Here is a 57,671-nt window from a genome sequence, read left to right on the forward strand (position 1 = left end):
TAGGTCGTTGCCGGATTTTTTTATTTTTTGTATAAAATTATGTTATAATCTAGTAAGAGTTCTTTGTCCAAATGGAGATGATGTATCATGAACAGATTAATTAAACGAACATTGTTTATTTTATTAATAAGTATTATATTTGGGATAGGAATGACAGGAATTATTAATTATAATATAATCAATTTTTCCAGCAAGTATATTGTATCTTTAGAAGATGCACCAAAATGCGAGGCAGCTTTGGTTTTAGGAGCTTTAGTATATAATAACGAAAGAGTATCACCTATTCTTCAAGATAGGTTGGATATGGGAATTGAACTTTATAAGAATAATATAGTGCAAAAAGTTTTGTTAAGTGGAGACCATGGACGAAAATTATATGATGAAGTTAATGCTATGAAAAAATATGTAATATCACAAAATGTACCGGTAGAAGATATTTTTTTGGACCATGCAGGGTTCAACACCTATGATAGTTTATATAGGGCTAAACATATTTTTCAAGCAAAAAAGATTATTATTGTTACTCAAGAATATCATTTACCAAGAGCAATTTATATTGCTAGAAAATTAGGTATAGAAGCATATGGAGTCATAGCGGACAAACATATTTATCCTAAAATGCCTTTATATAAAAGTAGGGAGAGTTTAGCTCGAGTTAAGGATTATATACTTGTAAATTTTTTAAAACCAAAATCAAGATATTTGGGTGAGATTATAGATTTAAGTGGTGATGGACGGGTTACTGATGATAAAAAATAACTTACAAGGTTTGAAATATGTATTAAATTGGTAGTATAATGATAGTATGACATTATGCTACCTATTTTTTTGAAAGGGGAAATTAAATTTGAACAGAAAAATTGGTTATATAATTGGTATTGTTATAATTTTAGCATTAGTTTTAATAAGTTCTTTTTCAAGTATTATAAATTTCATTACAGACTATCTATGGTTTAAGGAATTAGGATATACTAAGACATTTTTTACCAAGTTAAGAACTCAGTTTACAATAGGAATACCTACTTTCATTTTATTAACTTTATTGCTAGTTTTTTATTTTAAATCTATCAAAAAAAGCTACTATAAAACAGCTGGTATAATACCAAATAAAGCTGGAGAAAAAAGATTAAATTCTGTACTTTGGGCTGTTTCAGTTTTGGTTTCATTATACATTTCTTCAATATTTGCAGGTAATTTATGGTTTACTATACTAAAGTTCATTAATTCAAACAATTTTAACATTAAGGATCCTATATTTAATAAAGATATATCATTTTACATATTCAAATTGCCTTTACTAAGTGAAGTTATAGATTTACTATTACTGCTTTCTTTTATATTAATTATCTTAACTGCTGTATTTTATTTAATTCTTATAGCAATAAGAAGACCAGGAGTTTATAATGAAGACGAGTTTTATGATGTACCGGTTAGAAACTTAAATTCTTTATTTAATAAGAGAGTCTTTAAAGTTGTACTGTTTCAGATAGGGTTAATAGGTTTAGTTATATTTATTGTTATTGGTTTAAATTTTCTATTAAAAAGTTACGGAATATTATATTCTACTAGAGGAAAAGTATATGGTGCAAGTTTTACTGATGTTCATATATCTTTATGGATTTATAGAATAATGGCTTTTATATCTGTAATTTCGGCAATAGGATTTTTTATTGGTGTTATTAGAAAAAAAGTCAGATTAGCATTAACAGGGCCTGTAGTTTTAATAATATTTTCTATGATAGGAAGTATAGTTAGTGGATTATTTCAGCAGTTTGTAGTTGAACCAAATGAAATTTCAAAAGAAGAGAAATATTTAAAATACAATATAGAATATACTCAAAAGGCATATGGGTTAGAAGATGTTAAAGAAATGAATTTTAATGTTGAGCAAAACTTGACAAGAGATGATTTAATTAATAATAAAGAAACTATCAAAAATATAAGAATTAATGATTACAGACCTATAAATCAAGTATATAACCAATTACAGGGAATAAGGCAGTATTATAGATTTAATGATATAGATATAGATAGATATTATATAAATGGAGAATATACGCAAGTATTTTTAGCAGCAAGAGAATTAGATCAAGAAAAATTAAGTAATCAAGCTAAAACTTGGATTAATCAGCACTTAAAATACACTCATGGATATGGTTTAACTTTATCACCAGTTAATTCAGTTACACCAGAAGGTCAGCCTAAGCTTTTAATAAAGGATATTCCGCCTGTTACAGATACAGATTTAAAAATAAAAAGACCAGAAATATATTTTGGTGAATTAACTAATAATTATATAGTAGTAAATACAGATGAAAAAGAATTTGACTATCCAATAGGTGAAAACAATCAAGAAGCAATATATCAAGGCTTAGCAGGTATAAAATTAAGTGGAATAAACAGACTATTATTTGCAATTAGAGAGGGAAGTTTTAAACTGATATTATCAGGTGATATTAATTCTGATAGTAAAATTATAATAAATAGAAATATTATAGATAGGGTTAAAAAAATAGCACCTTTTATTATATATGATAGCGATCCATATTTAGTTATAAATCAAGAAGATGGTAAGCTTTACTGGATAATCGATGGATATACTGTAAGTAGTAGATATCCATATTCACAACCTTATAGAGACTCAAATATTAACTATATTAGAAATTCAGTAAAGGTAGTTATAGATGCTTACAATGGGACTACTAAATACTATGTATTTGATGAAGAAGACCCTATAATAATGACTTATAAAAATATATTCTCTGATTTATTTTTAGATAAAGAACAAATGCCTAAAGGTTTAAAAGAACATATTAGATATCCTCAATTACTTTTTGATATACAATCTGAAGTGTATAAGGTATATCATATAAATAATCCTGTTGTTTTTTATAATAAAGAAGATGTTTGGGATATAGCTAAAGAAAAATATATGTCAAATGTTCAAAAAGCTGAATCAAATTATGTTATGTTTAAATTACCAGATGAAGACAAAGCAGAATTCCTTTTAACAGTACCTTATACACCAGCTACGAAGCCTAATATGACAGCTTTATTTGTTGCTAGAAATGATGGAGATAATTATGGAAAACTGTTTATTTATAAATTCCCAAAATCAAAAACTGTAGATGGTTTAATGATGATAGAATCTAGAATAGATCAAGATTCAAATATCTCACCACAATTGACATTATGGAGTCAAAAGGGTTCTATAGTTTTAAGAGGTAATTTATTGGTCATACCGATAGAAAATTCTTTGCTATATGTAGAACCTATATATTTACAAGCTGATAATGAAAACAGTTTACCAGAGGTTAAAAGAGTGATAGTTGCATATAAAAATAAAATAGTTATGGAAGAAACTTTAGATGAAGCTCTTACTAAAATTTTCGGACAGATAGATAGAGAAGAAGATGAAAGTGGTGTAATTGATAATGTAGATATAAATATATCAGATGGGAATTTAAAGGAAATAATAAAAAAAGCAAATGAAATATTTAATAAAGCTAAGGAAGCTTCTCAAAAAGGTGATTGGGCTAAATATGGAGAGTACTTAAATAAATTAGAAAATATTTTAAATAGTTTAAACAACTCATTAAACAATGAATCAGTAAATCAATAGGAAGGAGAAAGATTAAGCCAATGAAAGTAATGAAAGTAGAGAGTTTTGAATTAGACCATACAAAAGTAAAAGCTCCTTATGTAAGAAAAGCAGGTAAGATGATAGGACCTAAAGGTGACATAGTGCAAAAATATGATTTAAGATTTATACAACCTAATATAGGTGCTATACCGACAGCTGCAATGCATACAATTGAACATTTGATGGCAACCTATTTTAGAGATGAAATAGAAGATATTATAGATATTTCACCAATGGGATGTAGAACTGGATTTTATTTAATAAAATTTGGAGAAACAGATATTGCAGATATCAGAAAGGCTTGGATTAGAGTTTTAAAAAGAATTATACAAACTAAAGAAGAAGAAGTTCCAGCTACAAATGAGGTACAATGTGGCAATTTCAGAGACCATTCATTGTTTTCAGCTAAAGAATATGCCAAAACTGTTTTAGAGAAACTTGAAAAAGTGGAGGAATAAAATGAAAAAATATATAGAAAATATAAGTCAAATAATAGGAAATACACCAATGTTTAAATTTGATAATAAAGCTTATGGTATACCAAATAATGTAAATATATTTGCAAAATTAGAATATCTAAATCCAGGTGGTAGTATAAAAGATAGAACAGTTTTATATATGTTAGAGCAGGCTGAAAAAAAGGGGATTATTAAGCCAGGACATACTTTACTTGAAGCTACAGCAGGTAATACAGGTATTGCGTTAGCATTATTAGGTGTACAAAAAGGATACAGAGTTATAGTAGTAGTACCAGGTAAATTTTCTATTGAAAAACAGATTATCATGAGAGGATTAGGTGCAGAAGTTTATAGTACACCTACAAAAGAAGGAATGGAAGGGGCTTATAGAAAAATAGAAGAACTATTAAAAGAAATTCCAAATGGTTATGTACTTAACCAATTTACAAATCCATTAAATCCAGAGGCACATTATGTAATGACAGGTCCTGAAATATATGATGATATGGATGGTGAAATAGATGTATTTATTGCAGGAGCAGGGACTGGTGGTGCTTTTTCTGGTATAGTTAAATATTTAAAAGAAAAGAACAAAAACATAAAAGGAGTTTTAGCTGATCCAGTAGGTTCAATATTAGGTGGTGGCGAGTATGCCGCTTACAGAATAGAAGGAATTGGTAATGATTTTATACCTGAAACTATGGATTTGTCTTTAGTTGATGAAGCTATTTATGTAAGTGACGATGAAGCATATAATATGGTTAAAGACATTGCATCAAAATCAGGACTTACAGTGGGGTCGTCTTCTGGAGCTAATTTAGCAGCTGCAATAAAATATGCAAAGAAATATAAGGGTGACAAGAAAATTAACATTGTGACTTTAATGCCTGATAGAAGTGATAGATATTTCAGCAAGGATATATATGGATTTAACGATATGTATGAAAATAATGAGGACTAAAAACGCTTAGTCCTCATTATTTTTATTTCTTCAGCAGACATAGAGTCAAGCTGTTTAGCTTTTACAGCTATATCATTTCTATTAATAATCCCTTTATCTACTAGAACCTCAATAATACTTGCAATAGCTAAGGTATTTCTATAATCTATTTCTTTTAAATCGCCTAATTGTGCAATAATATCTATATTGTTCATAGTAACCCCCCTTAACCAATTTATATATTTGTATTGTTGACAAATTTATGAAATATATACAGTAGTTTTGGGTAAAATAATATTTAGGTACTAGGTACTTGGTGCTGGGTATATAAAATGGAAAATTGAAAATAAAAAATGTAAAATTAATTAATTAATTAATGATAGAGAGTCAATAGTCGACAGTCGATAGATTAATAAATTAAGTACTAAAAGTACTTGCAAAAGATTGTTTTGTATGGTAAAATTATGCTCAAAATTAGATAGGAAAAAAGCTTTGAAGGGAAATAGTAGATAATTCGGTCCCTTAAGAGAGCCGATGGTTGGTGGAAATCGGTGGGAACGGTTATCGAATCCGTCCTGGAGCTTTTTACCCAAAAGTAAAACCGATGCACCGGTTATAGTGCATAGAGTGAGCTTAAAGCTAACTAGGGTGGCAACGCGGGAGATAACTCTCGTCCCTAAATAATTTAGGGATGGGAGTTTTTTTTCGACTAAAAATAGCAAAAAAAGGAGGGTTTCTTTATGCTAGATATTAAAAGAATAAGAAATAATCCAGATGAAGTGAGAAAGGCTTTAGAAAAAAGAGGTTTAGGTTCAGAGATTGATGAAGTACTGAAACTAGATGAAAAAAGAAGAAAACTATTAGTTCAAGTTGAGGAAATGAAGGCAAGACAAAATGCTGTATCAAAAGAAATACCAAAGCTTAAGAAGGAAGGAAAAGATGTTTCAGAGGTACTAAATGAGATGAAAGAATTATCTCAAAAAATCAAAGATATTGATGTTTTAGTCAAGGAAATTGACAATCAATTAAGAGAAGCTTTATTAAGAATACCTAATACACCTCATCCTAATATTCCAATAGGTGATAGTGATGAAGATAATGTTGAGATTAGGAGATGGGGAACTCCTACAAAGTTTGAGTTTGAGCCAAAGGCTCATTGGGATATCGGTGCTGATTTAGATATATTAGATTTTGAGAGAGCTTCTAAAATTACAGGTTCGAGATTTGCTTTATTTAAGGGCTATGGAGCAATGCTTGAAAGAGCATTAATTAACTTTATGATAAACTTGCATACTAGAGAACATGGGTTCACAGAAATAATGCCACCATTCATGGTAAATAGAGATAGTATGACAGGAACAGGTCAGCTTCCAAAATTTGAAGAAGATGCTTTTAGATTACCTAGTAAAGATTTCTTTTTAGTTCCTACAGCAGAAGTACCTGTAACTAATATACACAGAGATGAGATATTAAAAGAGGAAATGCTTCCAATATATTATGTTGCTTATACACCTTGTTTTAGACAGGAAGCAGGCTCAGCAGGAAGAGATACTAGAGGTCTTATTAGAAATCATCAATTTGATAAGGTTGAATTAGTTAAAATAGTTAAACCAGAGAATTCCTATAATGAATTAGAAACGTTAACTAATTGTGCTGAGAAAGTTTTACAGCTTCTGAAATTACCATATAGAGTAGTAGAATTATGTTCTGGAGATTTAGGATTTTCATCTGCAAAAACTTATGATATAGAAGTCTGGATGCCAAGCTATAATAGATATGTAGAAATATCATCTTGTAGTAATTTTGAAGATTACCAAGCAAGAAGATTAAACATGAGATATAGACCTAATGATAAAGGCAAAGCGACGTTTGTTCATACTTTAAATGGTTCTGGTTTAGCAGTAGGAAGAACATTTGCAGCAATACTTGAAAATTATCAACAAGAAGATGGAAGTGTAGTTATACCAGAGGTGTTGAGGCCATATATGGGTGGATTAGAAGTAATTAAGAAATAGTATGCAGAAAATAAAGAATAAGATTTAGGTATCAGGGGGCATCTCTGATACCTTATTTCAAATTTGTGTAAAGCTTATAAACCAGTAAATACATTTAATTTTGGAGGAGATTTATGTTAAGGAGCAGAAAATACATTTTTATAGTAATAATTTTAATACTCTCTATTGTATTTACTAGTTGTACATATAAATTCAATAAAACCGACAAAGCAGATATTAGTAAAAGTGAATATGAAACTTTAGTAATAGATGATTACAATAATATTGACATAGATAATATAAGCCAATATCAGATAGATGTAGTATTTAATCCAGAAGAAAAATATTATACAGCTAAACAAAAGGTTATATATATAAATAATGAGGATATTGCATTGAAGGAGATATATTTTCACATTTATCCTAATGCATTTAGAAAAGAGAGTACAGTTCCTTTTTTATTTGATAATTTTAAAAGAGCATATCCTAATGGATTTAAACCTGGGTATATAGATATACAAAAAGTTTCAGTAAATAATAAAGAGTTAGATTTTAGCATAATTGGTGAAGATAAAACTATACTTAAAATACCTTTAAGTAATGAAGTATTGCCTAAAGAAAAAATAAACATCTATATGGAATATAAGGTGGTTATACCTCCGGCTCGTGATAGATTTGGATATGGAGAAAATACATTTAATTTAGGAAATTGGTATCCTATACTAGCTGTTTATGATGATGAAGGATGGAATTTAGATCCATATTACAGTATTGGAGACCCTTTTTATAGTGAAGTAAGCAACTATCAAGTAACGATAAAAGCTCCAAAAGATTTTGTTATAGCTGCTTCTGGTTTGAAAATATCAGAAAAAGTGATAGATAATATGAAGATATGGAAGTTTAAAGCTGAGTTAATGCGAGATTTTGCTTGGGTAGCAAGTAAAGATTTTATTGAAGATGAAATAAAAGTAAATGATACTATAGTAAAACTTTATTTTTTGAATGATAATATTGAAATACAGAGCTTTGTAAAAAATGTAGTTTTTGATTGTATCAACATATTTAATGAAATATTTGGTAAATATCCATATAAGCAGTATTCAGTTGTTGCTACAAGTTTTCCAAGTGGGATGGAATATCCAGGAATAGTTTTTATAGGAGAAGAATATTATTCTGATGAATATAGAGAATTTTTAGAGACAGTAATAGTTCATGAAACAGCACATCAATGGTGGTATGGCATTGTTGGAAATGATGAAGTAGATGAAGCATGGTTAGATGAATCTATAACTTCTTATTCAGAGGTTATTTATATTAGTGAAAAATATGGTGATGAAATTGGAGAAATTTACTACTATGAAAATACATCAAATTACTATATGTCTAGAAAATCAATATTAAAGATGCAGGATGAAGTTATAGTAAAGTCTTTAAGTAAGTTTAAAGGATGGGAGGATTATGGACCATTAGTTTATTCTAAAGGAGCAATGTTTTTAAATGAAATAAAAGAAAAGTATGGTAAGGATGTGCTCTACAATGTACTAAATGAGTTTTTTAACAGGTATAGATTTAAAATTGCTTCTACTAGCGATTTTATCAATGTATGTGAAGATATTACTGGGGATGATTTTACTGATTTGATAAGTTATTGGCTCTATGGTAAAAATGCATCTTAAATGGTTTAAAAATTGTTTTTTAGGTAAAAACTATTAGGTGTATTTAAGGATTTTAAAAACATCGTACATTGAGCCTAATTTGACAAAAAATATATATTGATGTATTATATATAGTTGTGGTAATGGCTAATTTAAAGATTTTGTGCACCCGTAGCTCAGCAGGATAGAGCGGCGGCCTCCTAAGCCGTGTGTCGGAGGTTCGAATCCTCTCGGGTGCGCCATTTTTGTATATAGGGGAAACTTGTCTATGGATGAATATTTCATGAGATTGGCTTTAGAAGAGGCATATAAAGCTTATAAAATTGATGAGGTTCCTGTAGGAGCTGTTATTGTAAAAGATGGAAAAATTATAGGAAGAGGATATAATATTAAGGAAACGGTAAAGGATGCTACTTGTCATGCAGAGATTATAGCTATTAAAGAGGCAAGTAAAACATTAGGTGGTTGGAGGCTTTTAGGAACTACTATGTATGTTACTATAGAGCCTTGTCCGATGTGTGCAGGAGCAATAGTAAACTCTAGGATAGAAAGACTTGTCATAGGGGCCAAAGATTTTAAAATGGGCGGCTGTGGTTCTGTAATAAATATAGTTGATAATCCTAAATTAAATCATAGAGTAGAAATTGTATGGGGTGTGCTGGATAAGCAATGTTCTAATATTATGAAGGAGTTTTTTAGAAAACTTAGAAAAAAATAATATTATGGAGAGATGGCAGAGCTGGTTGAATGCGCCTGACTCGAAATCAGGTGTACACCCCCTAAGGTGTACCGAGGGTTCGAATCCCTCTCTCTCCGCCATATGAAAATAAGAGAGTATCTTTATGCTGTTTTTTAGACAAAGTACTAATTGATTTAAAAGTTAATATTATAAGAATGAGTAAATTCATAAGTGCACAGGGGAGTAACTAGCACTTTTATAGTGTAATTAAGCCAACATCATGATAAGCTCTCTTATCTGGCTTAATTTTAAATAGTGAGACTTGTGTATAGCGTTATTACGTTATACTCAAGTCTTTGTTTTTATAATCCATAAGAAATTATATTCCTTATTTATGGATAATTTAAAATATAATTTCCGTAATGGATTTCATCAAAATCTTTCTTAATTTATTTAAATCAAAGATTTTGTTCCAAAGAATGTTGATAGTTTATAACTACTAACTGATTTATTTTCATAGATATTTAAAAAAATAAGTTTGCCTACATTCTGAGTTAATAACTATTAACTAAATAAAAAAGGATGGTGTTTTTATGGAATCATTGGTATCAAATATTATTACTGATTCATCTTTACCTGTTCTTTTTATGATCATAGCAATAACTTTATATACACTAAGTAAAGGAGCAGATTTGCTAGTAGACGAGGCAGTAGCATTATCAGAGGAATTAGGAATACCTAAAATGATTATTGGTGCTACAATTGTAAGTTTAGGAACTACGCTTCCTGAAGCTTCAGTTTCAGTTATGGCATCAATTTCAGGTAATTCTAGTTTAGCTTTAGGTAATGCAGTTGGCTCTGTAATATGTGATACCGGACTCATATTAGGTATTGCAGCATTAATTTCTCCGCTTAAAATAAAGAAAGATGTTGTTAATAGACATGGTTGGATTCAATTTTTTGCTGGGTTATTGTTGGTATTAGTTTCTATACCATTTACTTCTTTAAGATATATATTTACTAATGGAGGATATATATCTAATTTATCTGGGTTTTTACTTATTCTTTTATTGATAGTATATATATATACTTCTGTAAGATGGACTAAAAATAACAAGGATGAAAATGCAGTTACAGTAGAATTCAGTGGGGAAATAGAAAATAAATTTATGATTTTAATAAAACTGGTTTTAGGTGTAGTTATTATTATTATTTCTTCAAAAATATTAATTCCAACAGTGCAAGAAACAGCTATAAGATTAAGTGTTCCAAATAGCGTAATAGCAGCTACTTTAGTTGCATTTGGCACATCACTTCCAGAACTTGTTACATCTGTTACAGCTTCTATAAAAGGTCATGGAGAATTAGCCATTGGTAATGTTATAGGTGCAGATATTTTAAATGTATTATTTGTGGTAGGGTCAGCTGCAGCATTTTCAAAAGAAGGTATATATGTTACTCCTGATTTCTTTAAACTATATTTTCCAGCAATGATATTTGTTTTAACCATATTTAGATTAGGTACTATATTTAGTAAAGATAAATTGAAAAGATCATTTGGGTTGGTTTTGTTGTTAACTTATATTGTAATAAGCATGCTAAGCTATTTATAGATAAATTTAGTATTATTTAACACTTTACAAGTATTAATAAAAAATGATATAATTATATTTGCATGATTTTAGGATAATATATTTTGGAGAGATGGCTGAGTCTGGCTGAAGGCGCTCGCCTGGAAAGCGGGTAGACGCGAAAAAGCGTCTCGCGGGTTCGAATCCCGCTCTCTCCGCCAAAATTAAAGTTTGCCGTGCTAGATGGGGAGGTAGCGGTGCCCTGTAACCTGCAATCCGCTATAGCAGGGTCGAATTCCCGATTGAGGCTTGCTATTGTGAGGTCTGCCCTGAGTAAGTGGCGTTGACGATTGGGTCCTACGCAACGGAAATTCATGAACCCCGTCAGGTCCGGGAGGAAGCAGCGGTAAGTGAACACTTCCGTGTGCCGTAGGGGTGCCTGGTTTGAGTTAACTGCTCAGGTAACGCTTGGAGTAGTAAGTCGAGGTCGGGTGCACGGCTTTGAATTAAAGAACTATGGTGTAAATCATAGTTCTTATTTTTTTGTAAAATAATGTAGAAAAACAGAGGAAAAAGTAGTATTATGTAGAATATATAAATTTACAACTTTTTGCCATAAAAATTCCAATATATAACTATCTGTTTTAGAGGTGTTTATTATGATATTTAATTCGTTTAAGAAAAAATTGATTAGTGCACTAATTTTATTAGCTATTATTCCAATTGTCATTTTGAGTATTGTAGTCAATTTAACAGTAAAAGAGCAAATAATAAATCAAGCAATAGATATTAGAACTCAGTTTGTTGTTAATAAAGCAGATGAGATTAATAGGTGGTTTAGTGATAAAGAGAAAACATTACAAACTATTGCAAGTGATTATTTAGCTCATAAGAAAGAGATGGATTCAGTAATTGGTTCTGGGAAGGTAAGCAGTTATCTTACCAATTTGGCTAAAAGCATAGATTATTTTTTGGATATCTATATAATCATAAAAGATGAAGAAAAAGATGACTTTGTTTTATTGGCTGATGAAATTGATATTAGAATAAAATCATTATATGATAAAGTTTTAAAAACTGGGGATACTCTGTGGAGTCAACCTTATGAAGATTTAAAAACTGGAAAAATGATTTTGACTGTATTTATGCCTATAAAAGATGAAACAGGAGATATTAAAGAAGTAATAGGAGCAAATATATTTATTAAATCTATAGAAGATATATTTGAGGAATTAAGAAATAAATTAGTAGCTGATGGTTTTATCGTTAGTATAATAAATTCAGAAGGTGAAATAGTAGATTTTTTAGATGAGTCTAATAAATTTGCTAGTATTTTTGATAAAGATTTGAGAAACCTCAATTTAGCAGCGTTGATAGATGGAAATAATGAAAAAATATCAATTAAAGATAAAGAATATTTTGTTATTAAATCAGATATTTCTAAGATAGGATGGAAATTAGTTTGTTTAGTAGATAAAGATGTTTTTTTTGGAAATATAATGGGGCTAAATAAATATATAATAATAACTGTAATATTTACAATAATATTTGTAATATTATTAGCTTCGCTTTTATCTAATCAATTTTCTAAACCATTGCAAGAATTAAAAAAAGGAACTATTGAACTATATAAAGGTAATTATGATTATAGAATTTCTATTTATAAAAATGATGAATTTGGACAATTAGCAAAAGCTTTTAATAGAACAATAGAAGAGCTTGGCAAATCATATAAAAGACTGAGTGAACAGGCAGAAATATTAATAGGGAATAATAAACAACTACAAAGTATGAATATGGAGTTAGAAGCTTCGTATGAACAGCTTCAAGCGATGGCTTTAGAACTTAACGAATCAGAAGAAAAATATAGACTATTAGTTGAAAATATGAATGATTTAGTATGGGCTATTGATTCTAATTACAGAATTACTTTCGTAAATGATCAAATTAAGGACATGTTGAAATATGATAAAGAAGAAGCTATAGGTACAGATATAAGGGACTTTTTATCAAAGATATGGTATTTCAATAGTAAAGAAGGCAAGAGTGATAATTTAAATAGTGATTTTGAGAAGTTGCTGGAAAGTGATTATGATAGTGTTCAAGTTGTATTAATATCTAAAAACGGAAAAGAAGTAATAGGAGAAGTTAGTACTAGAAGAATATTTGATAAAGGAGAACTTATTGGTGTACATGGTGTATTGAGGGATATTACAGAGAGAAAAGAATTATATAGCCAAATTATAAGAAAGAATAAAGAACTTTCTACAATCAATAAAATCAGTAAAAATTTAAATTCTACAATGGATATAAATAAACTTCTAAAAATGGTTGTTGATGATATAGTAGACCTCATGAAAATTCCTTTGTGTACAATAAGATTATTAACAGAAGATGATAAATTAAAGTTAATGGCTTATTCAGGGGAACTGATGGATATTGTTTGGTTTGATGAGATACCAGTTGATGAAGATATTTTAGGAGAAGCTATAAAAAAAGGTGACATTATTAAACTTAGTAATTTTACTGAAGAGAATATAAGTAAGTACAATAAAAAAATTATTGAGAGCGGTAAGGTTAATTGTATAAATGTTATTCCTCTTATTGCAAGAGAAAAAATTTTAGGAGTACTTACAGTAACTACAAAAAAAGAAATAGATGAAAGTCAAACTACTATTTTGACTTCTGTAGCTAATCAAGTAGCTATGATAATTGAAAATATAAACTTATATAATGGACTAAAAGAAAGTTATTTAAGAACAATAAAGACTTTAGCAGCAGCAGTAGAAGCAAAAGATAAATATACAGAGGGTCATTCATATAGAGTTTCTAAATATTCATATTTAATTGCAAAATATATGGGATTACCTAGTAAAATATGTGAGGAAGTAGAAATAGGTGGTATTCTTCATGATATAGGAAAAATAGGAATTAAAGATTCTATACTTTCTAAACCAGGGAAGCTGACAGAAGAAGAATTTAATGAAATAAAAAGACATCCTACAATAGGTGATAGAATACTTCAGAACGTAGGTTTTTCAGATGTTGTTATGAATGCAATTAAATATCATCATAAAAGATATGATTTAAAGGGATATCCAGAAGAAAGCAAATTAGAAGAATTACCTTTAGAAGCTTGTATAGTAGGCGTTGCTGATGCTTTAGATGCAATGGCTTCAAGCAGGTCATATAGAAAGGCTATGAGTATAGAAAAAGCTATTGAAGAGCTTATTAAGAATAAAGGAACTCAATTTCATCCTGATGTTGTAGATGCATTGGTAGATATATATAAAAATAATCCTGAAATTGTTATAGAAATTTCGAAATCTTATTGCGACTAACATTTAATACTTAGCGGCTTTGGCCGCTTTTTTTATGGTAGAAGTATTTAGTATCTGATATAATTAATTATGGAAAAACATTTATTTGAAGGTGATGAAATGGCATATCAAGCTTTATATAGAAAATATAGACCTAAGGATTTTGATGGTGTCTTAGGTCAAGAGCATGTTACTACAATATTGAAAAATCAAATAATAAATAATAATATTGCTCATGCATATCTGTTTTCAGGAACAAGAGGAACAGGTAAAACATCTACTGCTAAAATATTTGCAAGGGCTGTTAATTGCTTAAATAATAAAGATGGAAATCCATGCAATGAATGTGAAGTATGTAAAGGAATATTAAATGACACTATTATGGATGTTGTAGAGATGGATGCAGCTTCGAACAATAGTGTAGATGATATAAGAGAATTAAGAGAAAAAGTTAAATATCCTCCTTCAAAAGGAAAATATAAGGTTTATATAATAGATGAGGTTCATATGCTGTCAAAGGGAGCTTTTAATGCGCTTTTAAAAACACTAGAAGAGCCACCAAAACATCTGTTATTTATTTTAGCTACCACAGAACCTCAAAAACTACCAGCTACAATATTATCAAGATGTCAAAGATTTGATTTTAAGAGGATAAGTGTAGATGATATTGTTAAAAATATGAGGTCTATATGTGATGAACTAAATATAGATGTAGAAGATAGAGGTCTTAGACTTATAGCTAGAAATTCTGATGGTGCAATGAGAGATGCACTTAGCATATTAGACCAATGTGTATCTTTTTCAGATGGAAAAATAACATATGAATATATTTTATCTATATTAGGTACAGTAAATTTAGATATTATCTTTGAACTAACTGATGCTATTATTAATGGTAATTTGGATAAGACTTTAGAGTTAATTGAGAATATAGTTAGAGCTGGAAAAGATATCAATCAGTTTATTAAAGATTTGATTTTGCACTTTAGAAATTTAATGATAGCAAAAACTTCTAACAATATTGAGGATATTATAGATGCTTCTGATGAAATTATAGATAAGCTAAGCAAGCAGGCAAAAAGCATTGAGTTAAATGATATAATGAGAGCTATCAAAATATTATCTGATGTAGAAGTTAAAGCAAAATGGTCATCTCAACCTAGAATAATTTTAGAGGTAGGTTTAATAAAATTTATTAAATCACCATCTGATGTTGATATAGATAATTTATTAGAAAAGGTTAAAAAACTTGAAAAGATTATAGAAGAAGGCAAATTCAATATAAGCAAATCACATTCTTCATATAATACTGAAATTAAAACTTCAATATCAGAAGATATTAAAAAAGATATTTTAGAGCAAAAAGTACAAACAAAAGACGAGATATTAAAGCAAGAAGAAAATTTTGATAATGAGAATATAAGTTTTGATAAAATAAATTCAGATTGGTCAAATTTTCTAAAGAACTTAAAAAAAGAAAAAATTAGTATACATGCTTTGTTGATGGAAGGCAAACCAATTAGCTTTGAGAATAATATATTAACAGTAGCTTTTCAAGATGGTTTTGCTTTTCATAAGGATGCTATAGAAAAGAAAGATAATAAAGAGTTTGTAGAAAAATCAATAAGTAAATACTTCAATTGTGATATAAAGATAAAATTTATTATGGTGAATGAAATAAAAAAAATAGAGGATGAACAAGAAGATAAAAAAAAAGATATAATTGAAAAAATTAAAAATATTTTTGGTGAAGATTTAGTTGAAATTGTTTGATATAATTAGGCTGACAAAATAAATTAAGGAGGATGATATAATGGCAAAAGGAAGATTCCCAGGTATGGGAAATTTCAATAACATGATGAAGCAAGTACAAAAAATGCAAAAAGAAATAGCAAAGTTACAAAAAGAGCTAGAAGAAAGAGAAGTAGAAGCTAGTTCAGGTGGTGGAGCTGTTACAGTTAAAGCAAATGGTAAGAAAGAAATACTAGATATAATTATAGATAAAGATGTAGTAGATCCTGATGATATAGAAATGTTACAGGATTTAATTTTAGCTGCAGTAAATGAGGCTTTAAGAAAGGCAGATGATATGGTAACTGGTGAGATGCAAAAAATTACTGGAGGAATGCCAGGTTTATTCTAAGAAGGTGATGTAGATGGAATATTTTCCTAAACCGATTGCAAAACTGATAGAAGAATTTTCGAAACTACCTGGTGTAGGTAAAAAGACAGCTCAACGATTAGCATTTTATGTACTTAATATGAAAAAAGAAGAAGCTATGAATCTTGCAAATGCAATAGTTAATGCAAAAAGAGATATTAAATATTGTAGTATATGTGGAAATTTAACAGATAGAGATCCTTGTCTAATTTGCAGTAATAAAAGAAGAGATGAAACCTTAATATGTGTAGTTGAAGATCCTAAAGATATAGTTGCAATGGAGAGAACTAAAGAATTTAAAGGACTTTATCATGTGCTTCATGGTAGTATTTCACCTATGGAAGGTATTGGGCCAGAGGATATTAGAATTAGAGAATTACTTGTTAGAATAAAAAATAGTCCAGTGAAAGAAGTGATTTTAGCTACAAATCCTACCATTGAAGGTGAAGCTACGGCAATGTATATATCAAAGCTTATAAAACCAATGGGGATAAAAACTACTCGAATAGCCCACGGAATACCAGTGGGAGGAGATTTAGAATATGCGGATGAAGTTACACTATCTAAAGCTTTAGAAGGAAGAAGAGAAATATAATTATGTATAACCCTCCAAAAAAATGTAAATAATTAAGATAAAAATATTTTGGGGGGTTATTAATATGTCAAATATGTTTTCGCAAAATAAAGTGAAAACACTTTTAAATGTAAATAATCTATTAATTAATATGAAGGACAAGTTGATTCATCATAAAAATAATGAAGAGGAATTTTTTAAAGCTTTAAAAATGGCACATTTTGAATGGAAAGAAGCAGAAAATTATTTTCAGAATGTAACAGATCCTGATTTAATAGATTTTGCTATTTATAATATGGAGGCTGCAAAAACAAAATATATCTACCTTTTAAAGGAAGCTAGAAAAAAAGGAATAAAAGCATCCGTATAAAGGCTTGTAATATTATTTTATTTTTACTTATATACTTAAATAAGAAAATATTTTAGGAGTGTGGAATAAATGGGCTTGGGTTTAGAGGTGGGGGTAGCTTTATCATATGTACTAGCATTAGTTGTAATATTGATTATTGTAATGCTTCTCTTAAAACCGTTAAAGCTAATTTTAAAATTGATAATTAATGGAATAATAGGGTTAGTATTACTTTTGGCAGTAAATTTTATTGGTAAGTTTATTGGAATAAAGATAGGGATTAATATTATAACGATAATTGTTGCAGGATTTTTAGGGATACCAGGAGTGATTTTGTTAATAATAATAAATTATATTTTATAATCCATAGAAAATTATATTCTAAATTATGAATAATTTAGCATATAATTTTCGCACATGAATTTCAACAAAACAAACCTTAATTCATTTAAATTAAAGGTTTTGTTATAAGCAAAAATGGTTAAAATAAATGAGGGAATGTTTTCCCTCTTTTTTCTTTAACTAAAAAATATAAGGTGATACTGACTAATAACTATCCACTAAAAACTATTGACTTCTTTTAGAAAAAAATAAAAATTCGACAAATTTATTTTATATCATATCGTATCTATTGAACAATTTATATTTATCTGTTATACTAAAAAATGCAAACTGTTATATATTTAAAACTAAGATTTCCAGTATTTTTAATGGCCTGTTATATGAGGAATACGATATTGTACTACAACAGATAGAATAAAAAATTACTGTTCTATAACAATTGATTTTATTTCCATAAGTTAATAATTCCTTTATATTTATTGAAGGAATTAAAGCTAATATATAGAAATATTCTGTGTATTTATGAGGACACAAAATAATTTTAATGGTTAATATGAAAGGAGGAAAATTGATGGCAAACAAAATGATTGAAATTCGTTGGCATGGCCGTGGTGGTCAAGGTGCGAAAACTGCTTCATTATTGTTAGCTGAAGCTGCATTTGCTACAGGTAAATTTATTCAAGGATTCCCTGAGTATGGTCCAGAAAGAATGGGGGCACCAATTACAGCTTATAACAGAATTAGTGATAGCAAAATAAGAATACATAGCAATATTTATGAACCAGACTATGTAGTAGTTGTTGATGAGACTTTACTAAAAGACGTAGATGTAACAGCTGGATTGAAAAAAGAGGGTGCTATTGTAATTAACTCAGAAAAGAGCCCTGAACAGTTGAGACCATTATTAAAAGGATATGAAGGAAGAGTTTACACTATTGATGCAAGAAAAATTTCAATTGAAACATTAGGAAAATATTTCCCAAACACTCCAATGTTAGGAGCTATAGTTAAAGTTGCTAACATAATGGAAGAAGAAGATTTCTTAAAAGCTATGGAAGAGTCTTTTGCTCATAAGTTTGCTACAAAGCCAGAGGTTATCGAAGGAAATATGGAAGCTATTAAGAGAGCCTTGAAGGAGGTTAAGGGCGATGAAAGATAATAAAAAAGTTACAATAACTACTGAGACGACTTGGAAAGAAATAACTCCAGGTGGAATTATCTACGAAGCTGGTAATGCACATAATTATAAAACTGGCGAGTGGAGATCAATGAAACCTATCTGGAATAGTGAGAAATGTAAGCAGTGTTTATTATGCTTCCCTGTATGCCCTGACTCATCAATATTAGTTGAAGACGGAAAAATAGTAGGAATCGACTATGACCATTGTAAAGGCTGTGGGGTATGTGTAGAGGTATGTCCATTTAAAGTATTCGATTTTGTTAAAGAAGATTAGTTGTAAGGAGGGAAACAAATGGCTATAAGAGAAAGATTAAGTGGTAACGAAGCAGTTGCAACTGCTATGAAACAAATAAATCCTGATGTTGTTGCAGCTTTCCCTATTACTCCATCAACTGAAGTACCACAATACTTCTCACAATTTGTTGCTAATGGTTCAGTTGATACAGAGTTCGTTGCTGTTGAAAGTGAGCACAGTGCTATGAGTGCTTGTGTTGGTGCATCAGCAGCAGGTGCAAGGGTTATGACTGCTACATCAGCTAACGGTCTTGCTTTAATGTGGGAGATATTATATATAGCTGCTTCATCAAGATTACCAATAGTTATGCCTGTTATAAACAGAGCATTATCAGGTCCAATCAATATCCACAATGACCATAGTGATTCTATGGGAGCTAGAGATTCAGGTTGGATACAATTATATTCAGAAGATAATCAAGAAGCGTATGATAACATAATTCAAGCTATTAGAATAGCAGAGCATAAAGATGTTAGACTGCCTGTAATGGTATGTATGGATGGTTTTATAGTGAGCCACTCAGTTGAAAATATAGAATTATTAGAGACTGAAAAGGTTAAAGAGTTTGTTGGTGAATATGATCCAGGTTTAGATACATTATTAAATCCAGAGCAGCCAGTTGCTATGGGACCATTGGATTTACCACCACACTATTTTGAACATAAACGTCAACAAGCTGAAGCTATGAAAAATGCTAAGAAAGTTATTTTAGAAATAGCTAAAGAATTTGAAGCTTTAACAGGAAGAAAATACGGTTTATTTGAAGAATATAAAATGGAAGATGCAGAAGTTGCTATTGTTGTACTTAACTCAACTGCTGGAACAGCTAAAGAAGTAGTAGATGAGTTAAGAGAAAAAGGAGTAAAAGCTGGATTAATTAAGATAAGAGTATTTAGACCATTCCCTGTTGAAGAATTAAGAGATGCATTAAAGCATGTTAAAGCTGTAGCTGTAATGGATAAAGCAGATAGTTTCTCAGCTGCTGGTGGTCCAGTATTTGTTGAAACTAGAGCAGCTTTATACGATGCAGAAACTAAGCCAGTTGTAATAAGCTATATTTATGGTTTAGGTGGTAGAGACGTAAGAACTAACGATATTATGAAGGTATACAATGACTTACTTGAAATAGTTGAAACAGGAGAAGTTAAGTCAGTTTACAACTACTTAGGTGTAAGAGAATAGGAGGTGTACCGAATGGCTTTAAATTTAAGAGAAGCTGTAAAAAGACCTGAAAGATTTACAGGTGGACATAGATTATGTGCCGGATGTGGTGCTTCTGTAACTGTTCGTGCTGTTTTAAGAGCATTAAAACCAGAAGATAAGGCAGTTATAGGTGCTGCTACTGGTTGTTTAGAGGTTTCAAGTTTCTTATATCCATATACAGCTTGGAAAGATTCATTTATCCACAATGCATTCGAAAATGCAGGAGCTACTATAAGTGGTGTTGAAGCTGCTTACAGAGTTTTAAAGAAAAAAGGAAAAATTGATGATACTTATAAGTTTATAGCTTTTGGTGGAGACGGTGGTACTTACGATATAGGTCTTCAATCATTGTCAGGTGCAATGGAAAGAGGACATGATATGGTATATGTTTGCTATGACAATGGTGCTTATATGAACACAGGTATCCAAAGATCATCAGCTACTCCAAAATATGCAAATACAACAACTTCTCCAGCAGGAAAAGTTGTTCCAGGTAAGCAACAATTTAGAAAAGATTTAACTGAAGTTATGGCAGCACATCATATACCATATGTTGCGCAAACTGCACCATTTGGTAATTTCAGCGATATACATCAAAAGGCTGAAAAAGCTATATATACTGAAGGACCAGCTTTCTTAAATGTATTTACTCCATGTCCTCGTGGATGGAGATATGATACTCCAAAATTAATGGAAATAGTTAAGTTAGCTATAGATACTTGTTACTGGCCATTATATGAAGTTGAAAACGGCAAGTGGAGATTAACATACAAGCCTAAGAAGAAACTTCCAATAGAAGACTTCTTAAGACCACAAGGAAGATTTAAACACTTATTTAAACCAGAAAATCAACATTTAATTGAAGAACTTCAAAAAGAAGTTGACAGAAGATGGGAAATGCTTCTTGAAAAATGTGGAGAATAAAAAAAGCCCTAACCTATTTTAAGGTTAGGGTTTTTCTATCTGCAAAAAACTCTTTGAAATATTTGAATTATTCTGAATTTTTTGATTTAATATTATTAAAGAAATAATATAAAAGGGGGATATACTATGGCTGCACCAAAATTGAATGTAGAATTGAGGAATGGAGGTGGCAGGAGGTATTCTATTAAATTGAGAAAGGATGGTTTTATACCGGGAGTAATTTATGGTCACAATAAAGAAACCAGAAGCATTAAACTAAATGAAATTGAAACATTAAAAGTTTTAAAAAGATTTGGTTCAGGTTCTACAGTGAACTTAAATTTAAATGGAGAAGTAATTCCAGCTATAATTAAAGAGATACAAAAAGATATTATTAAAGATAATTTATTACATATAGATTTTCAACAGCTTTCTGAAGATGAAGAAATTAAAGTTTTTGTTCCTATAGTTTTATTAGGTAAAGGAAAAGTAGAAAGTTCTACAACAATTATTCAGCAACAGATAATGGAATTAGAAATCAGATGTTTACCAAAATATATACCAAATTCTGTAGAAGTTGATGTATCAAATTTAAAATTTGGTGATTCTATTACAGTAGGAGACTTGAATTTAGGAGAAAATATAGAAATATTACATGATGAAAATGAAGTTATAGCATCATTGACTGCAAACAGCAAGTATGAAGAGCTTGAAGATGATAAAGATGTGCCTATTTATGAAAGTGATAAAAGTATATTAGATAGATAAACTTAAAGCGGCCTTTGGCCGCTTTAGTTTTTTTCACAAATTAGATTATTTATGAAAATAACGCTCATGCGGACGAATTTAGAAAAAACTAAAGGCTCAAATTTTTAGAAAATCTTAACGCACCTAATCAAGACATCCTGTCTTGTAGGATGCTGGTTTGACATCCTGTCAAACCTACGGATTTTCTCAAAAATTTTCACCTAGTTTTTTAACTAAATTCTTTCAAACATTCGCTTTCATTTTCATAAAATATTTAAATAGATAAGTTTGTTAACAGTCTGAAGCGGTTTTTATCCGCTTTTTTCTTTTTTGATAGATAGAATTATTATTTGATGCGAATAGCGAATAACGAAAATCGAAAAACGAAAGGCGACGAAGTCGTTTTATTTATGTTTAAAAAATATAGTATTGGAAATAATGAGTAGAGAGAAAAGTGAAGGAGGGGAAATTATGGCTAATGTACATATAAACTGTAATCTAAGAAATGAAATAGGCAGTAAAGCGTGTCATAGAATTAGAAGTAGAGGTCAAGTACCAGGTGTTATATATGGACATCATTTTTCAGGCTATAGTGTCCAATTTGACGCTCTAGAGCTTAACAAAGTAATCAAGGAATATGGAGAAAATGCATTAATTAATGTTGAAGTAGAAGGAAATACTTTTCCAGTAATGATAAAAGAAATACAAAGAGATCCAATTAAAGGCAATATAATTCATATTGATTTGCAAAAGATTTATGAAACCGAAAAAATTCATGTTACAGTACCTATTGTGTTAAAGGGTAAAGAATATGTAAAAAATATAGGAGTTATACAGCAGCAATTAAAAAATATAGAAATAGAGTGTCTGCCTACACAAGTACCAAAGAATATTACAGTTGATATATCTAATCTTTTGACTGGTCGTTCATTAAGAGTATCCGATGTAGAATTTGGAGAAGAAATAAGTGTTTTAAATGATAAAAATGAAGTAATAGTATCACTTGCATCTATGAAGAATGAAGATGGTGAAGAAGTGGAAAATGAAGATGAAGTAGATTTAATATAAATTAACAAGAACAAAACCTGTATCTAAGCTATATGGTTTAGATACAGGTTTTTTATGTAAAATCATAGTTCAAAGTTACTATAGAAAAAAGTAGAAAATAATGATATAATGTAAAAAAAATAATAAGTGTGAAGAAATTGGTAAATAAATGCCAAAGTGTGGTGAAAAACAATGAAAGTGATTTTATTAATTCTTCTACTAATTCCTTTTGTAATGTTACAAACATATATAATAAAAGATGTTTCAGAAGTAGCTAGAAGAGGTATAAAGCATAGTTCTTATAGTAGAAATAATAGCATGAGTACATATAATTATTACAGACATTCTAGATTTAATAAAAATAATATTAGAGCTGTTAAATAAAAATCGTCATCTTTAGATGGCGATTTTTTCTTTGAAGTAAAATTTGAAATTAGATTATTTTTTAATTAAAATAGATATAAGAATATTTTTGGAGATGACTCAAAATGAGAAAGATAAATGTAAGTGAGATAATAGATAAAGTTAAAGAAATGTGTATAAAGGCTAATTATGAATTAGGAGAAGATGTATTGAAAAAGTTACAAGATGCTAAAGATAAAGAACAATCACATATTGGAAAAGATATTTTGGATAAGTTAATTTTAAATGCAAACATATCAAAAGAAAAGCAAATGCCGATGTGTCAAGATACTGGAATGGCTGTTTTTTTTGTTGAAGTAGGGCAGGATATATATATAGAAGGTGGAAATTTAACAGAAGCAATAAATGAGGGAGTTAGACAAGGCTATAAAGAGGGTTTTTTAAGAAAATCAGTAGTTAATGACCCAATAATAAGAAAAAATACTATGGACAATACACCTGCAATAATACATTATGATTTAGTCGATGGAGACAGATTAAAAATAAGTTTTACACCAAAGGGGTTTGGAAGCGAAAACATGTCTGGCTTAAAAATGTTAAAGCCATCAGACGGAATTGAAGGCATTAAGAAATTTGTTTTAGATGTAGTAAAAAATGCAGGTGCTAATCCTTGTCCTCCTATTGTTGTTGGGGTAGGTATTGGAGGAACTATGGAAAAAGCATGTATATTAGCTAAGAAAGCTTTATTTAGAAAAATAGGAGAATATAGTTCTATAAAGCATATAAAAAAGCTAGAAAAAGAACTATTAGATGAGATTAATAAAACTGGAATAGGACCTCAGGGTTTAGGAGGAGATGTTACAGCTTTATCTGTAAATATAGAAGTTTTTCCTACTCATATTGCTGGTCTGCCTGTTGCAGTTAATATAAACTGTCATGCAGCAAGACATATAGAAATAGAGCTATGAAATACAAATTAGGGTACAGAAAACAGAGAATAGGATAAGGTTATGAAGCGAAGAAGGTGAATTTAATTGAAAGAAATAAAAATAACTACTCCATTAAATGATAATATTATAAAAAAATTAAATGCTGGAGATAGAGTATATATCACAGGTACTATTTATACTGCTAGAGATGCAGCACATAAAAGGATGGTAGACAGTTTAAAAAATGGCGAAGGATTACCTTTTGATATAAATAATTCTATAATTTATTATGTTGGACCATGTCCACCAAAACCAGGGCAGGTGATAGGTTCAGCAGGACCTACTACAAGTTATAGAATGGATGATTATACTCCTATATTATTAAAAGTCGGATTAAAAGGAATGATAGGAAAAGGGAATAGGAGTAAAAAAGTTATTAATTCAATAGTAGAAAATAATTGCGTGTATTTTGTTGCGATAGGAGGAGCAGGAGCTTTGATTTCAAGTTGTATTAAATCCTCAGAAATTATAGCTTATGAAGATTTAGGGGCGGAAGCTATAAGAAAACTTTATGTTGAGGATTTGCCAGTTATAGTTGCTATAGATAGTAAAGGAAATAACTTGTATGATGTAAGCTTAAAAAATCAAGAATAGAAGGAGAAAAGTTATGAATATAGGTGAAAAATCTCTTAAATTACATGAAAAAACTAAAGGTAAAATTTCTATCAAATCAAAAGTTGATGTTGTTGACAAGGAGAGTTTATCACTAGCATATACACCTGGAGTCGCAGAACCTTGTAAACGTATAAAAGAAGATAAAAATAATATATATAAATATACATCTAAAGGTAATATGGTTGCTGTTGTAACAGATGGTAGTGCAGTTCTAGGTTTAGGAGATATAGGGGCAGATGCTGCATTACCTGTTATGGAAGGAAAAGCAATACTTTTTAAAGAATTTGCAGATATAGATAGCTTTCCAATTTGTATTAATTCTAAGGATGTAGATACAATAGTTAATACTGTAAAGCTTATAAGTTCATCTTTTGGAGGTATAAATCTTGAGGATATTTCAGCTCCAAGATGTTTTGAGATAGAGGAAAGGTTAAAAAACGAATTAGATATTCCTGTATTTCATGATGATCAGCATGGTACTGCTGTTGTAGTATTGGCAGGCCTTTTAAATAGTGCAAGGCTTCTAAAAAGGGAACTAAAAAGTTTCAAAATAGTTATTAATGGGGCAGGAGCTGCGGGAATAGCAATTTGTAAATTACTTTTAAAAGTAGGAATAAAAGACATAATTGTATGTGATAGTAAAGGAGCTATTTATAAGGGCAGAGATGGCTTAAATTGGGTTAAAGAGGAAATTTCACATATTACAAATCCAAGAGTAGAAAAAGGACAACTTAAAGATGTGATTAAAGGAAAAGATGTATTTATAGGAGTGTCAGCACCAGGAGTTTTAACAGGAGATATGATTCAAAATATGAATGAAGATCCAATTATTTTTGCTCTTTCAAATCCTATACCAGAAATTATGCCTGATATTGCGAAAGAACATGGGGCAAAAATAGTTGCTACAGGTAGATCTGATTTTAGCAATCAGATAAATAATGTATTAGCTTTTCCTGGTATTTTTAGAGGTGCTTTAGATGCTAAAGCAAAATCTATAAATGATGATATGAAAATAGCAGCAGCTCATGCAATTGCATCTATTATAGAAGATGATGAATTAAAGAGCGATTATATAATACCTAATCCATTCGATAAGAGAGTTGTAAAAAAAGTATCAGAAGCTGTAAAGAAAATAATAAATAATTAGAAAGTTTGATATGAAAGGAAGATAATTATGAGAAATGTCATAAAAGAGGTGATAACAAAAAAACCGAAGCCTTTTTGGGAAGTTGTTTTAATGATATTAATTTCAGTAATAGGTGTGAATTTTCTCATAACATTATGTAATAAATTAGGTGAAAAATATGCTGGTATTGCCAGTATTATCATATTAATACTTTCTATAGGCGTTTGTATATTTATAATAAAAAGATTATTAGAATGCTACACTTATATTTTAGTAGATGATGAGCTTTTGTTTGAAAGAAGTGTTGGTAAGAAAAACAGTTTAATCCTAAAGATTCCTATAGACGATATAGAAATTATAAAACCTTATAAAGAATTAAAAAATGATGAAAATATTGCTTATACTTATAAATTTATCTGTGATAAGGAATATGATAAATTTTATTTTGGAGAATTTGAAAAGGAAGGTAAAAGATATAGATTTATCTTTAAACCAGGCGAAAGGTTATTAAAGGCTTTAGGCAACAAAGTTTTTAGCAATGTAGAAAGCTGAGGCTATTAAAATTCCTCAGCTTTTTGTATAATATTTTTTCTTTTATTAAATTTAAATTTTGTGTTTTTTCTTTTATACATAAAATAATCTGCTTTTTCAAAAGCTAGCTGCAGATTATTGATATTATTTGTATTAGCAAATCCAAAGGTTACACTGATAGGAAAAGGTACTTTTTTGCTTTTTAATGAGATATTATGTTTAATTCTATTTATTATTTTTTTAATTATATCATTTCCTACATTAGGCACTATAATTATAAATTCGTCCCCACCATATCTTATTGGTATATCTTTTTTTCTTATGGATTCTTTAATGGATTGCGAAACTATTTTTATAGCTTTATCTCCTGAACTGTGTCCCCAATTATCATTTATACTTTTTAGGTTATCCATATCTATTATTATAACCCCATATGTTTCGTATACAGGGAATTTTAAAACACCTTCCTTAAAATGTTCCCAGAAATTTCTATTATGTAAATTAGTAAAAGAATCTATATATGCAAGTTCTTTATAATAATTTAAATTAAATAAGTCTGTAGTTATTGAAATCAAATAAAATACATTGCTCTTATGTAAAATTTTTTTACTTGTTATTATATATTCTTTATACTTCATTTCATTTGAGTCTTTATTTTTATTTAAAGTCAAAATATCGGATTTTTTTACCAAAGATTTATAGAATTCCGACTTTTCTGAACTACAGAATAATATTTCCCCATTTTCACATAATAGTAAAATAATTTCTTCTTTCATTTTTGTATCCCCCAATAGACCTATTTTTACCCCTTGTTCTTTATTAGAACAACTTTTTTAAAAAAATAAAATATTCTTAAAGTAAATAATGCAAAGGTGGTGAATATTGTATATGAAGCTAATAAATAATAAGCAAGAAAAAAATTTAATTGGTAAAAGATTAAAAATAGCGCGTTTAAAAAATAATTTAACTCAACAACAGGTTTCTATAAAATTGCAAACTATGGACGTTTATATCGATAGAGCTAGTATATCAAAAATAGAGCAATGTAAAAGAATAGTTACTGATTACGAATTAGTAGCTTTTTCTAAACTTTTAGGTGTTAGTGTAAACTGGCTATTAGGTATTGAAAAAGAATAAAATTTACCTATTCCTAGAGGCATTTATAAAATGTCTTACATAAACCCCTCTAGGGTAGAACCACCTAAATAATACTATAATTATTTAATAGAAAGTTGTCAAGTTTTTGAAATTAAGGTAGTTTAATCATAAAACATTGTAAATTTTAAAACGCTACTATCATGTAAAAAGCTAAAGATATTAAATCAAAATTTTTTATTAACATCCCCATCTTCCTTGATTTGTTTAAATCGAAGATTTTGTTTCAATGTTATTATAACATTTATTACAATTTTTTGAATATATATTTTGTTAAAAAAATTGCAAACAAAATAATACAAGGTAATAGCGAACTTTGGGCATGCTTTACGAATAAAATATTAAAAAAGGGAAAAAATCTAGTTAATAATTATTTAAGGGGATGGTAAAATGGACCTAAAAATATGTAAAATGTGTAATAAGCTAGATTATAATGGGATAGATTTATTAGGAGTACATATATGTAAGGAATGTGAAGATGATATTATTAACATAGATGTTAAAGATATAAAATATGAATATTACAAAACGATGATTAAACATATTTGGATAGAATATTTAGCAGGTGTAAGTTAGCTTTATTGACATGGTTTTATTCCATGTCTTTTTGTTTTGTATATGTTAGATTATAATATTTATAAAAGAAAAATACATTTAGCAAGATTAAGGATAATGTTAAAAGGTTTATAGGAATTTAAGATTTCTGTTTTTAGCCTTCTAATTTAACGAATAGCAAATGGCGAGTGACTAATGACGATTTTTTTAGGAGGAACTTTATGAGAGTGCCTATTATAGAAGGATTAGATCATTACATTAATAAAAATAAAACGAGATTTCATATGCCAGGGCATAAAGGTAAAGAAGCTTTGATAGATTGGACAAATTTAATTCCTCAAATAGACGTTACTGAGATTGAAGGAACAGATAATTTACACTCTCCTAGTTCAATAATACTAGAGAGCCTTAAGTTAGCTTCTAAAACATTTAAGACAAAAAGAACTTATTATTCAGTTAATGGTACTACTGGAGGTATTTATGCAGCAATAATGTCATCTACCAAGCCAGGCGATAAAATTTTAATTCAGAGGAACTGTCACAAATCTGTATATAATGCTATAATATTAGGAAAATTAAATCCGATATATATATATCCTAACTATAATAATGAGTACAATATAGTTACTGATATAAACCCTGATGATATAGAAAAAGCACTTTTAGAACATAGTGATATTAAAGCTATTGTTATAACAAATCCTTCATATTATGGTGTATGTAGTGACGTAGAGAGCATAGCTAAAATAGTACATAAATATAATAAGATTTTGATAGTAGATGAAGCACATGGCAGTCATCTTATATTTAGCGATAAACTTCCCAAATCTGCAATTGAATCTGGTGCAGATATAGTTTTGCAGAGTACACATAAGACTCTGCCTGCATTTACACAATCATCTATGATTCATGTATGCAGCAGTAGAGTTGATTTAGAAAGATTGGAAACAATGCTCACAATTCATATGACTACAAGCCCTTCTTATATTTTGATGTCTTCACTTGATTTTGCTAGAGCTTATATGGAGCAAAAAGGTAAGCAAAAACTGAATACTTTAATAGAAAATATAGAGAAAGTTACATTATTTATGAATAACATTGAGGGAGTTAAAATTTTTAACGGTAGAGATAAAAAAGTATGTTTTGATTTTGATATAACTAAAATATTGATTAACCTTACGGGTATAAATATAAATGGAAGCACTTTAGAGAGAATTCTAAGCAGAGATTATGATATACAGGTAGAGATGTCAGATATTTATTATGTATTAGCATTGACTACAGTTTTTGATGAATATGAAGATTTAGAAAAATTAGCATTAGCAATTGAGGATATAGCAAGAAAAGAAGTTTATAGAATAGATAAAGTGGACAAATTAGACTTTAAGTATATTAAACCAAAGACGAAAATTTCTATTTATGATGCTTTTTATAATGAAGTAGAGTATGTTGAAATCACTAAAAGTATTGATAAGATATCAGCTAACTTTATTATACCTTATCCACCAGGGATACCGATATTATGTCCGGGAGAAGAAATTACAGATGAGATAGTGAAATATATTAATTATTTAAAGAAGATAAAAATACCTATATTAGGTCTTGGAAGAAACATGAATGAAATTAAGATTATAAAGTAAAGGATGGTATAAATGAAGGGAATATTTATTACAGTAGAAGGTCCAGATGGGTCAGGTAAGAGTACACAAATAAGGCTACTAGAGGAATATTTAAAAGATAAAGGTTACAATGTAGTAGTAACTAGGGAGCCTGGAGGGACCAGAATTAGTGAGGATATAAGAAATATTATTTTAGATACATCTAATACAGATATGTCACCATATACAGAAGCTTTACTATATGCGGCATCTAGAGCACAACATGTATATGAAACTATTCTACCAGCTTTAAAAGAGGGGAAAATAGTTATATGTGATAGATTTGTAGATTCTAGTTTGGTGTATCAAGGTTTTGCTAGAGGATTAGGGATTAAAAAAATTAAAGAAATAAATGATTTTGCAACAGAAGGACTTAAGCCTGATGTTACTTTATTTTTTGATATAGATATAGATACTGCTTTAAAGAGAATAGGTAATAGAACTACAAAAGATAGACTTGATAAGGAAAAAATAGAATTTCATAGAAAAGTATATGAAGGATATATGAAAATCAAAGAAATGTATTCGTATCGTATAGAAGTAATTAATGCAGCTTATGATATTGAAAACACATTTAAACAGGTAAAAAGTGTAATCGATAGATTGTTAGAATTAAATGAAAAGGAGGTGCTAAAATGAAACTTATTATAGCAATAGTTCAGGATGAAGATGCTCCTAATTTAATAGATGTTCTTATGAAAAATAACTATGGTGTTACTAAACTAGCATCTACGGGTGGCTTTTTAAAATCTGGTAATACTACATTGTTGATAGGAGTTGAAAAAGAAAAGGTTGATGAAGTTATTAAAATCATAGAGGAGCTTTGTCAGTCAAGGAAGCAAGTTACAACATCTCCTTCACTTACAACTCTGTCTCCAGGAGTTTACGTACCATATCCTGTTGAGGTTCAAGTGGGCGGTGCAACAATATTTGTAGTTGATGTAGACTGTTTTGAAAAGGTATAGGAGGATTATTTATGAAAATAAGTGATATATCCAGTAAAAACAGCAAAACGTTTAACAAAATTAATGAAGTTAACAATAAAACTGATGTTAATAAAATAAAATTTAGCCAATCTCTAAGGATGATGGAGGGGCTAAATAAAAGAGAAAGATTAGATTTGCTTTTAAAGCAGATAGACAAGCAGGCAGAGAAATTATCTAAAAAGATAGATATAGGCGAGCTGATAGCTTATAAAAAATTAGTTTCACAATTTATGAAAGAAGCTTTAGAATCTATGGTTAAATTTAGTAAAAATGGTTTTCTTGATAGAAGAGGAAGGCATAGGATTTATGCTATAATAAAGAAAGTAGACAAAGAACTTGAAAAGTTAACAGAAGATGTATTGAAAAAGGAAAAAAACAATTTAAATATACTAAAAAGACTTGATGATATTAGAGGACTTATATTGGATATTTATTTGTAAACAATGTTAAAAGTTTTATGGAAAATTGATGCTATTAGTTTTTGCTTTTAAAGTTTAGCGAACAGCGAATGGCGAATGACTAATGACGATAATTAGTTGGAGGATAAAGTATGGATTTTAATGATATAATCGGTCATGAACAAAACATTTTAAAGCTTCAAAATGCTATTAGAAATGATAGTATAGCTCATGGCTACCTTTTTGAAGGACCTAAATCTATGGGGAAAAAAAAGCTTGCAATGATTTTTGCTAAAACTTTATTATGTGAGAAAAAAGGCATAGAGCCATGCAATAAATGTCCTTCATGTCTTAAATTTGATTCAGGGAATCATCCAGATTTTGATATAATAAATCCTGAAGGAAATTCTATAAAAAGAGAACAAATAGAAAGGTTACTTCATTCTATTAGAATGTTACCTTATGAAGGTATAAGAAGAGTATATATTATAGAAAATGCATATAAAATGACTGGGGAGGCACAAAATAGTTTTCTTAAGACTTTAGAAGAGCCACCTGAATATGCAGTTATTATACTTATAACTGATAATAGTGGAAGTCTTTTACCTACTATAGTTTCCAGATGTCAAGGGATAAAATTTTCATATGTTGAGAACGAAAAAATTGAAAGGCTGTTGGTGGATAAGTACGGTTGTTCTAGAGAAGAAGCAAGTTTTATAGCTTCATTTTCAAATGGAATAGTAGGAAAGGCTGTTAAATTAATACAATCTGAAGAATTTAGAAAATTAAGGGACGATATTATTTTTGCTATAGATGATATTATTTACTCAGACAAATTTAGAATATTTAGTTTAAGTCAAATTTTTATTGAGAACAAGGAAAATATAGAAGATATATTGGATTTATTAACAATTTGGTTTAGAGATATTATGATTATTAAAGTAACAGGAGATACTAGATTCATAATGAACAAAGATAAAATAGAGCTTATATATAAGCATAGTAATACCTTATCAATCGAAAAAGTAAGTGATATAATAGAAAATATTGAAAAAACTAAAGAAGATATAACTTCTAATGTTAATTTTCAGCTGGCTATTGAAGTTATGCTTCTAAAAGTACAGCAGGAGGTATAATTTTTATGGTTACTGTAGTAGGAGTCAGATTTAAAAAGGCTGGTAAGATATATTATTTTGACCCAGTTGGATTAGAAATTAAGAAAAATGATTATGTAATTGTTGAAACAGTTAGAGGTGTAGAGTTTGGGCAGGTTGTAGTAGGACCAAAAGAAGTGAGTGAAGAAGAAATAATTTCACCTTTAAAGCCTGTAATAAGAATAGCAACTGAAGAAGACATAGAAAAACATTATGAAAATAAAGAGAAAGAAAATATTGCTTTTGATATATGCTTAAAGAAAATAGAAGAACATGGTTTAGAAATGAAATTAATAGACGTTGAATATACATTTGACAACAATAAGGTTATATTCTATTTTACAGCTGATGGTAGAGTCGATTTTAGAGAACTTGTAAGAGATTTGGCTTCAGTGTTTAGAACTAGAATCGAGTTAAGGCAAATTGGTGTAAGAGATGAAGCTAAAATGATGGGAGGTCTTGGTCCTTGTGGAAGGGCTATGTGTTGTGCTAGCTTTTTAGGTGAGTTTGAACCTGTTTCTATAAAAATGGCAAAAGAACAGAATTTATCATTAAATCCAACTAAGATTTCAGGAATTTGCGGTAGACTTATGTGTTGTTTAAAATATGAACACGAGACTTATGAAAAATCATTAGAAAAACTGCCTCAAATTGGAGCTTTGGTTGTTACTCCAAAGGGGAACGGTATAGTTATAGAGACTAATACATTACTAGAGTCAGTAAAGGTTAAAGTTAAGCAAGGAGATACAGAAGAAATATTTTCATTTTTAGTTGATGAAATTGAGGTTGTAAATGAAGATGAAGAAGATAAAGAGGTCTAAAATGACCTCCTTATTTTTTTAACTTATCTAATTCTACCTGTAAAAGTTCTTTTATTTCGGAAAATTCAATACTTTCATTATTACAAAAGTCTCTTATTGTAATATTTGTGTTAGGGATTTTACTTTTTATTATACCTTCAATAGTTTCTTTATCTAATCCCCAATCTAATAGTTCTTTAAAAGTAGTTTTACCTTTTATAATGTATTCATTTTCATTACTATCTTCACTTACTTTATTTTGTGTTTCAACTGGAAAAGTAATATCGACTTTATGACTTTCAATATAACTTAATTCTTTTTCATTAAGAGTACCTAAAGATTTCAATAGATCAACTGCATTTTTAGGTAAATAAGTATTTTCTTCCGGCTTATAAGGCAATCCTTTGTATAAAGCTACAAATAGTTTTACAGAATCATTACCTATTTCTATATTCTCATCTAATTGATTACTAAAAATATTTTCCAAATCTTTACTTTTAAAAGAAGAAATATCATCTATATTTTTAAGATGAAAAGCAAACTGTAGTTTATCAATGGGAATTTCAAATAAAGTACTAATATCTTTAAAAGTATAAGAACCTCTTATATCTGCTGGATTATATTGGCCTTTAAATTCACCTTCTTTAAACTTTGCAGGTATTTTAGTAGATTCGGTTTGCCATAAGTTTAAATATGATGTTGTTAAAATACCACCAAATAATATAATAAAAATTATTAAACCAAGTGAATAAGATTTAATTTTCATTTTTATTTGCCTCCTTTCGTAGATAATTCTACAGTTGATGGTATAGGGCAAATATTTTCAGATGTACACTCTAAACAGGTTATACATTGATGATTTTTTACAACTTGATTTTTTGCAACTTCGATATTCATAGGACAAATTTTAGAACATGCATTGCAATTTACACATGTTTTAGAATTTCTTCTGATTTTAAATATTCTGAAGAAGTTAAATATACCTAATAAAGCTCCATATGGGCAGGCGTATTTACACCAAGGTCTTTCTACAAATAAAGAAAGTATCAAAGTTAGCACAAGGACTAATATACCACCTAAAGCTACTTCGCTGCTCCAGAAATTAAAGAGAGCATAATAAGGATCGATATTAGAGAATACCAACTTACTAGAAATTGCTGTCATATATAATACCCAAATTAATACTCCATATCTTAAAAATCTAAGGTATTTATCTATCCTATATGTTATAAAACGATTATATTTTTTCTTGAATATTTTTTACCAATTTTTCCGAACCATTCCTGTATTGAACCAAGTGGGCATATCCAGCCACAAAATACAGGCCCAAATAGTAGTGCTAATAATAAAACTAGCAGCATAAGAATAAAAGAAGATTCATGTATTTTTTTAACAAAAGTTCCTGTAGTTATGAATTGATATGTTGAAACTACACCTCCAAATGGACATAAACCGTGGAGTGAAGCTTTTGAAATAAAAGGAATATTTATGTTTAATTCACTTAAAGTATGATTTATACTAATACTAGCTATTATTATAAAAAATATAATTTGAACAATAGTGCGAGGTTTTACTTTAGTTATTTTCTTTTTATCCATTTTATCGCCCCCTATTTGTGTGTTTTTAATTTAATTATAGAACCGTTTTGTGTCAATTTTGTGGCATTGTTGTGTAAAAACATAGACATTAAATAATATAATTTTGTTAATAAACTTAAACATAGACATTATCTATGTTAAAAATAATAAAAATACTTTTATAAAATAATAATAAATGTTAAAATAAAGGAGAACACTACTTATAGTGTTATATCCAGAAGGAGGTGAACCTGATGGCTTACAAAATTACAGATGCTTGCATCAGCTGTGGAGCATGCGAACCAGAATGTCCTGTAAATGTTATTAGTCCAGGAGAAGATAAATATGTAATTGATGCAGAGGGCTGCATCGAGTGCGGTGCTTGCGCAAACGTATGTCCAGTAGATGCACCAGTACAAGAATAATTATAAATACATAAGAAAGACCCGATTAGGGTCTTTCTTTTATGCATTTTTTAACTAATTCGTTTGCTGCTCTCATTCCACTATTTAACGCGCCTTGTATCCATCCATGCTTAGGGGAAGTATGTTCACCTGCGAAAAAAACTTTATTATTGAATTCCGGCTTTGTCATAGTGTAAGAAAATAGCTTTTTTTGTTCAGGTAAGAAATAGCAGAATGCTCCTCTAAACAGAAGTTCATTGTTCCATTGTATAGTTTTATAATTTGTTACAATACTATCTAAATAACCTTTTTTTAGACCATGAACCATTTCAATTTCTCTTTTTATTTCTGTAAATCTATCGTTATCTTCCAAGTTGCCAAGTCTTACAGCATCTAAGTTGAAATTATATGAAGCTAAAAGAACTCCAGGCTCGTAAGGTGAACAATTTGAATTGCAGGTTGCATGGTCTGATGGATACCATATAGATGAAATTGGAAGATCAGTATTTGAGCTACCGCCAACTATTTTTTCAGAAGGGTCTCCTTCTTCCCAGAAACGTTTATTGCATAAAAATAGAGTTTTTTGTGCATTTGCATAATTTACTTCTTTAATTGCTTGCATTTTATTACTACTAAAGAGTGGATAAATATCTATAGTTCTAAGGGTAGAAAATGGAATTGCACAAATTATATAATCAAAAGACTCTTTTATTTCTTGATTTGAATTTTTTATTTTATATTTAATTAAAACTTTATTATTAACATTATCATTATAAATTCCAGTTACCATACATCCTGTCTTAAAAATTACTTTTCCTAATTTATCGATAGAGATATTTTTATATTCTTTTGGATTTTCTGAGATTAAAGAATTGTAAAAAGCATATGGAAGACAAGAAAGACCACCTATAATTTCATATAAATACGCAAAATCTTGAGGGTATTCTTCTTGTAAAAATTCTATATAACTGTAGTAGTAAAACGAACCCGCTAGAGGTACAACATTAGATATCAAGTTTATAGCTCCTTGACTAAGTCCCATAAACTCCAGAACTTGTCTCATATTAAGTCTAGTCCAAAATAGCAATTGAGGATGATAAATAGGCTTGATTTGTAAAATTTCTTTTCTTATAGTTGGAGGCATATTTAAAAGGGGTATTCCAAATCCATAATTCACTAATTTTTGCCATGGAGTTCGTCTTTCCCATTTTGTAAGTTTATATTTAGGATATATTTTTTCCATTACATTTTTTCCTTTAGGATCATTTCTAACTCTTGTATTTTTTAAGTAAATAAAAGCATTTGGACTACTTTGTATGAAAGGTCTGGTTTTCAGGTTAAATAAATCTATGTAATGCCATGTGGTTTCATGTGAAACGGGTATTCTCATAGGACCTAATTCACCGTAAAGTTTTTTATCTTTATCAAAATAATATGTATAGACTCTTCCACCTATACGATTTTCTGAAGCTTCGAATAAAGTTATATTAAAACCCATTTTTCGAAGTTCAAACGCTGATGACAACCCTGCTAAACCAGCACCTATAATTCCTATTTTTATACCTTTAAAAATACCTGGCATAGCTAAAGAAGTTATTTCTTCAGGAGGATTTAGTAATGAGATAATGTTATTGTAATCTTCTAATCTGCATACTTTAATCAATGCATTTATTAAAAGTTTATGTCTCTGTTTTTTAGTTGGATTTATAGGTTGAATACATGAAAAGTTTTGTTGCAAAAAATCACCCCTTAATATAATCTTTTATTTAAAATATATTTAGGAAATCATATAAAATGCTATAATAGTAGTAAGAAAGTAGTAGGAGAGTGACAAATGAGGAAAGTAGATTTAAAAGAAAACGAGAGAATAGATGATTTGCAGTGTGAAGGATTAAAAATTATACAAAATACTAAAGGCTTTTGTTTTGGTATGGATGCTGTATTATTAGCAAATTTTTGTGATATAAAAGATAATTCAGAGATAGTAGATTTAGGTACAGGAACAGGTATAATTCCATTATTGTTATGGGCTAAAAACAAAGTAAAAAAGATATATGGAGTAGAAATTCAAAAAGATGTTGCAGAAATGGCTAAAAGGTCAGTTTTTATGAATGAGCTTGAAAAGTTTATAGAGATAGTAAATATTGACTTAAAAGAAGCTCCTGATATTCTTGGTATTAATAAATATGATGTAGTAACTAGTAATCCACCTTATATGGTTTCAGGTAGTGGGGCTATTAATCCTGAAGATAAAAAGGCTATTTCAAGACATGAAATAATGTGTACACTTGAGGATGTTATAAGGGTATCGAGTAGGCTATTAAGGCACAATGGGAGATTTTTCTTAGTTCATAGACCACATAGAATCGTTGATATATTATGTTTATTAAGAAAATATAAACTTGAACCTAAAAGCTTAAGGTTTGTCCATCCTAAAGCTGGAGAAAGACCTAATTTAATTTTAATAAAGAGTATAAAAGCGTCTAAACCTGAATTAAAATTTTTAAAACCACTTTATGTATACAATGAAGATGGAAGTTATACCGATGAAATTTATGAAATTTATGGAATGGAGAGGGGGAAGGAGATTGAGTAAAGGTGTATTATATATATGTCCTACCCCGATTGGAAATCTAGAGGATATTACAATTAGAGTTCTTAATATATTGAAAAGTGTAGATTTAATAGCAGCGGAAGATACTAGACATACTTTAAAACTATTAAACCATTATGATATAAAAAAGCCACTAACAAGTTATCATGAGCATAATATAAAACAAAAAGGGAAATTTTTAATAGATAAGCTTTTAGAAGGAGAAAATATAGCTTTAGTTTCTGATGCTGGAATGCCAGGTATATCAGATCCTGGAGAGGATTTGATAAAACTTGCGATTGAAAATGATATAAATGTAATTGGTTTACCAGGTCCTAGTGCTTCCTTATTAGCTTTAGTAGTTTCAGGTCTTTCTACAAGGAGATTTGTTTTTGAGGGCTTCTTATCTTCTAATAAAAAGGAAAGAAGGGAAAGGCTTAATAAAATTAAAGGAGAAGATAGAACTATTATTTTTTATGAATCTCCTCATAGACTTATAAGTTCCTTAAAGGATATGAAAGAAATATTAGGAGATAGGAAAATAGCAGTTGCAAGAGAACTTACAAAGAAGTATGAAGAAATTTTTAGAGGTACTATAAATGAGGCAATCGATAAATTTCAGAAAGATGGTATAAAAGGTGAATTTGTGTTGGTAATAGAAGGAGCACAAATGGGGGATGATGAATTTGATGATAATTGGTGGGCTGATATAACAGTAAAAGAACATATATTGTTTTATATAAATAAGGGCTTTAATAAGAAGGATGCAATTAAAATAGTAGCAAAAGAAAGAAATATGCCTAAGAGAGATATTTATAAAGAAAGTTTATCTATAAAGTCTTAAATAAGAATAGGGGTGTGGGAAGATGAAGATTACTAAAGATATGATTATTTTTGATATTATTAAAAAAAATGAAAAAGTTCTTGAAGTATTAAAAAAGTATGGTTTGTACTGTAATTCATGCAATGCAGTTTACAATGAGTCTATTGAAGTAGCTTCAAGAGTTCATCATGTAGATTTAGATAAATTACTAGAAGATTTAAATAGTATAGATGAGAGTAACAAAATCTTCGATTTAAACAAATCAAGGTAGATTTTGTTGAAATCCATAAATGAAAATTATATTCAAAATTATCTACAGTTTAATAAGGAATATAATTTCCTATGGATTATAAAGAATAAAAGCAGCTTGATAGCTGCTTTTATGTATTATTGATTCTTTAGTTCTTCAAGACAGCTTGGGCAGATGTTTTTGCCTTTGAATACTTGTACGTCTTTAGCTTGTCCACAGAAAATGCATGCTGGTGCGTATTTTTTCAAGATTATATGTTCACCATCTACATAGATTTCTAGTGAGTCTTTTTCGCCAATTTCAAAAGTAGTTCTTAACTCTTTTGGTATAACGATTCTTCCTAGCTCGTCCACTTTTCTAACGATACCAGTTGATTTCATAAAATTCCCCTCCTAATATTAGTCATAATTCGACAACTTCCTACAAAGAAATAGTACCAGATATACCAATAAAAGTCAACATAAAATTTAAAGTTTCCAAAAATTAATATATTTATTAGTATTTTAGACAAAAGAGAAATAATATTTTTGATTATTAATCAAATTAACAAAAATAACGTCGATTAATGTTAATATAAATTTGGATTAACTTAGTATTAAATTATTGTTTTATAATCCATAGAAAATTATATACTTTAATTTAATTATTTATAATTTCAAAATATAATTTTCGTTTATGGATATGGGCAAAGTCTTCCTTAATTTAAATTTATTTAAATCGAAGATTTTATTCTATTAGTGATTTAATATTTCAAATGGTATATAATTATAATAAAGAATACTAATGATATTGCTTTTGAGGGGTTGATTTAATTGGATTTAATCCTTCCTAAATTGAGGGAAATAGGAAATAAAAAAAATGTCAAAATTTATCTTGTAGGCGGTTATATAAGGGATTATTTACTTGATAAGCCTAATGAGGATATTGATTTTGTTGTTGAAGGAAATGCAGAAGACGTAGCTAAAGATTTTGCTGAATCTATAAATGGAAAGTTTATTACTTTAGGTGGTAGACATAAATTTTATAGAATTGTTGACAATAAAAGGAACATTACAGTAGATTTAAGCCAATTGAAAGGTAACGACATAAAAGAAGATTTATTAAACAGAGATTTTACCATAAATAGCTTAGCAATTGATATAGATAAAATAGAAAAAGGAAAAATCTCTAAGGAAAATATTATAGATGTAGCAAATGGACTTGATGATTTAAATAAAGGTATTATTAGACATGTTAATGAAAAGGCTTTTGAGGAAGATCCTATTAGGATGTTAAGAGCAGTTAGATTTATGTCACAGCTTGAATTTGAACTAGATGATACTGCAAAAAGGCTTATAAAGAAAAATAAAGATAAGATTAGAAATATGCCTGGTGAGAGGATAACACATGAGTTATTTAAGTTATTAAAGTATAGAAGGACTTATTACTATTTTAATTATATGGATAGAACGTTGAATATTTTAGAAGAGATTTTCCCAGAAATAGAACCGATGAGAGAAATAGGAAAATGTAAGTATCATGTAGTTGATTCTTTAACTCATTCAATTTATACACTTAAAGTAGCAGAAGATATTATTTATGCAAATGGTTATTTTGAAGACCATGTAAGAAAGGCATATGAGGAGCATAGTAAAAAAATAGTTGCATCAGGACATACAAGATTAGACTTAATAAAATTAGGGGCATTTTTCCATGATATAGGGAAACCATCGGCCAAGAAAGTAGATGAAACAGGAAGGATAAGATTTAAAGGACATGAAATAACAGGAGCAGAAATAGTTAAGAAAATTGCAGAAAGACTTAAACTAAGCATAAAAGAAAGGGACTTGCTCTATAAAATGGTTGCGAAACATATGCTTCCGTTAGTTTTATATAAAAATAATGATGTAAGTGGAAAGGCTTTATATGGAATGTTTTCAGAATTAAAGGAAGATACTTTAGATATTTTACTTATATCATTAGCAGATATTATAGCAACAAGAAAATTATTATTCCCAGAAGAGGAAATGGGTAAATTCAAAGTTCATATAGAATATATGGCTAATAATTATCTAACAAGATACAAAGAAATAGAAAAAATATCCAATATTATAACGGGAAAAGAGATTATGCAAAAATTTGATTTAGGTAAAGATGTATTAGTTGGTGATTTGCTAGAAGAAGTAAGGAAAGCAATATATTATGGCAAGATAAGTGCTAATAAAGAGGCTGCATTAAGATATATTGAGCAAATATTATAACTGGCTATTCGTCGTTTGTTTTTCGATAGACGATAGTTAATAGACAAATAACTGAATAAAGTCCTCCGTTTAGGTATAGATATATAGAACTCGTTTTATACGGGTTCTATTTTGTTTTTTGAAATATCTTATTTTTCTAAGGCATATAATTTGATAGGAAAGAGGGAGGGATAATATTGATAAACTATATATGGTTTTTCTTGATTTTTATTGGAATAATTGTTTCGATTATTAACGGAAATATAGATTCAATAAATGCAGTTGTTATAGAAGATACGCAAGAGGCTGTGAAATTTGCGATAAGCTTAACTGGGATTATGGCAGTATGGCTTGGACTTATGAATATTGCAAACAAGTCTGGGCTGATAAATATATTTAGCAAAATATTAAAACCTATTACTAAGCTTTTATTTCCTGAACTTCCACAAAATCACCCAGCAATAAGTGCAATAATCATGAATATGGTAACTAATATGTTTGGAGCAGGTAATTCTGCTACAGCTTTAGGAATTAAGGCTATGGAAGAGATGAATAAGCTTAATGTAGACAAAAAAAAGGCTACTAATGCAATGTGTATGTTTTTAGTAATAAATATGTCTTCAATACAGTTAGTTCCACTTACAGTACTTAAAATTAGAGCAGATGCAGGCTCGCTAAATCCTACAGAAATTATTGGCACCTCTTTGATAGCTACTACAATTTCTACGTTGGTAGGAATAATAAGCGTCAAAATATTTCAGTTAAGAGGTTGATAGTATGGTTTATATATTAAATTTAATTTCTATATCTATAATACCAATCATTATATCTATTATTTTAATCCATGGATATCTAAAAGGGATAGATTTATACGATGCTTTTGTTGACGGTGCTAAAGAAGGATTTAAAACATCTATTAGAATAATGCCGTATCTAATAGCAATTTTTGTAGCCATAGGGATATTTAAACGTTCGGGTGCTATGGATATTATGGTAAGCTTTTTTGGTCCTTTAGCTAAATTTTTATCGATACCGAAAGAAGTAATACCTTTAATTATAATGAGACCTATTTCAGGCAGTGGTTCACTAGCTGTAGTAAAAGATATAATAACTACATATGGTCCTGATTCTTTTGTTGGTAGAGTAGCGTCAACAATGATGGGTTCTGCTGAAACTATTTTTTATACTATGGCTGTTTATTTTGGTGCTGTAGGTATCAAAGATGGTAGATATACTTTGAAAGCAGCATTATTATCTCATTTAGCTGCTGTAATTGCTTCAGTTATAGTTTGTAGACTGATGTTTTTTTAGTAGGTTATTAAAGTTAGAAAAATTTCTTGACAAATAGCTGTATTTTTTTGTATAGTTTTTGATAAATAAACATAATATAATATCAAAAACTATGAAGGGAAGAGTAGGTTTAACATTCTAACTATAGAGAGTCAGGGTTGGTGGAAACTGACGTTAGAGGTTAAGCTGAAGATGGCCCCTGAGTTGAATAGCTGAAATAGTAGTAGGCTATTACGGGTTTGTATCCGTTAAAGTTACAAGGTTATTATTGTAACCTACTAAGGCATAAGTCGTAAGGCTTATGTAAATTAGGGTGGTAACGCGAGTTAATCCTTCGCCCCTATATGTCAGGGGCGGAGGATTTTTTTATAGGTGCTGGGTACTTGGTACTAGGTTGAAAATGGAAAATGTAAAATTAGAATTTGTAGTGGAGAATTAATTTCTCGCTACAGATGACAATATAATTATATTTAGCATTTAAAATTTAGAATTTAAAATTTAACATTTAGGAGGGGATATATTATGAATAAGACTTTCTATATTACAACACCAATCTATTATCCAAGTAATAATCTTCATATAGGGCATACGTATACCACTGTTGCTGCGGATGTATTAGCTAGATTTAAAAGACTTACAGGTTATGAAGTTAAGTTTCTTACTGGTACAGATGAACACGGACAAAAGATTGACAAAATAGCTAAGGAAAAGGGGATAACTCCTAAGGAATATGTGGATAAAATCGTAGAAGACATTAAGAAGCTGTGGAAAACTTTAGAGATTACAAATGATATTTTTATTAGAACTACAGATAAGCAGCATGAAGAAGTAGTTCAGAAGATATTCACAAAGCTATATGAAAAAGGAGACATATATAAGAGCTATTATGAAGGACTTTATTGTACTCCTTGTGAGTCTTTTTGGACAGAGAGTCAACTTGTCGATGGGAAATGTCCAGACTGTGGAAGAGAAGTTGAACTGACAAAAGAAGAAGCTTACTTTTTCAAACTATCAAAATATCAGGATAGATTAATTAAGCTTTTAGAGGAAAATCAAGAGTTTTTACAGCCTGAATCTAGAAAAAATGAAATGATAAATAATTTCTTAAAGCCAGGGCTTGAAGATTTATGTGTATCAAGGACTTCATTTGATTGGGGCGTTAAAGTTCCATTTGATGAAAAACATGTAATATACGTTTGGTTCGATGCAGTATGCAATTATATTACAGCTTTAGGCTATTTAACAGACAATGATGAAGATTTCAAGAAATTCTGGCCTGCTGATGTGCATTTAGTGGGTAAAGAAATTGTTAGATTCCACACTATTGTTTGGCCTGCTATTTTAATGGCTCTAGATATAGATGTTCCTAAAAAAGTTTTTGGTCATGGCTGGATATTATTTGAAGATGAGAAAATGTCAAAATCTAAAGGAAATGTAGTTTATCCAGAACCTTTAATTGAGCTTTACGGAATAGATGCATTAAAATATTTCTTATTAAGAGAGTTTTCATTTGGCCAAGATGGTTCTTTCTCTAAGGAAAAGTTTTTACAAAGAATTAATTCTGATTTAGCTAATGACCTTGGTAATTTAGTTAGCAGAACAATAGCTATGATAGAGAAATACAATGGTGGAATTATACCAAAGCCAGTAGAAGAAGGAGAATATGATGAGAATCTAAAAGAAATGGCAACATCAGTATCTTATAAGGTTGAAGAATCAATGGATAAATTAAACTTTAGTAATGCTTTAGAAGAAATTTGGAAACTAATAGGAAGAACAAACAAATATATAGATGAAACAATGCCTTGGATTCTAGCTAAAGAAGAAGATAAAAAAGACAGACTTGATACAGTACTTTATAACTTAGCAGAATCGCTTAGAATTATATCCGTGTTAATAAGACCTTTTATGGAAAAAACATCAAATGCTATTTGGAGGCAGTTAGGCTTAGATAATGGACAGGGAACATCATGGGAGGATATAAATAAATGGGGCAGGCTACCTTCAGGACTAAAAGTTAGAAGAGAAAACCCAATGTTCCCAAGATTAGATATTAAAAAGGAATTAGAAAGACTAAATATAGCAAATGAAGAATTTTTAAATAAAAGACAAGGCGTAAGCTTAGATAATGAAACAGATGAAGATAAATTTATTACAATAGATGATTTTGATAAAATTGATTTAAGAGTGGCAAAAGTTATTGAGGCCAAAAAACATCCTAATGCTGATAAACTTCTAGTTTTACAACTTGAAGTTGGGGATGAAAAGAGACAGGTTGTTTCAGGAATAGCTAAATACTATAATCCAGAAGATTTAGTAGGAAAAAATGTTATACTTGTAGCTAATTTAAAGCCAATTAAATTAAGAGGTGTGGAATCACATGGTATGGTTCTTGCTGCAAGTAAAGGTAAGAAATTAACTTTAGCGACTGTATTAGATGAAATAAAGAGTGGGGCAAGAGTACAATAGTTTTACAGTTTACAGGGAACAGGGTACAGAAATGTAAATTTGAAAATGGAAAATGTAAAATTAATTATTGGCTATTCGCCATTCGCTCTTCGCTTTTCGAATAGCGAATGACGAACAACGAATGACGAACAACGAATGACGAACAGAATTAACGACTGTTGACTAAAGACTAATGACTATTTCCTGTTCCCTGGCAACTGGTAACTATCAATTAATAATTAAGGAGAGAGATACATGCTAATAGATAGTCATGCACATTTAGATGATAGAAGATTTGATAAAGACAGAGATAAAATCATTAAAAATTTAAAAAACAATGATATATGGGTAGTTATAAATCCTGGTGCTGATTTAGCATCATCTATAAAGGCTGTTGCTTTGGCTGAGGAATATGAAAATATTTATGCGGCAGTTGGCATACATCCTCATGATGCTAAGACTATGGATGATGATACAATAGAGGTTTTGAAGTCATTATTAAAAAAAGATAAAGTTATAGCTGTAGGGGAAATAGGGTTAGACTATCATTATGATTTTTCACCAAGAGATATACAAAGAAAATGGTTTAGAGAGCAGATTAAATTAGCAAAGGAATTTAATTTACCAATTATAGTACATGATAGAGAGGCACATAAAGATGTATACAATATATTGAAAGAAGAACAAGATGGTACGTTAAGAGGGGTATTACATTGTTTTTCTGGTAGCGTAGAAATGGCAAAAGAATATATAAAAATGGGATTTTATATATCTTTTGCAGGACCAGTTACTTTCAAAAATGCAAAAACTCCTAAGGAAGTAGTAAAGGCTATAGACATTAACAGAATACTGATAGAAACAGATTCACCATATCTTACACCACATCCACATAGAGGTAAGAGAAATGAACCTTTATATGTAAGATATGTTGCTGCAATGATTGCAGAACTAAAAGGTCTAACTGTTGAAGAAGTTGCGCGTATTACTACTGAAAATACAAAAAGATTGTTTAATATAGATTAAGAAAACGGCTTTTGGCCGTTTTTTTGTTTGGAGAATATCAAAGACTATTAGAAGTAACGTCATATTACTCTTTTCATATAATGTTACTAAGCAATATTAATTGCATAAGGAGTTGATTGAATGAGAAGAGATTGTGATAGAGATTATCCAAAGGATAAAGACAAATGCCCAATGATGCCAATGTACCCAATGTATCCAATGTACCCTATGTATCCGATGATGCCATATGGTGAGAACCCAATGATGCCAATGTATCCGATGTACCCAATGTATCCAATGATGCCAATGATGGATGAAGAAATGGATATGGAAGATATGGAAAAAATGTATCCAATGATGCCAATGTACCCAATGTACCCTATGTACCCAATGTATCCGATGTATCCAATGATGCCAATGTACCCTATGCATCATATGATGCCTGGTATGTAGAAAATATTTAAGCTTAGGGCTAAATACTATTTTATAATCCATAGGAAATTATATTTCTTATTAAATTGTAGATAATTTAAAATATAATTTCCGTAATGGATGTGGGCAAAATCTTCCTTAATTTATTTGAATCGAAGATTTTGTTCTTAGTATTTAGCCCTAGTTTTATGTTCAGATAGTTAATAGTTGTTAGCCATTGGTTAATGGTAGTCTATTGATTACTAACTGTCGAACAGCGACATCGAATGACGAAAGACTAAGAATATAAGTGTGTATTTGGGAAATAATAACGTTTTGAGGAACAATAATTAGCAAAAAAATAGTAACATTTGGTCCTAAAGGTGTAAATATCTAATAAATTTGACAAAAAATAATATTTACAATACAATACATTAAAACTCTAGTTTTTTGGAGGGCTTAAAATGAGTATAAATTTCATCAACAAGAAAATATTGCTATTATTTATTATATTATTCATTCCGTTGTTAGTTATTTTAGGAGTTTATAAAAGTAGCGTAAAAGAAGTTAGTATTATTATAGATGGGAAGGAAATGTATTATAAAACTACAGAAAAAACAGTTGAAGAGTTATTTAATAAGCTCAATATAAATTTAAATGAAGAAGATTATGTAAGTGTAGAACTTGATGAAAAAATTAAGAATGGCATGGTAATAGAGATTAATAAAGCTGCTTTTTTGGAAGTTTTTCTAGGGAATAGAGCTATAGAAGTCAAAACGCCAAAAAAGACTGTTAAAGAAGTATTAGATGAATTGAGTATTGCATATGATGAAGATGATTATGTTATACCTGGATTAAACAGTGATATTGTAGCTGATATGAAGATAAGAGTTGTGCAAATAGACAAAGAGACTGATTTGAAAGTAGAAGCAATACCATATGAAAAAATAACGAGATATAATGATAATCTTGAAAAAGGTAAAGTTAAGAAAATACAGTCTGGTAAAAATGGTATTAAGGAAATAGAAATTAGCGAAATTTATAAAAATAATAAATTAATTTCTAAATATATATCTGATGAGAGAATAGTACAAAAGCCTATTCCGCAGATATTGGAAATCGGTACTAAAGATTATTTTGTTTCATCAAGGGGAAATGTTAAATTTGAAAAAAGTATAATTATGAGTGCTACAGCTTACGATTTATCCTATGAAAGTACAGGTAAAAGACCCGGTGATAATGGTTATGGAATTACAGCTATGGGTACTAAAGTTAGATATGGAGTAGTAGCGGTAGACCCAAAAGTAATTCCTTTAGGCACAAAATTATATGTTCAATCTTTAGATGGTACTAAAGACTATGGTTTTGCTGTAGCTGAGGATACAGGAGGAGCAATAAAAGGTAATAAAATTGATCTTTTCTTTGAAAGTAGAAGTGAAGCTTTAGCTTTTGGAAGAAGAAAGGTAAAAGTTTATATTTTAAGTGATTAAATATGGATATGTCACCAGATTTTCTGGTGTTTTCTTTTTATATACCCTGTCCTCTGTTCTCTGTCCTTTATTTTCTGCCCCTTAATAAATTTGACATCTTTAAGTTTATAAAAGATAATTTAAATAGTTAAATTAACAAGGAGGCTAAAAAATGATAAAAGAAGTAATTGTAGTAGAGGGAAAAGATGATATAGCAGCCGTAAAAAGAGCAGTAGATGCAGAAGTTATAGCAACTGGTGGATTTGGATTATCGCCAGAAACTATGAGAAGAATTAAGACGGCCGCTAAAAAAAGGGGCGTTATAATATTTACAGATCCTGATTATGCAGGAGAGAAGATACGAAAAATAATTTCCAAGGAAATTAAGAATTGCAAACATGCTTTTTTGCCTAAAGAAAAGGCTGTTAAAGGAGATAATATAGGAATTGAAAATGCTTCTAAAGAAGATATTATAATAGCATTAAAAAATGCAAGAGTTGAATCAATTGATGAAAGAAATGAATTTACTAAAGAAGATATGATAAAATATGGTTTGGTCGGGAACCCTAATTCCAGCAAGCGAAGAGAAGAGTTAGGAAAAATATTAGGTATTGGATATTGCAATTCTAAACAATTTTTAAAAAGATTAAATAATTATGGAATAACTAGAGAAGAATTTCTAGAATCAATTAGGAGGATTGAAAAATAAATGAGTGAAAGGAAACTATATTCCCCTAAAGTAATTAAAGAAATAATAAATGAATATGGATTTGCTTTTTCAAAGAGTTTAGGTCAGAATTTTTTAATAGATAAAAATATCATTGATAAAATATGTGATGGAGCAGAAATAAAAGAAAGTGATCAGATAATAGAAATAGGTCCAGGCATAGGAACTTTAACACAGGAATTATGTAAGAGGGCGAGGAAAGTTGTAGCAATAGAAATAGATAAAAACTTATATCCTATACTTAATGATAATTTATCTAGTTATGATAATTTTTATTTAGTTGAGGGAGATGTGTTAAAAATAGACCTTAATGCATTAATATCTGATTATTTTGATAATGATGGAGAAATAAAGGTAGTAGCTAATTTGCCATACTACATAACAACACCGATTATTATGAAATTATTGGAAGAAAAAATAAAAGTAAATAAGATAGTGGTAATGGTTCAAAAAGAAGTAGCGCTAAGAATGAAGGCTAAACCTGGCTCTAAGGATTACGGTGCACTTTCTATTGCAGTACAATATTATTCTAAACCTCAGATAATAGTTAATGTTCCTAAAAATGTATTTATGCCGCGTCCTAATGTTGATTCGGCTGTGATTATGTTAAATATATATGAAAAACCGATTGTTAAAGTAGAAAATGAGAAGCTTTTATTTAAAATTATTAAAGCTGCATTCGGCAAGAGGAGAAAAACTTTAGTTAATGCATTAAGTTCAAGTCAGCTAGGTATAGCTAAGGAAGATATAATATCCATACTAAATGAGTGTAATATTGATGTAAAGGCTAGAGCAGAAGACTTAAGTTTAGATGAGTTTGCAAAGATAACTAATTCTATTTCAAGTAAATAGTTCACTATTCCCCCTTATACACATATATTTATAATAAGATGTTGGAAAGGGGGAAATAACATTGTATGAAAAGCGGACCTATATGAGGAAATTTGTAATGTTAGAATCCAATGCTGTAGGATACCTAAAGAATAAAGATAATCTTAAAGGATATGCTAAGATAGAAGTCAGAGATGGTAGAGGAAAAATACAGTTAAATATAGAAGAAACTAAGAGTGTAGGTGCAGATGGTATATATGTTGGAGGTTTACTTTCTGTTATTAATGAACAGCCGATAAAAGTGGAGATGGGCAACATCATATTAAATGAGAATGGTAAAGGAAATTTAATGTGGAAATTCAATCCAGAATCAGTAGGAGGAACAGGTATTTCTATTGATAAATTTAATACAATATTTGTGCAATTCTATGGAAATAGTAGCGAAGAAATAGCAATTCCTTTAGTCGGTTATATCGGGAATAAGGATGACTCTATTAATAAATTAATTAAAGACATAGAAGTTAAAAAAATTAATCAGTATAAAACAGAAAATGTTGAGAATAGAACATATGAATTAAACAATATAACAAAAGAGAGTGTAGAAGATAATTCTGTAGAACATGATGAAACTCAAATTCAAGATAAGCAAGTACCTATTCAAAATAAAACTGAATATGAACAAAATGAAGATAAATATTTGGAAATAGAAAATGAAGAAGATATTTTTATAAAAAATGAAGATGTAGAAAAGACAGGTGAGCATAAAACAGAGGGAATTAAATATGGAACGAATAATTACGATGATAAGTATGGACATTCTATTAATTTGAATTATGATTATACTGAAAGCAATAGAAACTATAGCAGACATATAGCTAATTATTCTTTGAATATATTAAAATTCTTTGAGAAAGTTAATCCTTTAAGAGAAGAATTGAAAGGATATACTTGGTGGGAAATAGAATATGATAGAAAAAATATTTACAGAGGATTTCTACCTTTTTATAACTATATAATTAATACCTATTATCCATATCAGCTTAATTTTAAAACTACAACCTGTCATAATTTAATTAGAAAGTATGGTCATTATATATTTGGAATTGTAGAAGAAGATAGAGAAATTAAATATTATGTTTATGGAATCCCTGGAAGATTTACTAAAGATGAACAACCTTATAGAGGAATGACTGGATTTACTACATGGATACCAAGGAAAGGTAGAAATAGAGAGAGAATAGGTTATTGGCTACTTCATATTGATGCTATAAATGGTAGAATAGTAAGTCCTCTAAAACCAACTTATCCTAGATAAATTAAAGCCCCTTTAGTAGGGGCTGTTTTTTTAGTTGCAATATTGGCAATAATTAGATTATGATATAGTTAACGATGTGTTTTGGTTAAGGAGGATTATAATGTGTAGTAAAACGAACAGAGAAAATAAAGAAGCTGAATGTCAGATAATTTGTCCAAACGAGAATATAGTTAACAAGGTAAAAAAAGAATTATTAAATGATAAAATAATCATTGAATTATCTGCTATATTTAAAGCATTGAGTGATCCAACTAGACTTAAAATAATAAATGCACTTTCAAATAGTGAATTATGTGTATGTGACATTGCAGCTATATTAAACATGAGTCAGTCTGCTATATCACATCAATTAAGAATATTAAGGAATTTAAGGTTGGTGAAATATAGGAAAGAGGGAAAATCAGCAATTTATTCACTTGATGATGATCATATACTTCAATTATTTAATCAGGGACTAGAGCATGTAAAGCATGGATAGAATAATATATATAATAAAATATGAAAACTTTGATTAATTTTTTGATTAAAAAGGATATCTGAAGGGTATTATAAAAAAATAATTTATAATATAGTTTAATAAAAAATAAGGAGGAATTTTTTATGGCAAATGTAATAATTTATACTAGCAATACTTGACCACATTGCGTAACTGCTAAGGAATACCTTTCGGGTAAAGGTGTAAACTATGTGGAAAAAAATGTGCAAACAGACCCAGCTGCTAGAAGAGAACTTATTAGAATGGGATTTATGGGTGTTCCAGTTATAATTGTAGATGGTGAAACTATAGTTGGATTTGATAAAAATAGATTAGATCAGTTATTATAGAAACTCTGGGTTTTATACCCGGAGTTTTAGTCTATAGACAAAATAAAACTATAATAATTGAAAAAAGAACAAAATCTTCGATTTAAATAAACTTAGGAAGATTTTGCCTATATCCATAAACGGAAATTATATTTAAAATTATCTATAATTTAATGAGGTATAAAATTTCCTATGGATTATAAAAGCGAATAAATACAAAGCTTTAGCCAAGAAAACTTGATGAATAATTTTAGAAAAATCCGTAGGCTTAGCATGGACGCTAAGCCGGCATCCTACAAGACAGGACATCTTGATTAAGTGTGTTAGGATTTTTCGAAATTATGAGTCTTAGTTTTTTCTAAAGATTTGTCTATGAGCGTTATTTTTTTAATTCATTAAGAAATATAACTTTGTTAACAAACTCGAATTCTAGGTTTTATACCTAGAGTTTCTAATTTGGTAATACTTTTTATGATTTAATCATTATATTAAGAAAAATTAATATTTTTCAAAAGAAAAAACTTGATTAGACATACCCTAATGGGGTATACTTATGTTAGAAAATATAAATAGGAGGTTAATATTATGGCTGATATAACAATCTATACAAGTAACACTTGCCCACATTGTTATGCTGCAAAAGACTATTTCAATTCAAAAGGATTAAGTTACACTGAGAAAAATGTATCAGTAGACCCTCAAGCAAGAAAAGAACTTATTGAAATGGGTTATATGGGAGTTCCTGTTATAATAGTTAATGGAGAGACTATTGTAGGGTTCGATAGAAACAGATTAGAAGAAATATTATAATAAAACCCAACTAGATTTCTAGTTGGGTTTTATTTTTTACTTATTTAATTCTCTTAATAACTCTTCAAGGTTAATACCATGAACCATAGCTGCTTGTTCTAATGACTCCATTTGTGAAGAAGGACAGCCTAAGCATCCCATTCCGAATCTTAATAATACTTCTGCAGCTTCTGGTTTAACTCTTAATATTTCACCTATAAGCATATCTTTTGTTATAGTCATTTTAATTCCTCCTTCTTAAAATGTTCAATATAATCATAACATATTTTTTACTTTTTTGTGTGATTAAAATCACAAATTACTTTAATTTTAATAATAATTGACCAGATTTAACTTGCTGTCCTTCGGAAACTAATATACTATCAATTTCACCATTTGTAGTAGCCAGTATATTTGTTTCCATTTTCATAGCTTCTATAATAATAAGACTCTGTTTTTCTTTTATTTTATCTCCTTCTTTGACAAGTATTTTGGATATTGTACCAGGTATTGATGCTCCAATTTCTTTTTCGTTATTTGGATCTGCCATGATTGTAACATTTGCACTTTGTTTTTCTCCAATGCTTTTATCAAATATCTTAATCTCTCTTCTATTACCGTTTACTTCAAATATAACCGTTCTATATCCATCTTCATCAAGTTTACCAACTTCAACTAGCTTTACTATCATAATGTTGCCTTCTTCTAATTCTATTTCACTAATTTCCCCTTCCTTCAATCCATAGAAGAATACATGACTTTCTAGGTTATATAAATGCCCATATTCTTTTAAAGATTTTAAATAATCAGTATATACCTTCGGATAAAGAGCATAACTCAATATATTTCTAATATTCACATCTTTCATATCAAATTCTTTTTCGAGTTTTGACTTTATTTTTTCAAAATTAACTGGCTTTAGAATTTCTCCTGGTCTGCAAGTAATTGGTTTTTCTCCCTTTAAAACAATTTTTTGCAGTTCTTTTGGAAAACCCCCTTCAGGTTGACCCATCATTCCCTTGAAATATGATACAACTGAATCTGGGAATGTCAAATTTTTCCCCTTTTCAATTATATTTTCTTTTGTTAAACCATTCTGTACCATGAATATTGCTAAGTCCCCAACAACTTTAGAAGATGGAGTAACCTTAACTATATCTCCTAGTAATTCATTTACTTTTTTATACATTTCTTTAATTTCATTAAATTTATGTCCAAGACCAAAGCTTTCTACTTGAGGTCTTAAATTAGAATATTGTCCACCAGGTATTTCGTATTTATATATTTCAGCTGTACCAGATTTTAAACCTGATTCAAATGTTTCATAAACTTTCCTGACTTCGCTCCAATAATCTGATATTTTCTGAATGTCCAATAGATTAATACCCGTATCAAGTTCAGTATTTTCAAGAGCAGCTACAATAGAATTTAGTGCTGGCTGACTCGTTAATCCAGCCATAGCATTGAAGGCTGTATCTACTATATCTACACCTGCTTCAGCAGCCATTAGTAAAGTGGCTACACCATTTCCGCTTGTATCATGTGTATGAAGATGTATTGGAATAGAAATTTCATTTTTTAAAGCTTTAATCAGTTTTGAAGCAGCATATGGTTTTAAAAGTCCTGCCATATCTTTAATACCAAGTATATGAGCTCCCATTTTTTCGATTTCTTTAGCTTTATTAACGTAGTACTTTAATGAATATTTGTCTCTTTTAGTGTTTAATATATCTCCTGTATAACATATACAAACTTCTGCTATTTTTCCTACTTTTAATACTTCATCTAAAGCTACTTCCATACCTTTTAACCAGTTTAGACAGTCGAATATTCTAAAAATATCTATTCCTTGGTTAGCAGCTTCTTTAATGAAAGCTCTGATAACATTGTCAGGATAATTAGTATAACCAACTGCATTTGACCCTCTGATTAGCATTTGGAATAATATATTTGGAATTCTTTTTCTAAGGTCCTGTAATCTTCTCCATGGTGATTCTCTTAAAAATCTATATGCAACGTCAAAGGTAGCTCCTCCCCACATTTCTAATGAAAATAAATCTTTAGCTAATACAGCAGTAGCTTCAGCTATTTTTATCATGTCTTTAGTTCTGACTCTTGTTGCAATTAAAGATTGATGAGCATCTCTAAATGTGGTGTCAGTAAGCAGTAGTTTTTTTTGATTTTTTATCCAATCAATAACTCCTTCTACACCTTTTTCATCGAGCAGTTGTTTAGTGCCTTTAAGCCCTTTTGGGGTTAAACCTTTAGGTACAGGGGGGATGTTATAGTCCTTTTTGGTTCCTCTAACTTCGTTAACTACTTTTTCTCCAATGAACTTTAAGATTTTGGTTTCATAATCTTTTTTAGGGCTTATATCGAAAAGTTCAGGTGTATTATCTATAAAGTGTGTGTCACATTCTCCCTTTAAAAATTTTTCATGATTCAAAACATTTATTAAAAAGGCATCGTTAGTTTTAACCCCTTTTATGTTCATTTCCTTTATTGATCTTATTGCTTTTCTTGCAGCATCTTCAAAGGTTCTAGACCAAGATACGATTTTTACTAATAGACTATCATAATATGGCGATATTATTGACCCAGTATAACCATTACCTCCATCAAGTCTAATACCAAATCCGGAACTTGTTCTATAAACATCAAGTCTGCCTGTATCAGGCGCAAAGTTATTAGACGGATCTTCAGTAGTTATTCTGCACTGTATAGAATATCCTCGAGGCTTTATCGATTCTTGAGAATATATACCTATTTTATCTGAATTTAACGGATATCCTTGAGCAATAAGTATCTGACTTTGCACAATATCTATACCTGTTGTCATTTCTGTAACAGTATGTTCAACTTGTATTCTAGGATTCATTTCAATAAAGTAATGGTTACCACATTCGTCAACTAAAAATTCAACAGTTCCAGCACTTACATAGTTTACAGCTTTAGCTATTTTTAAAGCATCATTACATATTTTTTCTTTTAATTCATTGCTAATAGCTATTGCAGGAGTAAATTCTATTAATTTTTGATGTCTTCGTTGAATAGAACAATCTCTTTCATAAAGGTGAACGATATTTCCATGTTTGTCTCCAAGTATCTGAACTTCTATATGTTTAGGCTTTTCAAGGTATTTTTCTATAAATATATCATCTATACCAAAAGCTTTTTTAGCTTCATTTTTAGCACTATTAAATGCTAAAGCCAAATCATTATCATTATAAACTACTCTCATTCCTCTACCGCCGCCACCAGCAGCTGCTTTTAAAATAATTGGATAGCCAAATTCTTTGGCAAAAGAAATAGCTTCATCTATACATGTAATTGGTTTATCTATTCCAGGTATGGTTGGAACATTTACACTTTTTGCAATAATCTTCGATTTTATTTTATCTCCTAATCTTTCTATAGTTTCACTTGTAGGTCCTATAAATTCGATACTTGCTTCTTTGCATTTTCTTGCAAAATCAGGATTTTCAGATAAAAAGCCATATCCTGGATGAATAGCATCAACACCTTTTTTAATAGCTAAATCAATAATTTCATCCATACTCAAATAAACTTCAATAGGTTTCTTTTTTTCTCCAATCAAATAAGATTCATCGGCTTTTGTCCTGAAAAGTGAATACTTATCTTCTTTAGAATAAATAGCTACTGTACGAATTCCAAGTTCTTTGCAAGCTCTAAAAATTCTTATAGCAATTTCTCCTCTATTGGCAACTAAAACTTTGTTAAATTTTCTAATCAAATTACTTTTCCTCCTTTAAATAATGTTAGATAAATATAATTTACGTAATTTGACCAAATATCTTGCATAAAAAATAAAAATAAAAGTGAAAATATAACTAAGGAGGTGGTTTAATGCCAGATAGAGAGAGAACAAATAATCAAGATATTAGTATAACTAGTATTATACTTAGAGTAATATTGACATCAATAGTAGTTTGGGTAGCAGCTTTCTTAACACCTGGATTTAGTATTAGTAATTTGTGGAGTTTAATTTTATCAGCAATAGTAATAACTGCATTAAATTATATTATAGAGCAATTTGCAGGAATTGATGCATCACCTTTTGGAAGAGGATTGACAGGATTTATAGTAGCGGGAGTAATTTTGTATGCTACTAAATTTATAGTTCCAGGTTTTAATATTTCTGTTGTTGGAGCAGTTATTGGAGCTTTAGCAATAGGTATAATAGATATGGTGGTGCCGGGGAGAGTATTTTAAAAAGGTCGGCAAATGCCGACCTTTGTGTTTTTTGTTTATTGCTGAAAATATGGACAAGTATTTCTATTAAATCCGTTATTAAATCTATTATTTAATTTATTTCCTCTACCAAAGCCTCTTTTTCCAACAAATCCTTTTTTTCCAGCCCAAACAGGTCTATTATTTTCATCTCTTAATTTAATCTCTTTATCTTGAGCTTTTATTGAGAATGGTATTAATATAGTAGTTTCTTGATTATTTATATTAAATGTTCTGTAAAATCCTTTGATTTCAATTTCCATATTTTCTGCAAGATTTAGCTCTTTAAAACTATCCATGAAAACTATTCTGCCTAGATGAACATTTATGAGCTTATTGTCGTCAGTAGTTATATCTATATTAAAAGGTGGGGTAGTTGTGTTGATATTTGATATTTTACCTTTAATAGTAGTCAAATCATTTTCAGTTAAAGTATAGGCATATTTTCCATCAGTAATATTAGGTTTTCCAAAGCCCATACTCCATCCATATCTTACTGGTTGATTTAGATTTGATTGTTCATCTAGACTATCTGCAAAAGCTAGACCTGCTGTGGCAATTATTGATAAAGCTAAAATAGATGTTAAAAAGATTAGTTTTTTGTTTTTCATTTTGAAAAACCTCCTTTTTAATTTTTTCTGTGATTTTATTCTATCCTTTATATGTGACAATTTTGTGACAGTTTTAGTAACCTTCAATGAAATCTAAAACTTAGAACAAAATAAAAAATATTATATAGTATAATAAAATCAAGTAAATTTAATTTGGAGGTGAATGAATTGGATAGCGTTAAGATTCTTATTGTTGAAGATGAAGACAGAATGAGAAGACTGATAGGTGATTATCTAAAAAAAGAAGGGTATACTGTAATAGAATCTGAGAATGGTAAGATCGCATTAGAAAAATTTTTTAATGATAATATAGATTTAGTTATACTTGATATAATGCTGCCAGAATATGATGGTTGGACTGTTATGAGAGAGATTAGAAAAGAATCAAACGTACCTATCATAATTTTAACTGCAAGGAGTGAAGAATCAGACGAATTATTTGGATTTGAACTTGGAGCTGATGAAT

The 57,671-nt window shown here is 29.4% G+C and carries 62 protein-coding genes, 3 tRNA genes, 1 other RNA gene and 2 other annotated features (1 of these 68 running past the window's edge); of the genes, 56 read left to right on the forward strand and 10 right to left on the reverse strand.

Translation table 11 applies throughout. The features are described 5' to 3' along the window. Positions 1-87 precede the first annotated feature (87 nt). From BFN48_RS08210 to BFN48_RS08225, 4 genes are all read left to right on the forward strand, one after another. On the forward strand, positions 88-759 hold the full coding sequence (locus BFN48_RS08210; protein ID WP_069650428.1) for a SanA/YdcF family protein: 672 nt from the start codon (positions 88-90) through the stop codon (positions 757-759). An 88-nt stretch (positions 760-847) separates the two neighbouring features. Next, positions 848-3,622, forward strand: a complete 2,775-nt coding sequence (locus BFN48_RS08215) for a UPF0182 family membrane protein (RefSeq protein ID WP_141706153.1) — start codon at positions 848-850, stop codon at positions 3,620-3,622. Positions 3,623-3,642: 20 nt separating this feature from the next. Further along, complete coding sequence (locus tag BFN48_RS08220; protein WP_069650429.1) at positions 3,643-4,101, forward strand: S-ribosylhomocysteine lyase; 459 nt, start codon at positions 3,643-3,645, stop codon at positions 4,099-4,101. A gap of 1 nt (position 4,102) precedes the next feature. Further along, positions 4,103-5,062 carry a PLP-dependent cysteine synthase family protein gene (locus BFN48_RS08225; protein WP_069650430.1) on the forward strand — a complete coding sequence of 320 codons (960 nt, stop codon included), beginning with the start codon at positions 4,103-4,105 and terminating at the stop codon, positions 5,060-5,062. Here BFN48_RS08225 and BFN48_RS08230 read toward each other — a convergent pair. After that, on the reverse strand, positions 5,059-5,256 hold the full coding sequence (locus tag BFN48_RS08230) for a hypothetical protein (RefSeq protein WP_069650431.1): 198 nt from the start codon (positions 5,254-5,256) through the stop codon (positions 5,059-5,061). The genes BFN48_RS08225 and BFN48_RS08230 overlap by 4 nt on opposite strands. A 268-nt stretch (positions 5,257-5,524) precedes the next feature. Beyond that, positions 5,525-5,722, forward strand: a binding site (T-box leader). Between the two features lie 59 nt (positions 5,723-5,781). On the opposite strand from BFN48_RS08230, the gene serS reads away from it, so the two are divergent. The 25 genes from serS (at position 5,782) to BFN48_RS08355 (ending at position 26,706) form a co-directional block, all read left to right on the forward strand. Continuing rightward, positions 5,782-7,056 carry a serine--tRNA ligase gene (gene serS, locus BFN48_RS08235; protein ID WP_069650432.1) on the forward strand — a complete coding sequence of 425 codons (1,275 nt, stop codon included), beginning with the start codon at positions 5,782-5,784 and terminating at the stop codon, positions 7,054-7,056. Between the two features lie 113 nt (positions 7,057-7,169). Then, complete coding sequence (locus BFN48_RS08240; RefSeq protein WP_069650433.1) at positions 7,170-8,711, forward strand: M1 family metallopeptidase; 1,542 nt, start codon at positions 7,170-7,172, stop codon at positions 8,709-8,711. A 144-nt stretch (positions 8,712-8,855) separates the two neighbouring features. Continuing rightward, positions 8,856-8,932: transfer RNA gene (locus BFN48_RS08245), tRNA-Arg, on the forward strand. Positions 8,933-8,958: 26 nt separating this feature from the next. Beyond that, a complete protein-coding gene (gene tadA / locus BFN48_RS08250) occupies positions 8,959-9,408 on the forward strand; it encodes a tRNA adenosine(34) deaminase TadA (protein ID WP_069650434.1) in 450 nt (149 codons plus the stop codon). Positions 9,409-9,414: 6 nt separating this feature from the next. After that, positions 9,415-9,509: transfer RNA gene (locus BFN48_RS08255), tRNA-Ser, on the forward strand. 453 nt (positions 9,510-9,962) lie between these two features. Next, positions 9,963-10,982, forward strand: coding sequence for a calcium/sodium antiporter (locus tag BFN48_RS08260; RefSeq protein WP_069650435.1), 1,020 nt, complete (start codon positions 9,963-9,965; stop codon positions 10,980-10,982). 85 nt (positions 10,983-11,067) lie between these two features. Next, positions 11,068-11,161 (forward strand) — tRNA-Ser (locus BFN48_RS08265). A 13-nt stretch (positions 11,162-11,174) separates the two neighbouring features. Further along, positions 11,175-11,439: signal recognition particle sRNA large type (gene ffs, locus BFN48_RS08270), an RNA gene on the forward strand. Positions 11,440-11,599: 160 nt separating this feature from the next. After that, positions 11,600-14,281 carry an HD domain-containing phosphohydrolase gene (locus BFN48_RS08275; RefSeq protein ID WP_069650436.1) on the forward strand — a complete coding sequence of 894 codons (2,682 nt, stop codon included), beginning with the start codon at positions 11,600-11,602 and terminating at the stop codon, positions 14,279-14,281. Positions 14,282-14,350: 69 nt separating this feature from the next. Next, positions 14,351-16,033 (forward strand): DNA polymerase III subunit gamma/tau, encoded by a 1,683-nt coding sequence (dnaX, locus tag BFN48_RS08280; protein WP_242863245.1) that lies wholly within the window; start codon positions 14,351-14,353, stop codon positions 16,031-16,033. A gap of 40 nt (positions 16,034-16,073) precedes the next feature. After that, positions 16,074-16,403 carry a YbaB/EbfC family nucleoid-associated protein gene (locus BFN48_RS08285; RefSeq protein ID WP_069650437.1) on the forward strand — a complete coding sequence of 110 codons (330 nt, stop codon included), beginning with the start codon at positions 16,074-16,076 and terminating at the stop codon, positions 16,401-16,403. 13 nt (positions 16,404-16,416) lie between these two features. Further along, a complete protein-coding gene (recR, locus tag BFN48_RS08290; protein WP_069650438.1) occupies positions 16,417-17,016 on the forward strand; it encodes a recombination mediator RecR in 600 nt (199 codons plus the stop codon). 64 nt (positions 17,017-17,080) lie between these two features. Continuing rightward, entirely contained in the window at positions 17,081-17,365 is a 285-nt protein-coding gene (locus BFN48_RS08295; RefSeq protein WP_242863246.1) for a YaaL family protein, read from the forward strand. Between the two features lie 69 nt (positions 17,366-17,434). Next, entirely contained in the window at positions 17,435-17,707 is a 273-nt protein-coding gene (locus BFN48_RS08300; protein WP_069650439.1) for a pro-sigmaK processing inhibitor BofA family protein, read from the forward strand. A gap of 550 nt (positions 17,708-18,257) precedes the next feature. Then, positions 18,258-18,845, forward strand: a complete 588-nt coding sequence (locus tag BFN48_RS08305) for a 2-oxoacid:acceptor oxidoreductase family protein (RefSeq protein ID WP_069650440.1) — start codon at positions 18,258-18,260, stop codon at positions 18,843-18,845. Then, positions 18,835-19,140, forward strand: coding sequence for a 4Fe-4S binding protein (locus BFN48_RS08310; RefSeq protein ID WP_069650441.1), 306 nt, complete (start codon positions 18,835-18,837; stop codon positions 19,138-19,140). Before BFN48_RS08305 ends, BFN48_RS08310 begins: the two co-directional genes overlap by 11 nt. An 18-nt stretch (positions 19,141-19,158) precedes the next feature. Then, positions 19,159-20,343: a pyruvate synthase subunit PorA gene (porA, locus tag BFN48_RS08315; RefSeq protein WP_069650442.1), complete on the forward strand. Its 1,185-nt coding sequence runs from the start codon at positions 19,159-19,161 to the stop codon at positions 20,341-20,343. 12 nt (positions 20,344-20,355) lie between these two features. Beyond that, positions 20,356-21,288: a thiamine pyrophosphate-dependent enzyme gene (locus BFN48_RS08320; protein ID WP_069650443.1), complete on the forward strand. Its 933-nt coding sequence runs from the start codon at positions 20,356-20,358 to the stop codon at positions 21,286-21,288. A 126-nt stretch (positions 21,289-21,414) separates the two neighbouring features. Then, on the forward strand, positions 21,415-22,035 hold the full coding sequence (locus tag BFN48_RS08325) for a 50S ribosomal protein L25 (protein ID WP_069650444.1): 621 nt from the start codon (positions 21,415-21,417) through the stop codon (positions 22,033-22,035). Between the two features lie 450 nt (positions 22,036-22,485). Beyond that, positions 22,486-23,082 (forward strand): 50S ribosomal protein L25, encoded by a 597-nt coding sequence (locus BFN48_RS08330; protein ID WP_069650445.1) that lies wholly within the window; start codon positions 22,486-22,488, stop codon positions 23,080-23,082. A 171-nt stretch (positions 23,083-23,253) separates the two neighbouring features. Beyond that, positions 23,254-23,445 carry a hypothetical protein gene (locus BFN48_RS08335; RefSeq protein ID WP_069650446.1) on the forward strand — a complete coding sequence of 64 codons (192 nt, stop codon included), beginning with the start codon at positions 23,254-23,256 and terminating at the stop codon, positions 23,443-23,445. Positions 23,446-23,549: 104 nt separating this feature from the next. Further along, positions 23,550-24,392: a fumarate hydratase gene (locus BFN48_RS08340; protein WP_069650447.1), complete on the forward strand. Its 843-nt coding sequence runs from the start codon at positions 23,550-23,552 to the stop codon at positions 24,390-24,392. Positions 24,393-24,458: 66 nt separating this feature from the next. Next, entirely contained in the window at positions 24,459-25,007 is a 549-nt protein-coding gene (locus BFN48_RS08345) for a Fe-S-containing hydro-lyase (protein WP_069650448.1), read from the forward strand. Between the two features lie 13 nt (positions 25,008-25,020). After that, on the forward strand, positions 25,021-26,175 hold the full coding sequence (locus tag BFN48_RS08350; RefSeq protein ID WP_069650449.1) for an NAD(P)-dependent malic enzyme: 1,155 nt from the start codon (positions 25,021-25,023) through the stop codon (positions 26,173-26,175). Between the two features lie 27 nt (positions 26,176-26,202). Continuing rightward, complete coding sequence (locus tag BFN48_RS08355) at positions 26,203-26,706, forward strand: hypothetical protein (RefSeq protein ID WP_069650450.1); 504 nt, start codon at positions 26,203-26,205, stop codon at positions 26,704-26,706. A 5-nt stretch (positions 26,707-26,711) separates the two neighbouring features. On the opposite strand, the gene BFN48_RS08360 is transcribed toward BFN48_RS08355, so the two are convergent. Further along, on the reverse strand, positions 26,712-27,461 hold the full coding sequence (locus tag BFN48_RS08360; RefSeq protein ID WP_069650451.1) for a diguanylate cyclase: 750 nt from the start codon (positions 27,459-27,461) through the stop codon (positions 26,712-26,714). A gap of 112 nt (positions 27,462-27,573) precedes the next feature. Between BFN48_RS08360 and BFN48_RS08365 the strand changes: the two genes are divergently transcribed. The 8 genes from BFN48_RS08365 to BFN48_RS08400 all read left to right on the forward strand — a co-directional run bounded on the left by BFN48_RS08365 (position 27,574) and on the right by BFN48_RS08400 (position 33,412). Continuing rightward, entirely contained in the window at positions 27,574-27,822 is a 249-nt protein-coding gene (locus BFN48_RS08365; protein WP_069650588.1) for a helix-turn-helix domain-containing protein, read from the forward strand. 408 nt (positions 27,823-28,230) lie between these two features. Next, entirely contained in the window at positions 28,231-28,416 is a 186-nt protein-coding gene (locus BFN48_RS08370; RefSeq protein WP_069650452.1) for a sigma factor G inhibitor Gin, read from the forward strand. A 200-nt stretch (positions 28,417-28,616) separates the two neighbouring features. After that, positions 28,617-30,035 (forward strand): aminotransferase class I/II-fold pyridoxal phosphate-dependent enzyme, encoded by a 1,419-nt coding sequence (locus BFN48_RS08375; RefSeq protein ID WP_069650453.1) that lies wholly within the window; start codon positions 28,617-28,619, stop codon positions 30,033-30,035. Positions 30,036-30,047: 12 nt separating this feature from the next. Then, positions 30,048-30,692 carry a dTMP kinase gene (tmk, locus tag BFN48_RS08380; protein ID WP_069650454.1) on the forward strand — a complete coding sequence of 215 codons (645 nt, stop codon included), beginning with the start codon at positions 30,048-30,050 and terminating at the stop codon, positions 30,690-30,692. Beyond that, positions 30,689-31,018: a cyclic-di-AMP receptor gene (locus tag BFN48_RS08385; RefSeq protein ID WP_069650455.1), complete on the forward strand. Its 330-nt coding sequence runs from the start codon at positions 30,689-30,691 to the stop codon at positions 31,016-31,018. The genes tmk and BFN48_RS08385 overlap by 4 nt, the downstream gene beginning before the upstream one ends. An 11-nt stretch (positions 31,019-31,029) precedes the next feature. Beyond that, a complete protein-coding gene (locus BFN48_RS08390; protein ID WP_069650456.1) occupies positions 31,030-31,479 on the forward strand; it encodes a YaaR family protein in 450 nt (149 codons plus the stop codon). A 110-nt stretch (positions 31,480-31,589) separates the two neighbouring features. Then, on the forward strand, positions 31,590-32,573 hold the full coding sequence (gene holB, locus BFN48_RS08395; RefSeq protein WP_069650457.1) for a DNA polymerase III subunit delta': 984 nt from the start codon (positions 31,590-31,592) through the stop codon (positions 32,571-32,573). A gap of 5 nt (positions 32,574-32,578) precedes the next feature. Beyond that, on the forward strand, positions 32,579-33,412 hold the full coding sequence (locus BFN48_RS08400) for a PSP1 domain-containing protein (RefSeq protein ID WP_069650458.1): 834 nt from the start codon (positions 32,579-32,581) through the stop codon (positions 33,410-33,412). A gap of 10 nt (positions 33,413-33,422) precedes the next feature. Here BFN48_RS08400 and BFN48_RS08405 read toward each other — a convergent pair whose 3' ends face one another. The 3 genes from BFN48_RS08405 to BFN48_RS12575 form a co-directional block, all read right to left on the reverse strand. After that, positions 33,423-34,157, reverse strand: a complete 735-nt coding sequence (locus BFN48_RS08405) for a hypothetical protein (RefSeq protein ID WP_069650459.1) — start codon at positions 34,155-34,157, stop codon at positions 33,423-33,425. A 2-nt stretch (positions 34,158-34,159) separates the two neighbouring features. Beyond that, a complete protein-coding gene (locus tag BFN48_RS12570) occupies positions 34,160-34,555 on the reverse strand; it encodes a 4Fe-4S binding protein (protein WP_207644716.1) in 396 nt (131 codons plus the stop codon). Between the two features lie 62 nt (positions 34,556-34,617). Next, a complete protein-coding gene (locus tag BFN48_RS12575; RefSeq protein ID WP_207644717.1) occupies positions 34,618-34,989 on the reverse strand; it encodes a 4Fe-4S binding protein in 372 nt (123 codons plus the stop codon). Positions 34,990-35,222: 233 nt separating this feature from the next. On the opposite strand from BFN48_RS12575, the gene BFN48_RS08415 reads away from it, so the two are divergent. Then, complete coding sequence (locus BFN48_RS08415) at positions 35,223-35,393, forward strand: DUF362 domain-containing protein (protein WP_054870880.1); 171 nt, start codon at positions 35,223-35,225, stop codon at positions 35,391-35,393. Positions 35,394-35,418: 25 nt separating this feature from the next. Here the strand turns inward: BFN48_RS08415 and BFN48_RS08420 are convergent, their stop codons facing one another. Next, positions 35,419-37,110 carry a flavin monoamine oxidase family protein gene (locus tag BFN48_RS08420; protein WP_069650460.1) on the reverse strand — a complete coding sequence of 564 codons (1,692 nt, stop codon included), beginning with the start codon at positions 37,108-37,110 and terminating at the stop codon, positions 35,419-35,421. A 96-nt stretch (positions 37,111-37,206) separates the two neighbouring features. Here BFN48_RS08420 and BFN48_RS08425 point away from each other — a divergent pair, with 96 nt between their 5' ends. From BFN48_RS08425 to BFN48_RS08435, 3 genes are read left to right on the forward strand one after another with little or no spacing between them, the layout of a single operon-like run. Beyond that, positions 37,207-37,968: a tRNA1(Val) (adenine(37)-N6)-methyltransferase gene (locus BFN48_RS08425; RefSeq protein ID WP_069650461.1), complete on the forward strand. Its 762-nt coding sequence runs from the start codon at positions 37,207-37,209 to the stop codon at positions 37,966-37,968. Beyond that, positions 37,961-38,809 carry a 16S rRNA (cytidine(1402)-2'-O)-methyltransferase gene (rsmI, locus tag BFN48_RS08430; protein ID WP_242863247.1) on the forward strand — a complete coding sequence of 283 codons (849 nt, stop codon included), beginning with the start codon at positions 37,961-37,963 and terminating at the stop codon, positions 38,807-38,809. The genes BFN48_RS08425 and rsmI overlap by 8 nt, the downstream gene beginning before the upstream one ends. Positions 38,810-38,831: 22 nt before the next feature. Next, positions 38,832-39,059, forward strand: a complete 228-nt coding sequence (locus BFN48_RS08435; RefSeq protein WP_069650462.1) for a DUF1858 domain-containing protein — start codon at positions 38,832-38,834, stop codon at positions 39,057-39,059. A gap of 116 nt (positions 39,060-39,175) precedes the next feature. On the opposite strand, the gene BFN48_RS08440 is transcribed toward BFN48_RS08435, so the two are convergent. Continuing rightward, complete coding sequence (locus tag BFN48_RS08440; RefSeq protein ID WP_069650463.1) at positions 39,176-39,418, reverse strand: AbrB/MazE/SpoVT family DNA-binding domain-containing protein; 243 nt, start codon at positions 39,416-39,418, stop codon at positions 39,176-39,178. Between the two features lie 432 nt (positions 39,419-39,850). Between BFN48_RS08440 and BFN48_RS08445 the strand changes: the two genes are divergently transcribed. The 13 genes from BFN48_RS08445 to BFN48_RS08505 all read left to right on the forward strand — a co-directional run bounded on the left by BFN48_RS08445 (position 39,851) and on the right by BFN48_RS08505 (position 52,364). Next, positions 39,851-41,278: a CCA tRNA nucleotidyltransferase gene (locus BFN48_RS08445; protein WP_069650464.1), complete on the forward strand. Its 1,428-nt coding sequence runs from the start codon at positions 39,851-39,853 to the stop codon at positions 41,276-41,278. Between the two features lie 176 nt (positions 41,279-41,454). Further along, a complete protein-coding gene (locus BFN48_RS08450; RefSeq protein WP_083238869.1) occupies positions 41,455-42,030 on the forward strand; it encodes a nucleoside recognition domain-containing protein in 576 nt (191 codons plus the stop codon). 4 nt (positions 42,031-42,034) lie between these two features. Further along, positions 42,035-42,568, forward strand: coding sequence for a spore maturation protein (locus BFN48_RS08455; protein WP_069650466.1), 534 nt, complete (start codon positions 42,035-42,037; stop codon positions 42,566-42,568). An 82-nt stretch (positions 42,569-42,650) separates the two neighbouring features. After that, positions 42,651-42,892: a binding site (T-box leader), on the forward strand. Between the two features lie 177 nt (positions 42,893-43,069). Beyond that, positions 43,070-45,016 carry a methionine--tRNA ligase gene (gene metG, locus BFN48_RS08460; RefSeq protein ID WP_069650467.1) on the forward strand — a complete coding sequence of 649 codons (1,947 nt, stop codon included), beginning with the start codon at positions 43,070-43,072 and terminating at the stop codon, positions 45,014-45,016. 234 nt (positions 45,017-45,250) lie between these two features. Further along, positions 45,251-46,018: a TatD family hydrolase gene (locus tag BFN48_RS08465; protein ID WP_069650468.1), complete on the forward strand. Its 768-nt coding sequence runs from the start codon at positions 45,251-45,253 to the stop codon at positions 46,016-46,018. 120 nt (positions 46,019-46,138) lie between these two features. Continuing rightward, a complete protein-coding gene (locus BFN48_RS12235) occupies positions 46,139-46,450 on the forward strand; it encodes a hypothetical protein (protein WP_069650469.1) in 312 nt (103 codons plus the stop codon). A gap of 422 nt (positions 46,451-46,872) precedes the next feature. Then, positions 46,873-47,898, forward strand: coding sequence for a 3D domain-containing protein (locus tag BFN48_RS08475; protein WP_069650470.1), 1,026 nt, complete (start codon positions 46,873-46,875; stop codon positions 47,896-47,898). A 151-nt stretch (positions 47,899-48,049) separates the two neighbouring features. Further along, complete coding sequence (rnmV, locus tag BFN48_RS08480) at positions 48,050-48,586, forward strand: ribonuclease M5 (protein ID WP_069650471.1); 537 nt, start codon at positions 48,050-48,052, stop codon at positions 48,584-48,586. After that, entirely contained in the window at positions 48,587-49,456 is an 870-nt protein-coding gene (gene rsmA, locus BFN48_RS08485) for a 16S rRNA (adenine(1518)-N(6)/adenine(1519)-N(6))-dimethyltransferase RsmA (RefSeq protein WP_069650472.1), read from the forward strand. An 82-nt stretch (positions 49,457-49,538) separates the two neighbouring features. Then, complete coding sequence (locus tag BFN48_RS08490; RefSeq protein WP_069650473.1) at positions 49,539-50,750, forward strand: DUF7922 domain-containing protein; 1,212 nt, start codon at positions 49,539-49,541, stop codon at positions 50,748-50,750. A gap of 100 nt (positions 50,751-50,850) precedes the next feature. Then, positions 50,851-51,228, forward strand: coding sequence for an ArsR/SmtB family transcription factor (locus BFN48_RS08495; RefSeq protein ID WP_069650474.1), 378 nt, complete (start codon positions 50,851-50,853; stop codon positions 51,226-51,228). 122 nt (positions 51,229-51,350) lie between these two features. Next, a complete protein-coding gene (locus BFN48_RS12800) occupies positions 51,351-51,575 on the forward strand; it encodes a glutaredoxin family protein (protein ID WP_083238870.1) in 225 nt (74 codons plus the stop codon). A gap of 564 nt (positions 51,576-52,139) precedes the next feature. Further along, entirely contained in the window at positions 52,140-52,364 is a 225-nt protein-coding gene (locus tag BFN48_RS08505) for a glutaredoxin family protein (RefSeq protein WP_069650475.1), read from the forward strand. 36 nt (positions 52,365-52,400) lie between these two features. Here BFN48_RS08505 and BFN48_RS08510 read toward each other — a convergent pair whose 3' ends face one another. Both BFN48_RS08510 and BFN48_RS08515 read right to left on the reverse strand, forming a co-directional pair. Continuing rightward, positions 52,401-52,586: a DUF1858 domain-containing protein gene (locus BFN48_RS08510; protein ID WP_069650476.1), complete on the reverse strand. Its 186-nt coding sequence runs from the start codon at positions 52,584-52,586 to the stop codon at positions 52,401-52,403. A gap of 76 nt (positions 52,587-52,662) precedes the next feature. Further along, positions 52,663-56,094, reverse strand: coding sequence for a pyruvate carboxylase (locus BFN48_RS08515; protein WP_141706156.1), 3,432 nt, complete (start codon positions 56,092-56,094; stop codon positions 52,663-52,665). Positions 56,095-56,210: 116 nt separating this feature from the next. On the opposite strand from BFN48_RS08515, the gene BFN48_RS08520 reads away from it, so the two are divergent. Beyond that, complete coding sequence (locus BFN48_RS08520; protein ID WP_069650478.1) at positions 56,211-56,576, forward strand: phage holin family protein; 366 nt, start codon at positions 56,211-56,213, stop codon at positions 56,574-56,576. Positions 56,577-56,611: 35 nt separating this feature from the next. On the opposite strand, the gene BFN48_RS08525 is transcribed toward BFN48_RS08520, so the two are convergent. Further along, positions 56,612-57,205, reverse strand: a complete 594-nt coding sequence (locus BFN48_RS08525; RefSeq protein ID WP_069650479.1) for a hypothetical protein — start codon at positions 57,203-57,205, stop codon at positions 56,612-56,614. Positions 57,206-57,373: 168 nt separating this feature from the next. On the opposite strand from BFN48_RS08525, the gene BFN48_RS08530 reads away from it, so the two are divergent. Further along, positions 57,374-57,671: the start of a response regulator transcription factor gene (locus BFN48_RS08530; RefSeq protein ID WP_083238871.1), read on the forward strand. 380 nt of this gene lie beyond the right edge of the window; 298 of the gene's 678 nt are visible here — the first part of the coding sequence; it begins with the start codon at positions 57,374-57,376; the stop codon falls past the right edge of the window.

This window comes from Caloranaerobacter ferrireducens (assembly GCF_001730685.1).
Lineage (GTDB): Bacteria > Bacillota > Clostridia > Tissierellales > Thermohalobacteraceae > Caloranaerobacter > Caloranaerobacter ferrireducens.

Bases quoted from the DNA above. Each gene is read 5' to 3' on its own strand.
- BFN48_RS08210 (WP_069650428.1), top strand. From the start codon at position 88: ATGAACAGATTAATTAAACGAACATTGTTTATTTTATTAATAAGTATT.
- BFN48_RS08220 (WP_069650429.1), top strand. From the start codon at position 3,643: ATGAAAGTAATGAAAGTAGAGAGTTTTGAATTAGACCATACAAAAGTA.
- BFN48_RS08225 (WP_069650430.1), top strand. From the start codon at position 4,103: ATGAAAAAATATATAGAAAATATAAGTCAAATAATAGGAAATACACCA.
- BFN48_RS08230 (WP_069650431.1), bottom strand. From the start codon at position 5,256: ATGAACAATATAGATATTATTGCACAATTAGGCGATTTAAAAGAAATA.
- serS (WP_069650432.1), top strand. From the start codon at position 5,782: ATGCTAGATATTAAAAGAATAAGAAATAATCCAGATGAAGTGAGAAAG.
- BFN48_RS08240 (WP_069650433.1), top strand. From the start codon at position 7,170: ATGTTAAGGAGCAGAAAATACATTTTTATAGTAATAATTTTAATACTC.
- tadA (WP_069650434.1), top strand. From the start codon at position 8,959: ATGGATGAATATTTCATGAGATTGGCTTTAGAAGAGGCATATAAAGCT.
- BFN48_RS08260 (WP_069650435.1), top strand. From the start codon at position 9,963: ATGGAATCATTGGTATCAAATATTATTACTGATTCATCTTTACCTGTT.
- BFN48_RS08275 (WP_069650436.1), top strand. From the start codon at position 11,600: ATGATATTTAATTCGTTTAAGAAAAAATTGATTAGTGCACTAATTTTA.
- dnaX (WP_242863245.1), top strand. From the start codon at position 14,351: ATGGAAAAACATTTATTTGAAGGTGATGAAATGGCATATCAAGCTTTA.
- BFN48_RS08285 (WP_069650437.1), top strand. From the start codon at position 16,074: ATGGCAAAAGGAAGATTCCCAGGTATGGGAAATTTCAATAACATGATG.
- recR (WP_069650438.1), top strand. From the start codon at position 16,417: ATGGAATATTTTCCTAAACCGATTGCAAAACTGATAGAAGAATTTTCG.
- BFN48_RS08295 (WP_242863246.1), top strand. From the start codon at position 17,081: ATGTCAAATATGTTTTCGCAAAATAAAGTGAAAACACTTTTAAATGTA.
- BFN48_RS08300 (WP_069650439.1), top strand. From the start codon at position 17,435: ATGGGCTTGGGTTTAGAGGTGGGGGTAGCTTTATCATATGTACTAGCA.
- BFN48_RS08305 (WP_069650440.1), top strand. From the start codon at position 18,258: ATGGCAAACAAAATGATTGAAATTCGTTGGCATGGCCGTGGTGGTCAA.
- BFN48_RS08310 (WP_069650441.1), top strand. From the start codon at position 18,835: ATGAAAGATAATAAAAAAGTTACAATAACTACTGAGACGACTTGGAAA.
- porA (WP_069650442.1), top strand. From the start codon at position 19,159: ATGGCTATAAGAGAAAGATTAAGTGGTAACGAAGCAGTTGCAACTGCT.
- BFN48_RS08320 (WP_069650443.1), top strand. From the start codon at position 20,356: ATGGCTTTAAATTTAAGAGAAGCTGTAAAAAGACCTGAAAGATTTACA.
- BFN48_RS08325 (WP_069650444.1), top strand. From the start codon at position 21,415: ATGGCTGCACCAAAATTGAATGTAGAATTGAGGAATGGAGGTGGCAGG.
- BFN48_RS08330 (WP_069650445.1), top strand. From the start codon at position 22,486: ATGGCTAATGTACATATAAACTGTAATCTAAGAAATGAAATAGGCAGT.
- BFN48_RS08335 (WP_069650446.1), top strand. From the start codon at position 23,254: ATGAAAGTGATTTTATTAATTCTTCTACTAATTCCTTTTGTAATGTTA.
- BFN48_RS08340 (WP_069650447.1), top strand. From the start codon at position 23,550: ATGAGAAAGATAAATGTAAGTGAGATAATAGATAAAGTTAAAGAAATG.
- BFN48_RS08350 (WP_069650449.1), top strand. From the start codon at position 25,021: ATGAATATAGGTGAAAAATCTCTTAAATTACATGAAAAAACTAAAGGT.
- BFN48_RS08355 (WP_069650450.1), top strand. From the start codon at position 26,203: ATGAGAAATGTCATAAAAGAGGTGATAACAAAAAAACCGAAGCCTTTT.
- BFN48_RS08360 (WP_069650451.1), bottom strand. From the start codon at position 27,461: ATGAAAGAAGAAATTATTTTACTATTATGTGAAAATGGGGAAATATTA.
- BFN48_RS08365 (WP_069650588.1), top strand. From the start codon at position 27,574: ATGAAGCTAATAAATAATAAGCAAGAAAAAAATTTAATTGGTAAAAGA.
- BFN48_RS08370 (WP_069650452.1), top strand. From the start codon at position 28,231: ATGGACCTAAAAATATGTAAAATGTGTAATAAGCTAGATTATAATGGG.
- BFN48_RS08375 (WP_069650453.1), top strand. From the start codon at position 28,617: ATGAGAGTGCCTATTATAGAAGGATTAGATCATTACATTAATAAAAAT.
- tmk (WP_069650454.1), top strand. From the start codon at position 30,048: ATGAAGGGAATATTTATTACAGTAGAAGGTCCAGATGGGTCAGGTAAG.
- BFN48_RS08385 (WP_069650455.1), top strand. From the start codon at position 30,689: ATGAAACTTATTATAGCAATAGTTCAGGATGAAGATGCTCCTAATTTA.
- BFN48_RS08390 (WP_069650456.1), top strand. From the start codon at position 31,030: ATGAAAATAAGTGATATATCCAGTAAAAACAGCAAAACGTTTAACAAA.
- holB (WP_069650457.1), top strand. From the start codon at position 31,590: ATGGATTTTAATGATATAATCGGTCATGAACAAAACATTTTAAAGCTT.
- BFN48_RS08400 (WP_069650458.1), top strand. From the start codon at position 32,579: ATGGTTACTGTAGTAGGAGTCAGATTTAAAAAGGCTGGTAAGATATAT.
- BFN48_RS08405 (WP_069650459.1), bottom strand. From the start codon at position 34,157: ATGAAAATTAAATCTTATTCACTTGGTTTAATAATTTTTATTATATTA.
- BFN48_RS12570 (WP_207644716.1), bottom strand. From the start codon at position 34,555: ATGACAGCAATTTCTAGTAAGTTGGTATTCTCTAATATCGATCCTTAT.
- BFN48_RS12575 (WP_207644717.1), bottom strand. From the start codon at position 34,989: ATGGATAAAAAGAAAATAACTAAAGTAAAACCTCGCACTATTGTTCAA.
- BFN48_RS08415 (WP_054870880.1), top strand. From the start codon at position 35,223: ATGGCTTACAAAATTACAGATGCTTGCATCAGCTGTGGAGCATGCGAA.
- BFN48_RS08425 (WP_069650461.1), top strand. From the start codon at position 37,207: ATGAGGAAAGTAGATTTAAAAGAAAACGAGAGAATAGATGATTTGCAG.
- BFN48_RS08435 (WP_069650462.1), top strand. From the start codon at position 38,832: ATGAAGATTACTAAAGATATGATTATTTTTGATATTATTAAAAAAAAT.
- BFN48_RS08440 (WP_069650463.1), bottom strand. From the start codon at position 39,418: ATGAAATCAACTGGTATCGTTAGAAAAGTGGACGAGCTAGGAAGAATC.
- BFN48_RS08455 (WP_069650466.1), top strand. From the start codon at position 42,035: ATGGTTTATATATTAAATTTAATTTCTATATCTATAATACCAATCATT.
- metG (WP_069650467.1), top strand. From the start codon at position 43,070: ATGAATAAGACTTTCTATATTACAACACCAATCTATTATCCAAGTAAT.
- BFN48_RS08465 (WP_069650468.1), top strand. From the start codon at position 45,251: ATGCTAATAGATAGTCATGCACATTTAGATGATAGAAGATTTGATAAA.
- BFN48_RS12235 (WP_069650469.1), top strand. From the start codon at position 46,139: ATGAGAAGAGATTGTGATAGAGATTATCCAAAGGATAAAGACAAATGC.
- BFN48_RS08475 (WP_069650470.1), top strand. From the start codon at position 46,873: ATGAGTATAAATTTCATCAACAAGAAAATATTGCTATTATTTATTATA.
- rnmV (WP_069650471.1), top strand. From the start codon at position 48,050: ATGATAAAAGAAGTAATTGTAGTAGAGGGAAAAGATGATATAGCAGCC.
- rsmA (WP_069650472.1), top strand. From the start codon at position 48,587: ATGAGTGAAAGGAAACTATATTCCCCTAAAGTAATTAAAGAAATAATA.
- BFN48_RS08490 (WP_069650473.1), top strand. From the start codon at position 49,539: ATGAGGAAATTTGTAATGTTAGAATCCAATGCTGTAGGATACCTAAAG.
- BFN48_RS08495 (WP_069650474.1), top strand. From the start codon at position 50,851: ATGTGTAGTAAAACGAACAGAGAAAATAAAGAAGCTGAATGTCAGATA.
- BFN48_RS08505 (WP_069650475.1), top strand. From the start codon at position 52,140: ATGGCTGATATAACAATCTATACAAGTAACACTTGCCCACATTGTTAT.
- BFN48_RS08510 (WP_069650476.1), bottom strand. From the start codon at position 52,586: ATGACTATAACAAAAGATATGCTTATAGGTGAAATATTAAGAGTTAAA.
- BFN48_RS08520 (WP_069650478.1), top strand. From the start codon at position 56,211: ATGCCAGATAGAGAGAGAACAAATAATCAAGATATTAGTATAACTAGT.
- BFN48_RS08525 (WP_069650479.1), bottom strand. From the start codon at position 57,205: ATGAAAAACAAAAAACTAATCTTTTTAACATCTATTTTAGCTTTATCA.